Here is a 44,877-nt window from a genome sequence, read left to right as displayed (position 1 = left end):
TTCTCCGTATTTACTTATCTTCACATAGTTTGGTTTTTTCGTGCCTACTTACTTATGGTTCAGGTTGGGGTTGATATAGTGAAGGGATAAACTTAACTCTAAATTTAGTCGTTTCACAGATAGCATCGGTAAAGCGAATTAACCCTTGCCAATTCATTGCACCAAAAACTTGACAAGCGGGACAGACATTAATATTTGACTGATTAATTTGGCATTCTTGATATTTATCAGGAATCCAATTTTGTTTTTTAGTCTGTGATGCTACCTTACATAAACAGCTTTGGGTAATAGCTTCATATACAGAACGTACCACACCTTTAAAAGAACTTCCCGGAATAATTAAGCGTCTGTCTCGTCGTACCGCAGTTTTAATTAAATCGGGGCTATTTTTATTTAACCCAAGTATATCGATACCCAGTGCGATCGCACCTGATGCGACGACGGTATTAGTTTGCACTGTTAAGCGCAAAGACATTTTCCCACTTAAACGGTCTTGGCGAAAACGTTCTTGTCCGGCTGGACGTTGGCGGTTTGGTGGTTGGCTGGGGAGAGCAACTAACTTATAAGGTTTGGGGCTAATTGCTTGCTGTGAAGGATTAGAGGGGGTGCGTGTCATAGCTATTTGGGTATGGTAAGGGCGACAAAATGTACCGTTGCAGTGCTGGAATCTCTAAAATAGCGTTGGGCAATTTTAACGTCGTCAGATGTAAAGCCCTGAGGAAAGCGAGAGTCTGTAGCAGAATACTGATGTGCGTTGCGATCCAAAAATTCCCAATTTTTACCAACAGGTTCAAATCCTGGCTCAAGTTTTAGGGTGGTGAGGAGTAGGACTTTATATAATTCACCTTGTTTTTTCCAACGCAATTCTAGGTGATGATTGAATAATTGCCCTTCTGGACTGGGGAATTGTTGTGAATCGATTAAGCGATCGCAAATATCGACAACTGCGCGGAATTCAAAAGGTGTTCCCGCCGGGACGACTTGAAAATCATATAACTTTCCATCACCTGCTGTTTCCGTATCGCGTTCAATTACTACGCCATCTCTTTCTTGATACTGTCCAAACCAGCTATCAGCTAATACTGTTAAATCGCGTACTTGAGATTTACTTGCTAGCCAAGGTGAACCAGATAAAAAAGAAACTAAGTCAGTATTATCGATAATATATTGATGTAGTCGTTCTTCTTTTGCCTGATTTGCAAGATTATTTATACTGTTTTTAAAGTCAGACATTTCATCAGGAGGAATTGACCATTCTGATTCTAAAGCTGGATTTGCTGCAAATTTTGGATCGATTCCTCGTAAGAAACTTTCTAAACGCGATCGCACTTTGATATTTAACTCAATACGCTTCATAAATTTGCCTTCTTTGCTTTTAAGCCTAACCAAGCTGCATCATTTGCAGACATTTGCGGCAAATCTTTCCATGTCAGCCAACCCAAACCAGCAGATTTACTCCCACCCAAAGCATGAATATGATGTAACGCCGCTAATATCAACGGTTTAGCATATTCAGGACAGTTAGGTTTCAGCAGGTGAATCTCACCCTCAAATTCTAATTGTGCATTTGCAGGAGAAGTTTCCAGTAAGTATAATTTTCTCTCTTCCGCAGTGCGACGCTTACGGTTGATGGTAACACCAGGCCTGAGAACTTCCGGTAATTCTTCTTCTGGAACTTTGCAGATTAGATCGTCAACAATCACCCGTGATGGCAAAATCGGATCGCCAAATATTTGCGAAACCAAACAGTGATATCCTCGATAGCCTTCGACTGTATAATCTTGCCGTAAATGGCTCCAATTTTCGTTAGCTTCTAAAGGAGACAATGTTTCTGCTGCGGGAGATTCAAAGATTTGCCAACCTAAACCCCTCGCTAGCTTTTCACACTCATGGCGTAGTCTTCCCTTAAGTTGAGAAGCTGGAATTATAAGTTGTTTTTGAGCATTCCGCACAATTGGCTTATCTGCTAACGATCAAGAGGAACCTCCAGCACCCACGCATAAAGCGGTATCAATTACAGCTGTTAAGCTTATCGTTTCTGGCTGAACTTGAGAAAGCCTATCGAGGTGAATCATGCACCTACTCTCCTTTCATCCTTTTTCCCTGTTCCCTGATTTCCTGGGGTTTCGTCTTTTTCTTCAGCAATAAAGGGATACAAGTCTACCAGTTCTCGCCAAATAGTTTCATAGGTCATCTTATCCTGATTTTCACTGTCTTCACTCTGCTCTTTTAAAGACATCCAAGGAGCAAGATTACCTGTATTGTGAGGATTTTTCGGCTGACACCAAGCATCCTCAAATACTGTTTTGAGTTCATCTTGTCCCTGCTTGAGTCGAACTCGGAAGTAACGATAATTGAGAATGGCTGTATTTTTTCCTCGTTCTAAGAGACTGCGAACTTGATAAAGTTGCGATCGCGGAAATTCTGCTTTTTTCAGTGCTGTCACTGTCTCTAATAATCCGCCTAGTTCGTGCAGAGTGTAGGGGGAAGCATAAAGTTTGAGTTTGGGTTGTCCGGTTTTGGCTTTGGTTAATCCCTGTTGGCGGAATTCTTCGATATTAGAAGAAATCATCGTTACTGCTTTCATCACCAAAAAGTCAACAGTCCCACCATAGTAGTTATAATCGCGCTTCAAATCCTTGGCTCGTTTTTTAGCAGATTTGAGTAATTGACTGGTAAGTTTTTCTGCGTAATAAATAGGGGTATCTTCTGCAGTAATCAACAATCCAGTTGACATACTCAACTTACATTGGTGTGATTCGGGTAGTTGTTTTTGGTAACGATGCACCAACTTGGGATTGTAAGGCTTTTCTACAAGTGTTTCTAATTGATAGCGATCGCCTTTTTCTAAAAGCAAGTTTTCAAATTCTTCACCAATAGTTTTGGCGATAGCTAAAGCTTTATCGGCTGGCACAATCAGCAATACATCATCCCCGCCAATCGTGATAATTTCAAAAGGATGAATCCATCGGCCATTACGGTTGCGGTTATCCGGATCGGTAAGATTATTCAGTTTGTGTGGTCGTAAATCTTTAAGTGCTTTGTATACAGACAATTCTGTAGCGTCAAAAATATCTTTGCTAAATTCTCTATATTGTTGCGGCGTTTTAATTTGCTTACGGATGTAGCCACCCATATTATTACCATCTGCGTAAATATAGGCAACAAAACCCGGAGGATTGCTAGCATTACCAATTTCTCTGAGCGATCGCGCTTCTTCTGTTATCTCATGTTCAGGTACATCTCGATAGTAGTCGTTAGCGTTCCCTGATTGCTTCAGGAATTGTTCAAACTTGAAAACCCAGCTAAGAACTTTACCTGATTTCCAGAGTTTCTTGATTTCACCAGACTGTAAACCAAAGTCATAACTGTTATACCATCCTTGACCCTGCGAACCCTCACGCTTGGTTCTTTGTCCAACAATATGCTTACGTGCTAAAGCATCAGAAAACCAAGGTTCGCCAGCTAAACCGTTAGCTGAAGCTACCGCAGAACGGCGATCGCTTTCATCTCGTTGTATGTAAGGATGGGTTTCAAACATCGGCGGATAGCAACGGCTAGGACGCTTAACACCAGGAAAATTATTCCCATTGCGGCGTTGAGTGAATAGATTAGCTAGTTTCCCCACCAGTTCGCTAAAGTTTTTGCGATCGCGAAATTTTTCTTCTGGATCGGTTACATCAGGTAAGTCAAAATAAGCCTTAATAATAGGTTTGTCTTGTTTGTCTCGGTATTCCTCCAACCATAAAGTCTTTTCAATGGGATTTTGTAGCAATCCAAAGCGCAATTCTAGCAATCTAAAAGTATCACCAACAGCACAAGAATTTGCGGTTAAAGTTTCGTGGGTGTAGCGTTTTTCAATCGCATTCGCCAATTTGTCAACAAATGCAGCCGGACAGAATGCCAGAATACTGCCACCTGTAGAATAAATAATCAGTTCGGAAATTAAAGCTTTTCGTAAATCTGCAAATTGATTATCATCTAGCCAGCGTTCAACAGAAACTGATTTGTACCTTCACCACCAAAAAACGCAGGTAAATCAACCAAGTTAATGCGGTCTAATAAAGCTGATGCGCCACGAATATCAGGAAGTTTAGCTGCTTCAAAAACATACTGTTTAATTTTAGTAGCACCACCATACACCAAGCCAATTTTCGCATCCCATAAAGTCGGGTATGTTGTGGGTAAATCTTGCAGTTCAGCAAGAGTTTCTGGAAATTTCAGGGTTTGTAGTAACTGTGCTTGTTCAACAAAAGAGTTTACCTCTGCTGGTACAGGTGCATTTTCCTGATTACTCAATGCTTGTCGCATTTGCTGCAACTGGCTTAGTTCATCAGCATCAAGCTTTTCCTTGTCACCCCAGGCCAGACACCAGGCGATCGCAGTGATAATTCGCTTATGAGAATCGTTCATGATGGCATTGAATCAACGCAGATAGTAGCCAGCAGATAAGCTGAAGTGACAAATGATATCTTGAAATACTTAAGTAGCTAAACGTTCTAATCATTACTATATGGAAACTCACAAAAAAGCAAGATAGTTATTTTACGCTGCCACTTAAATTTGAGTCTCACACTACAGCAAAATCAGGATATTAACGCTTTTATTAGTTAATTTGGCACTTTTTAATTCTTCACAATCACTGGGGTTGACTAGCTCAGATAATTTAGCTAAGTTATCTTTGTTGCAAAATTTGAGCTAACTATTTAAGTGCTTTCTCTATAGTTCCAAAACCAGAACCTTGAAAATTCAGTAAATACAGTAGTTTTCTTGGGTAGGTTTCCATACTACCTAAGGATGAAAAATCGATTGTGCGACCGATTCGGCAAATGGCTGAAAAGCTTATTCTCTCGTGGAATCGGCCGTTGCATTATCCTGTAAGGCTTTTAGAGATTTTTGCTTTCTATTTTTATGACTGGAAAGAGACAAAATTCGTATCCGTCGCAAACCGCCTCTAGAATCTATGCAGGCTAAGGCTTACAAATCGAGGGGTTACACTTACACTTACCCCGCAAGGGGATGGAAACCATTGGGAACTTGACGTTAGAAGTTAAGGAATTCCATGCGTTACACTTACACTTACCCCGCAAGGGGATGAAAAAATATTTAGAGCAGAATTAAGAATTGAAGCGATTTCACTTCAGTACTGGCAGTTATCGGATTGAGTGAGGACGATATGATGAATATACATAAATTCCCAGCAAATTATCTTTAACTGAACCAGGAATTCATCATTTAACTATGACTCAACAACCGATACAAGTGATTGGAGGTGGACTAGCTGGAACAGAAGCAGCTTGGCAAATAGCGCAGGCTGGAGTGCCGGTGATTTTGCATGAAATGCGTCCAAATCGCTTTAGTCCTGCCCATCACACAGAACATCTGGCAGAATTAGTATGTAGTAATTCCTTTGGTGCAATGGCGAGCGATCGCGCTACGGGATTATTACACGAAGAACTCAGGCAACTTAATTCTATTATCATTACCAAAGCCGACGAACACGCCGTTCCGGCTGGTGGAGCCTTAGCTGTAGACAGAGGACAATTTAGCCAAGAGTTAACGGAAACTCTATCTCATCATCCTTTAATTGAATTCCGCCGAGGTGAAGTACCCGCAATTCCTGAAGGCATAGTGGTTTTGGCAACTGGCCCCTTAACCAGTCCCGACTTAGCAGAAGATATCCGCCGCTTAACAGGAATGGAATACCTGAGCTTTTTCGATGCTGCTAGTCCCATCGTTGTTGGAGAATCGATTAACCGCGATATCGCTTTTATGGCTTCTCGCTATGACAAAGGCGAAGCTGCTTATCTCAACTGTCCCATGAATAAGGAGCAATACTTGCACTTCTGGGAAGAACTCAAGAAAGCCGAACAAACAGAATTAAAAGATTTTGAACGAGAAACAGCAAAATTTTTTGAAGCTTGTCTACCCATTGAAGAACAAGCACTGCGGGGTGAAGATACGATGCGTTATGGCCCCCTGAAGCCAGTAGGATTGTCTGATAGTCGTACTGGGGAGCGTCCTTATGCGGTTGTGCAGTTGCGTCAAGAAGACAAAGCCGGTCAACTGTGGAATATGGTAGGATTTCAGACTAACTTGCGTTGGGGCGAGCAAAAGCGAGTATTTCGGTTAATTCCTGGTTTGGAAAATGCCGAATTTGTGCGGTTAGGAGTGATGCACCGCAACACTTTTATCAATGCTCCCCAACTGATGCATCCGACTCTGCAATTTAAACAGCGTCCTAACTTATTGGCTGCTGGACAATTGATTGGAACAGAAGGCTACACCGCAGCAGCAGCAGGTGGTTGCTTGGCGGGAATTAATGCTGCACGGCTAGCTTTAGGGAAAGAAGCTTTAACTTTACCACCAACAACCATGATGGGAGCCTTGTTTGAGTTTATCAGTTCCGCTTCGCCTAAACACTTCCAACCAATGCCGCCTAACTTTGGTATTTTCCCCGAACTAGGTGTGAAAATCAAAAATAAACAAGAGCGTTACGGACGTTACCGCGATCGCTCTTTGGCTGATTTGGTAAATTGGAAAGCGAATCATTTATGACTTATCCAGTTTTCTCTTGTGTTGCTCTGGGATAGTCGCTAACCCATGTATACCAAGTCCTGTAATTACTCCTCCGATTAATCCCCAAGTTCCGTCAGCAAATACATTAATGCGATGAGCTAAAGTCCGATGATAGGCATAATCTAACTGTCTATCATTTACTTTTTCATCTTTTGCTAGCTTTTCTATGTAATTCTCAGCTTTTCCCAGTGCATCGTAATCCAAAATAAACCAATAAAGCGATATACCCACTACTGCTAAACCAGGAAAAACTAAAGTAATTAAAAGAATTGCTTTGCGTATATTCATATAACTAGTAATTCGTAATTCTACTTATTAACTACAAATTATGAATTAACAATTACGAATTATCGTGACATCGCTGGGATGTGTATGTTAAAACATGGCTGACAAAGTTGATACATAGCGCATTTGAGTAGGTGAGCCGGATTTTGCAACTAATCCTCATGGTGTTTGGTTGGAACGATCGCTTTTGGCAATCTCACACCATGAGAGCGCCATTTTTTGCAAAGCAGAGATTTGGTTGGTGGAATATAGCAATTAGCTGGGTTATATGTATAATTTTTTTGCTAACTATCCCAGCATTACCAGTACAGGCAGCTACTACCCCATCAATTGATACTCTCAAGCAGCAGCAGCAACAAGTTAAGCAGCAGCGTCAGAATGTTGTTAAGGAACGCGATCGCTTAAATAATCTGCAAAATGCGGCGCAAAATCGCCTCACAGGAATCAAGCAAAATCTCAAAACCACTGATAGCCACATTCAACATAGTGAATTGCAATTAAAATTGGCTGCCGAACGCCTGCAAAAGTTAGAGGCTGATTTAGCAGTCGCGGAACGTTCCTATGAAGAACGCCAGGTAGCAACTGTTGCTAGGTTGCGCTTCCTTCAGCGATCGCCTACAAGTTTAGGATGGGGAGTTTTGCTACAAAGCGAAAATATCAGCGATTTTATTAGTCGCCGTCATCAGCTCAAGTTAGTCTATCAAGCAGACCAGCAAATTTTAGTCAAACTCAATCAGCAAGCAAACTCGATTATCCAACAAAAAACTGCAATAGAACAGCAAAAAAACGAAATTGCTTTGATTCGCGAACAATTGCTGGCGCAAAAAGCTGATTATCAAGTGCAAGCGCAGTCGCAATCAGAATTGATTCAACGCCTCAATAGTGATCGCTTGGCTTTAGAAGCTGCACAAAACCAGTTAGAGCAAGATTCCAAAAATTTAGAAGTCCTGATTCAACAAAAGGTAGCAGAGGCGCAGGCAAAAACCAACAGCAACAGTAAAAGCATTCTCATTCGCGGAACGGGAATGTTGGCGTTACCCAGCGATGCACCTACCAGCAGTCCTTTTGGTTGGCGAATACACCCGATTCTTGGCTATCGCCGCTTTCATGCCGGACTGGATTTTGCTGCTAGTTATGGTAGTACAATTCGGGCAGCGGATTCGGGAACAGTAATTTTTGCTGGCTGGTACGGCGGTTATGGTAAAGCGGTCATTATCGACCACGGCGGAGGTATTACTACACTTTACGGTCATACTAGTGAATTGTATGTTTCTGAGGGGCAAGGTGTGCAACGCGGACAAGCGATCGCGGCTGTCGGTTCCTCTGGTTTATCTACCGGGCCCCACCTCCATTTTGAAGTACGTCATGATGGTACACCTGTAGATCCCGCTAATTATCTTTAACTGGGAGTGTGGGGAGTTTGGGGAGTGTGGGGAGAAATGAGACAAATGACAAATGACCAATGACAAATGTGTTATAATGTAAAAGATTAAGGGCGCGTGGCTCAGTGGATAGAGCAACAGATTCCGGTTCTGTGGGTCGGGGGTTCAAATCCCTCCGCGCTCGTTGTTGTAAATTAACTAATTATTTGTCACTGTTGACAAATTAATGTCCGCGTTGACAAATTGTATATCATGACAACACCTACCATACCTAAAGTATGGCAGAACTCTTCTTTTATAGGGTAACTAATCAGTTTCAATATTAGAGCTAAAATCAAGCTCTTCAAACAAAGAATCTGTTGCTCTATCCTTCCAACCCACCTAAAAAGTGTTTGCTATGAACACTGAAAAAATTCCAAAACTCAATAAAGCTTTTAATGTACTAGGACATACCCATTGACAGCGAAAGTCTTAGCGACTTTCAACCCGCCTCTAGCTGGGAGAGGTGTTGAAACTTAACAATCAGCCAAATTTGGTACGCGGCTAACAAGCCCCCTTTCAACCCGCTTGTGCTTCAACCATATTGGACTGGGGGGTAAGTTCGCTTTTGCAAGTGTTACCCACGATTGAAACAGAAGATTTACGAGATTGTCAGAAAGAAGCAATTGCAGGTTTATTTAATTCTCTCAAAGAAAATCGCCCTAGAGCTTTGATTCAAATGGCAACAGGTGTAGGCAAAACCTATACTGCTGTAAGTTTTATTTACTGCCTGATTAAGTTAGCTGGGGCGAAACGGGTTTTGTTTTTGGTAGATCGGAAGAATTTGGGAGAGCAAACCCAGAAGGAATTTCAACAGTATGTTACCCCTGATGATAGGCGCAAGTTTACTGAACTCTATAATGTGCAGTTGTTGACTTCCAATACTATCGATCCGGTTAATTGGCAAGGTTAGAAAAGCAACTAGCTAAACGCGAAGCTGACAAAAAACCAAAGCGTCAATCTACAATTAAATCCAAGCAACCCCGTAAATCTAAAACTACAGCTACACAACTAGAGTTGAAATTAGATGATTAAACGACTATTCCCCGTTCCCAATCATCTGGGCGAACAACTCCCAACCCTCACCCAAGACAAAAAGCAAATCCTCCAACAGCAAACCATCACTCAAGATTCCCCAGGAACAATTCTGCGGGACTTTCAAACCATCCTAGAATTTCTCCAACCTGACGGCGTTGAAGTTAGTAGCACTTATCACCAATTCTCTCTCAAATACCTCCAGCAACTCAATTCCCGCTTGAGTTACCCCATTGAAACTAACCTCAAGCGTCCCCAACAAAAATCCTACCCCTACATTTATGGGTTATACTTCGTCCTTCGCACCTCTGGACTGTCTCAAGTTATCACCCAAGGCAAAAAAACCAAATTAGTTTTAGACGAACAACTCCTCAAAATTTGGCAAGGCTTCAACCCAACAGAACAATATTTCACACTTTTAGAATCCTGGTTAATTTGGGGAGAAAGCGAAGTCTTAGGCGAACCGAGAGACCCTTTTGGACTATTATTTCGCTGCTTGCAATTTTGGCGAGAAATTCCCGATGAAGGCTTAAATATTAACAGTTACTCAGAACAAGATAAATTAGTCTATTACCCAGGCTTGCACAGTCTTAGCCTGTTTCATTTATTTGGCTTCCTCGAACTCATCCCAGGAAAACCCGAACCTGCTAAAGGTTGGCGGATCGCTGCTGTAAAACGCCGTCCTTGGGGAGATGCAATGATAGCTTTAATATCGGAAATTTATGATGAAATTGAACCAGACAAAGAAGAGGAGGAAATTACCCTTAACTTCCGTATCGCCTTTGAAAAATTAAAACCATCACTCCAAACCTACTTTCCTGAATGGCAACAAACCTTAGTCATTACTAAAGGAGAGTTTACCGAGGCAATTTATACTTTTAAAGTCACCCTGCTGGATGCTTGGCGACGCATAACCATTCCTAGCAACCTCAATCTCGATCAAGTCGCCGCCGCATTTGTTCAAGCATTTGACTTTGACTTTGATCACCTCTATCGATTCATTTACAAAGACCATTTAGGACGTACTTTTCAATTTACTCATCCCTTTGTTGATATTCCCCCAAACACCAGCGATTTTCGCTTGGGTGAATTACCACTAAAAACAGGAAATCATCTGCAATTTATCTTTGATTTATTGGATGAGTGGGAGTTTGATTTACAGCTAGAAAATATTGAACCTGCTAATCCCAAAATGAAAAAGCCCAAAATTCTTGAGTCTCATGGTGAAGCACCAACACAGTATGGCGAAGAGGAATAGTTTTACTGATGCGATCGCACATTCAAGACCTGTCAAAATTAGTGATGCGATCGCCTTAAACCTTAACATCGCTCGCATATCTTCTGCGATCGCATACTGAAGTTAATATACTGTGGTTGATAGTCGATCTAAATAATGCCTAGGAAAATTAGGGAGTTAAAACAATGGTTACGCCAAGTAGGTTTTACTGAACTCCCAGGAAAAGGAAGCCACACTAACTGGATAAGCTAATAATCATTAAAATTGCATCTCCGCGTCTCCCTTTCTCCGCGTCGCCGCGTCTTTCTGAGGCTAAGGATTCTGCAACTTAAAGGCGGGTTAGCTTACATCCCTTATATGCTGGAAAGCTAACGATTTCAGGGAAAGACAGTTCGGATGCTAAAACCTACCAAGAAAAGGATGTGCAACAAGCTATAAAAGAGGTAGAGGAGAAACAACAGCAGGAGAAGCAGGAAGATGAGTAAATTTAAGTATCAAATGTTGATTCAATGGTCTGTTGAAGACAACTGCTTCTTAGTTGGATTTCCTGATTTTCCCGGACAGCGTTGGCGCACTCATGGCGATACTTATGAGGAAGCTGTGGCGAACGGTATTGAAGCGTTAGAATCGCTAATTATGGCTTACGAAGCTACAAATGAACCGCTTCCACAGCCAACAGTTTATCAAGTTGCCTAATGTCTCTTAACGCCCTTGTTACCAGGAACGCCCCAAAAATAGTAATCCGCTTGATAATTAACTTTAACCTCACGGTTAGCGTGAGCGCGATCGCAGCCCTGAGCAGGAGCTTTACCGCCAACTGTATGCAAACGCTGTATCCAATTTACTTGGCTGAAGATACCATTGCCTTGATGCGATCGCCCTTCTAACAGCAACCAAGGAATTGTACTGGTTTGTGGTGCATCAGCCTTAACTTTCACTTGACCGATGACCTTACTACCGTCATTCGACTCCCACGTAGGGCCAGCATAATGTTTCCCTAATGGTTGTCCTTGCTCGTTAAACAATACAGCATCTGGAGCCTTAAGCGTCCACTCGAAAGCATTGAGATTATCTGGCTTAGCTTTGCAAACATAGATTTGTGAACCTTTAGCAGCTGCTTTGAATATAAGGCTTTGCTCTGGCGGGACTTGCAGGTTTTTAGGCACATCTGGTGAAGTGGTAGTTGTGCTTTGGGCGTGGGTATTACCAGCATTCAACCCAAAGAGCACAAGCAACAGACTGATATTCAGCAAAGAAGTTTTGTTCATAAAAATTTTGCTTCAATATGACCTCATCGTTCCTGGATTCTAGGATTTAGAAACCGGAGAAACATCTGAAGAAGGTCTTGAAATCACCTTAACGAAATAGACAAATGATCTACGACTTTCGCTGACCAAATTTATTCTTACTACCAAATCGTCTAGGTTTCCCTAATTTCTAGCACGATCCTCTGGGTGGCTTGGTGCAGCAAATCTCCACACCGTGATTCCGTCCTGGGTTCCACTAAACAGGGTCTTGCCATCCGTACTAAACAGCATTGCCCCCGACCAGTTGGTCTCCTTCGCCAGAGTTGCCTCTATCTTCCCCGTTGCCAGATTCCAGATTCGATAGGGTTTGTATCCTCCACCAGCAATTAAGGACTGCCCATTGGGGCTAAAAGCGATGGTGATTTGCGAAAAATAGAAGCTCCTAAAATCCTGCAACAATTCTCCTGTTGCTAGGTTCCACACCTTCACCTGCTTGGAACTGCCGCTAGCCAGCAACTTGCCGTCGCGACTAATAGCTAAAGCGGAGACTACACCATAATTTCCAGTCAAGGTGGAGCGTTTTTGTCCAGTTGCCAAATCCCAAAGGGTGATGGTTCCGCCCCAATCGCTACTTACCAAAGTCTGACCATCCGGACTCAGCGCCAATGCTATTACGGCATCCGATGTTTCTGCCAACGTGCTTTTTAATTGTCCGGTTGCCAAATTCCACAACTTAATAGTCTTGTCGGAACTAGCACTCACGACCGTTTGCCGATCAGGTGTCATCACGATCGCATTCACAACTTCAGAATGCCCTTTCAGCGTGAATTTGAGTTTTCCTGTAGCTAAATTCCAGACTTTAATCGTTTTGTCTAAACTCCCACTTACCAACGTCTGACCATCGGTGCTGAGGGCTAGATCGTAGATATCGTTGGCGTGTCCTTGGAGAGTTAATTGCGGTTGCTGATTGGGCAGATGCCAGACAGTAATGGTTTTGCCGCCGCCACTGACCAAGGTGTGACCGTCGGCACTGAGGGCTATCGCTTCTGCTACCCCGGTCAACGTCTGCACTTGTGTCAAATCGCAATATTGGGAATGCGGTTGCGACAACTTGCAGATATTCGTGGCTTGGTAACTGCCCCAGACATATGCCCCAACCTGTGCCACAAAAACCAGAACCACCACACCACGCAGCAGCCCGATCTGTTTTTTGCTCAGCCAGTTGTCTAAAATCGGCACCGTTCTCCTAAAGTAGGTAGGTTATGTTATCACAATGAACATGAATTCGGTCGGGATCTGCCCTATTTTTGCTGCTGTTGTCTAAGTTGCTGTTGTAGTCTCAATATGTCCATTTCCTGTCTTTGTTGTTGTTGTAGTTGGTTTAGCCTAAATTGTGCTGACGGTTGTCTTAGTTGATTCTGCCGATTAAACTGTTCGAGCCGCTGTTGTTGTCTTAGTTGATTTTGTCGGCTAAATTGTTCGATCTGCTGTTGTTGCCTGAGTATTTGTTCATCTTGCTGCTGTCTAAATTGTTCCCATAGTTTTTGAGAAGATACTTGTTTTGTCAACTCATTCCTTTGTTGTTCGAGCTGCTGTTGCTTTTGAGACATCGGTGAAGCGATGTCTGCTCGTACAGGAGAATAAACCACCAAATCTGTTGCCAGCGCAATAAGTAGTAACCCTGATTTCACTATCAATGAATAATTCATACTGTTTTCTTAAAGATGTTGTAGGGGAGATGCAAAAAATAACAGCAAAAGCCGTTTCATATATATATTGTAAAATCGACGATTTGAAGAGTGCTTCCTTCCTTGGGGAGTCAATGAATCAGAAATGTAAAAGCCAACCTACTCTAAGGGAACGCTAAAGGCGATCGCACAACCTCAGCAATCTGTCGGTGAGTCAGTTGCTCGAGGTGTCATTCAGGCTGGCTATTACATCTAAACAGGAAATTACAAAGTGTGCCTTTTTCGTAATTCTTATTATTAGCTGGATTTTTCCTCAGTTATTCAACAGCTTTTCCACAGATATTTCTGCTGTTTTCCACAGGTGCGCTACAAGCCAATAGTCTTTTATGGACTTACTGAGGATTTTGCTATTTCCGTATCATAGCTCTTAATTACTGAGTTTTTATGAAGTTAAGTTGCAAAAATATAGCTCTATTCCTAGTGCTGTCGTAAATATTTATTTTTTATATAGTTGAGTTTAATACTTCGCAATATTGACAAATTAACCCTTGTTGAGCGCACAATAATTCGACAGGCTTTTGCAGTCCGTTTAATCAGTAACACAAAATGTATAAAATTACATAAGTGTTAGGGCAGATTAGCGGAGTCGCAAAAGATGGTGTAAGACAGTCCTAAACTTCTTCACCGCAAGTTACTTGTCCCTATTGATTTGCTCGATAGGAGCAAAATCTCATGAACGCAACAGTTAGCATCTTGACAGAAATTCCCGAAGTCCTTCATGACTGTTTAAAAGATTATTTACAACAGCATCCCGATTGGGATGAAAACCGAGTTTTAACGGCAGCAGTATCACTTTTTCTATTACAAAATGCAGAAGGCGATCGTCGTGTTGCTCAAGTTTATTTAGAAACCTTGTTTCATCACTGCTAAATCAAAAAACATAGTGCTCAATTATTTGAGCACTATACGACACTTTACATAGCTCCATCGAGTTGGAGGTCATTACCGCTTCATCTACAAACTGCGACAAGACCACTTCGTCCAAACGAAATTCAAAGGCAAAATTTCCGAAATAAGCTGACGCTAGTAGCATAGGCTTGTTCTAGTCTAAATATTAAAACTTAAAAAGCCCTGAATTTTTCTTAGAAGTAGGGTAGGCAAAAAGCGGTGTGGATTTTCCTCCCCACCGAACTTCAGATGCCTGCGGCAAGCCCTACGGGTGACGCTCGTTCCGACGCTCGTTCCTCGCTACCGCTGTGCTAACGCCAGTTCCTTTATGCTGGGGAACCCGTCCACCGGACTGGCTCACCGCTACGCGTCTACGGCGGAAGCCGCCGCTCTGAGTTCTCGCTTTATTGCCGTTGGTTATGCCGTAGGCTAACGCACCTTGAATCCTTGATCGTGCGTCGGTGCGTTGCGCTGCGCGACAACACACCCTACATTTACTTAAAAAGCCCTGAGAAAATTTCAGGGCTTTGCTTTTAATTCTTAGTAGCCTGAAGCCTTTGTAAAAACTGTGCCACTTCTTTGCGAGGTTCCCGGTTGAGTTTCAACTCAATGAGAGTAGTTGTAAACGGCCAGAAAAGCTTGATTTTGGACTCGCGCAATAGATATGAAATATCCATTTGTGCATCCCATTCGCCGGAATTTTTGATTCCGAGGTAGTCTATTAACTGCGATCCCGATGAGGCAATCACACGCATCACCAAATTTGGCAAAGTTGTTGGTAGCAGTAAATTCTGGGGATTCAGAATACCATTCAGGTTGACATAGAAACAGCGGAGGCTTTTGTCGCCACTATATGTATGTACGTTGACACCAAAACTCTCAATTGCTCGAAATTCCTCATTACCTTGCGTGAACACCTGAACGTGGTAGTCAGGAATAGGATCGTCGCGTTCATCCACTGCACGAACCACAAACTGCTGCCAAGGGTTAATATCCTTTGGCGTGAGTTTATCGCTAGTTTTTTTGTACCAATCCTGAATATCTTGTTCGGGGGAGAATTGCAGCGCTTCACAGACCGCATCCACAAGTTCATTACTAGGATTGCTCATAATTGTGTCGTGGTTTAACCCCTTCACGAGTACTGTGGGAGCAATACCATTGTTGCTGGAACCATCAAAATCGATCCGCTGACCTTGCTGGGGCTGCTTCGTGAGGTCAAGTACTATCTTGCGGGTATTTAAAGCACATCCTGCCCAGCGCACAGTACCATCAGTACCAGGATCACTCACAAATTTAGCTATACCGCTATATGGGTTTGTACCACAGAAGGTAAAGACATAAGGCGTGTCAGTTTTCGTGCCATAGAATGTTTCGCTACTCAATAGGTCTTTATGTGCCAAATCCCAAGTGAACCTGCTTCCCAGTTCCAAACCATCAAGTACCTGATCTCCCGCTTCTAGAAAGTCGGGGCCAAATTCTTTATTTCCCTTAAACATTGCACCTAACCAACTGCGTCCCTTATGGGCTAAGGGTGAACCGAAAGTTGCAGGCGCTAGCCCAATTAAGTGCTTAAGCCGATTCCGTCGCTTACTGGAGTATGCAGTTAACCAAGAGCGAATTACTAGCATCCCAGTTGAATGGACGATCGCATCAAATTCTTCATCGGGCGCTAAACCACCATCTATAGATAATGCGCGATCGAAGCCTTCCGCAATATCTTTGATTGTGACTTCGTTAGTTAAAGTTACATAACTACAAATATGGATAGTCGAAACGTCGTATCCACGCGCTTCTAGCCTTTGTTCCCACACTTTAAAAGATTCGCCTGAGGCAGAGTAGCCGTGGATCAGGACAATTGGATTTCTTTTGGAATCGCTAACCATATACTTTTCTTAGATAATCTTGAATATGCCAAATCCAGATTCCCGACTTCTTAAAGAAGTCGGGAATCTTGTTTTTCAGAGATTCTCACGACTTTCTGAGGATTGCTATATAACGTAAATGCACATTATCTCAGGTTTAATTTACAATCAGCCTTGAACTTTGAAAAAATTTGTCTAACGTACCATCAACTTTGAGAAACTTACTCCGGTTTTGATAGTACCCTTATGGATAATATTTGGTTGTTAATTAAGTACATATTAGTAATTTTTAATACAAATCATATAATTTTATTGTATGTATATGCTGAAACTATCTAAGTAAATCAATGGATTTGCCAAATATTCAAAATTATTTATGTCCTGATAACTTTGAAAATATCACTAACTGGGGTAATGATTGGTCTTGGTTAGCGGGCGGGACATGGTTATTTTCGGAACCACAACCACAGCTAAAAGTTCTAGTAGATATACAGCATTTAGGATGGTCAGAGATTGAAGTTCAAGGAGATTATTTAATTATTGGGGCGGCTTGTCCTTTGATTAAATTAATAGAATATCCTTGGTTAGCGGAATGGACAGCAGTCAAGAGTTTAAAAAGTGCTGTTTCTGCACTAGCAGCGTCATTAAAAGTAATTAATGTGGCGACTGTAGGAGGAAATATTTGTCTAGCGTTATCAGTAGGAACTTTAGCACCTTTAATGGTGGCTTTGGGTGCAAGTTACGAAATTTGGAATATAAACAAAGAAAGACGCCAAGTTGCAGCTAAAGACTTTCAAATTGGTTCTCGCCAAACAATTTTGCAACCAGGAGAAATCCTCAGACGAGTTTTAATTCCGTTGCCTAATTTAACATGGCAAGTCAATTATCAACGCTTGAGTATAGCAGCAAACGATCCGGCTTTGGCAATTGTCGTCACTGCTAAAACTCATCAACAAATCCGTTGTGTAATTGCGGCAAGTGTTGTTGCACCCCGCTTGTTGGAATTTGAGAGTATAGAAGTTTTAAAAAAGCAATATCTTAGCTTGCTAGAAAAAGAAAATTTTATCGAAGATGCTAGAGCAAGTGCAAGTTATCGCCAAGAAATGACAGCAGTTTTAATTAATCGCTCACTATAATAATTCAAATTTTAAGATGATAGAACCATTAAAATTTTATGTGAATAACCAACCTTATACAGAAACTTGTCAACCTGGAACTAGCCTGTTGAGTTTATTACGCCAATTGGGTTATTTTGGTGTCCATCGTGTTTGCGATTCGGGTGATTGTGGTGCTTGTACTGTTTGGATAAATGACACAGCTATTCACAGTTGTATTTACCCAGCGATGCGAATTGCTAATAAATTGGTAACGACAATTGAAGGACTTTCCCAAAATGGAGAACTTGCACCAATACAGCAAGCATTTTTGACTGCACAAGGTTTTCAATGTGGTTTCTGCACTCCTGGGATGATTATGAGTGCGGCAAAGTTACCGGAGTTATCAGAAGATGAATTACGGTTGGCTTTAAAAGGAAATCTTTGTCGTTGTACTGGTTATCAAGCGATTATTGAAAGTATTCTGGAATATTATCAACCACAGATGAACACCGATAAACACAGATGTAATGTCAGTACGGCGGTTCCAAATTCTTTAGAGTCTGTGGGAAAAAGCATTCCCAAACAAGATGGTGCAGCAATTGTCACAGGGAAAGCATCCTACACAGCAGATATTTCACTACCTGGTTTACTTCATCTTAAGGTATTGCGATCGCCTTATGCTCATGCCCGTATCCGCAACATTGATACCGCCAAAGCGAAAGCACTCCCCGGTGTAGTGGCGATTTTCACCCACGAAGATGTCCTCAGGATACCTTACACTACCGCTGGTCATGCTGAACCAGTGCCCGATCCGCTAGATCATTACCTATTAGATAATAAAGTAAGATTTGTAGGCGATCGCGTGGCGGCTGTGGTTGCAGAATCACCCAGTATTGCAGAACAAGCTTGTGAATTAATTGCCGTCGATTACGAAATATTACCCCACGTTCTCGACCCTGAGCAAGCGATGAGCAATTGTAGTGTTGTGATTCACGATGAATCAGAATCAACCCAAATACCTGATAGAAATCACAACATTTCTGGCAAAATATTTCTTGAATCTGGTGATGTAAAACAGGGATTTAAAGCAGCAGATTTAATTGTCGAAAATACCTATAATTTACCAGCAGTTCAACATGTCCACCTGGAACCACACGTAACTATTAGTTGGCTAGAAGCTGATGGTACTTTAGTTGTGCGTTCCAGTACTCAAGTACCTTTTCATTGTCAGCGGTTACTCTCGCAAATATTCAACTTACCTAAAGATAAAATTCGAGTTTATAAAGCACAGCTTGGCGGTGGCTTTGGTAATAAACAAGAGATCTTATCAGAAGATTTGTGTGTATTAGCAACTTTATGCACAGGTCAACCCGTGCAGTGGGAATTTTCTAGAAAAGAGGAATTTACCGCCACAAATAGCCGCCATGCAATGACAATTAGACTTAAAACAGGTGTGAAAGCCGATGGTACAATTGTTGCCCAAGATATGCAAGTAATTGGCAATACAGGTGCCTATGGCAATCATGGACAAACAGTGGTATTTTTATCAGGTTATATACCTTTAGGTTTGTATCGTTGCCCAAATAAAAGATTTCAAGGTTTTGCCGTTTATACAAATACAATGCCTGCGGGTGCATTTCGCGGTTATGGTGCAACTCAAGGCACTTTTGTCATGGAAAGCCAAATTGATGAAATTGCCCAAAAGCTAAAAATTGACCCCATAGAAATGCGTTGTAAAAACTTAATTCATGCGGGAGATGTAATTAATTTAGGCAACTCTGATAGCCACTTTAACTTAATTGGTAGCTACGCCGTTCAAGAATGTTGGGAAAAAGTTATCCAATCACTTAAATATGTTCCTAATACACCACCAATCATAGAAGGTTCTCGCCGTCGTGGTGTCGGGTTTGCCGTTTCTATGCAAGGAAGTGGTTTATGTAAAATCCACGTTGCTAGCGTCAAATTATCTTTGTTACCTAATGGCAAATATGAATTAAGAACAGGTAGCGTAGATGTTGGCACAGGTTCAGATACAACACTGCGACAAATAGCAGCAGAAGTTTTAAATGTCAGCGTTGCCGATATTCATATCATTTCCGGCGATACCCAAGAAACACCATTTGATGCAGGTTCTTATGCTTCTGCAACAATTTATATTTCTGGACAAGCTGTTAAACTAGCAGCCGAAAAACTACTTTCCACAAATGAAACTAGCGTTGAAGTTACCTATACAGCAGATGAATCAACTTTAACTTTTGCTGTGCAAGGTGTAGAAGTAGAAGTTGATACAGAAACAGGCAAAGTTCAAGTTTTACGATGTGTCCAAGCAATTGATTTAGGTAAAGCAATAAATCCACGTATGTGCTACGGACAAGCAACTGGTGGAATAGCGATGGGAATTGGTTACGCTTTAACTGAAGAATTATTATTTGACGAACAAGGACAAATTCTTAACCCTACATTGCGCCAATATCGCATTCCCACTGCCGCAGATATGCCACCAATGGAAGTAATTTTAGTCGAAGCAGCCGATCCTTACGGGCCATTCGGTGCCAAAGGTGTGGGAGAAATTACAACCAATTGTACAGCGCCTGCCATAGCCAATGCGATCGCCCACGCCACAGGATGCAGAATTCACCAACTCCCCATGACGCCAGAAAGAATTTGGCAACAACTTAATAACCCTAGAATCTAACCTCTGTGTTCTCTGTGGTTCTTTATTTTATTTGCCAATAAAATGCGATCGCATTTAAAAAGTTTCAGCCACGTAATTGTCTTTTATTTTCAGTTTATTGCAGTAGTGTTTTGAATGCTCTAAGCTTGCAGAATTCGTGAGATGCGATCGCCTCTTTGAAATGCCTAATGTGTGAAGATTAAATTTTAAAATACCAACTACGGCGATACATGAAATAAAGAATCAACCACCAAAAACATACGGTTGTTATAGCAAATAACAGAGAACCATTCAGCGAACCTGCCCAAGGTTTAAATAAATGTTCGTAAATCCAAGTGTATGTAGTTGGTGCGCCAGTACCAGTACCGATGTGAGTTTTAATTAATATTCTTGCTACGAAACCAGACCCTACAAAAGCGAAGATTGCATTTAATCCCATCACTTCTAAGGGAAAGCCTAGCCATTTTAAACCGCGTACTTCTATTAATTCATAACAAGTAGCCAGCAATAACAACGCAAAACCAGCGGTGAAGATAACATAAGAACTTGTCCACAATTGTTTATTGATAGGGAATAAAAAGCCCCACAAATGACCGACCAAAACGCAACTAACCCCAACAATAGCTAAATTGATGCTGGTGCGACTTTGCTGAGGTTGCGATCTTAACCATTCCCCAGTAAAGTAACCAGCGAGAACTGTAACAACAGCAGGTAAGGTACTCAGTAAACCCTCAGGATCGAAGGGTTTGCCTGCTAATAAGTGTTGCTGTCCTAAAATTAAGCGATCGCAATATCCTACTAAATTGCCTTCTGGTGTCAAGTTACCAGCACCATAACCAGGAACGGGAATGAGTACCATTGCAGCCCAATAGCCAATAAGCAAGATTGCCGCTAATATCCATAAAGCCCGGCGTTCAAGGTTAAGTACTGCGATCGCACTTATTAGATAAGCTAGACTGATCCGTTGCAATACACCCATAATCCGAATCTTGGCGAACGAGTCAGCAGGCGCACCATTCAGCCAGAAATCTAGAGTTAAGGAAAATAACGCTAAAAATAATCCCAGTCCAAATAAAATTAAAGCTCTACGTGCAATTCGCCAATAAACAGCCTGAGTAGGACGATTTTCTTTTGTATATTTGGACAGGGAAAAAGGCATCGCCACGCCGACAATGAACAGAAAGAACGGAAAGACGAAATCTGTGGGTGTGTAACCGTTCCACTCAGCATGATCTAGTGGTGGATAAATCTCATCCCAACTACCAGGATTATTGACTAGAATCATTGAGGCGATCGCAAAACCACGAAAAACATCCAGAGATCTAAGACGTTGAGGTAGGGTCAATTGCTTCTCCAATGGTTTATATACCTAGTACCACTACGCGGCAGTCCAAAATCAAAAACCAAAAAGCTGATAACCTATGCTTTTTGTGCATCTTGAATGGTAGCTTGATTTCCGCCTTGCTGTACTAGTTCGGACTGCTATTGATTTTTCTTAAAACTTTACTTTATCTGATGTCTAGCTACTTAAAAGCAATTTGCCTCAGTGGATTACTACTTCTAGTTAGCCCCTCTGTTAAGTCTACAGAAGTTCCGCAGCCACAATCTCAGTCTCTCCCTCCTTCCCCAACACGCGAGTTTCGTGGGGTTTGGATTGCTTCTGTAGCCAATATTGATTGGCCTTCCCGTCCGGGATTGACAACATCACAGCAGCAAGCGGAACTGATTGCAATGCTCGATCGCGCTGTTGCTTTAAAGCTGAATGCAGTTATCTTACAGGTACGCCCTGCTGCTGATGCGTTGTACGCCTCTCCCTATGAACCTTGGTCGGATTTTTTGACGGGAGAGATGGGTAAAGCACCCGCACCTGATTATGACCCCTTAGCTTTTGCTGTCGAAGAAGCGCACAAGCGTGGGATAGAATTGCACGCTTGGTTTAATCCTTTTCGCGCCCATCATCCCCAATCTAAATCGCCAATTTCTGCAAACCACGTCAGCAAACTTCATCCCCAATGGGTGAAGCAGTATGGCAAGTATCTCTGGCTAGATCCCGGTGAACCGGAAGTTCAGGATTATACCCTCGCAGTTATTATGGATGTCGTCAAGCGCTACGACATAGATGCAGTTCATCTTGACGATTATTTCTATCCATATCCAGAACGAGATGCCCAAAGGCGTGTTATTGATTTTCCCGACACACCAAGTTGGCAGAAATACTTAAAAGCGGGAGGGACACTCAACCGCGATGATTGGAGACGGGAAAACATTAATACATTAGTACAGCGTCTCTATCAAGCAATCAAAAAGGAAAAACCTTGGGTGAAGTTAGGTATTAGTCCCTTCGGTATCTGGCGACCAGGCTATCCTGCTCAGACAAAGAGTGTTGACGGTGGTGGAGCCTTCGATGCGTACAATCAAATATATGCTGATTCCCGCCAATGGTTAACTAACGGGTGGTTAGACTATTTTGCACCCCAGTTATATTGGAAAATTGAGAAAACTCAACAAAGTTATCCTGTTTTGCTGAATTGGTGGATCAAACAGAACCAACTAGGAAGACATATCTGGCCTGGTAATTTTACTAGTCGTATAGGCGACCGTAGTTCAGCTGCTTGGCCTGCAAATGAAATTCTCTATCAGATTAAAACAACGCGAGGTTTTGCCGGAGCAACTGGTAACATTCACTACAGTATGAAGCCTTTAATGCAGAATCGCGATCGCATTTCCGATTTGCTAGAAAAGCAAGCTTACTCTGCTCCTGCACTAGTTCCCGCTTCTCCCTGGTTAGACAAGTCGGTACCTACTCAACCTGCGCTGAAAATTGATCGAGATGCAACTACAGGTAAAATCAAACTCACCTGGCAATCTATAGGACAGGACAAGGTATGGCTGTGGGTCTTGCAAACTAGAACTGGCAATCAGTGGAGTACAAAAATCCTCCCTGGATGGCAAACTTCCTACTTATTTGATAGCCATGATTCTCATTCACAGATTGATAGTGTGGCTATTTCCGCAGTCAATCGCTACGGTACTCAGGGACAAGCTGCTATTGGCAATTAAAGAAAATTTTCCCTATTTTCCCAACTCAACAGTCAAATACTATCAGTATCAAGATTTGGACAGTATAATTAATGCATATATTATCTTGTTTTATGGCTTTTTACGTATTGATTTTAAAAGACAAGGAGGATGATACAGGCGTTACTTACTGCTTCGGTCCCAATGAAGATCATCTAGGTTCTTTATGGCTAGATAAATCTAGTGGAGAAGTTAAGGAACTTCAAGAAACACCTACTCAAAACTCACAAGCACTTTTCCAACGAGCAGCAGTAAAAGTTCGACAATACTGGAAAAAAGGATTGTTTCCAGAAAAAACCTGTTGGGCATCCTAAGAATAGTTTGGCATTGATAGCGTATTCATCAGCATTGGCAATCAATGCTCTGTTTCTTCTTACGCAAAACCTCATCTACAGAAACAGTGCCCAACACCGGACAATTACGGATATTTTTTATGTCTGTCATTAAGTAATCAACATTATCTCGCGATCGCTTTTTTCAGAAACGTAAAAACCCTTAAAATCAATTCCGTAGATTATAAGGGATTCCAAGCTAAAAATGAAACTTATCTGGAAGGGTTGCGGCTTAGTTTTACAGGTGTTAGCAACGGTAGCTGTAGCAACTCCTGTCATGGCAGAAATCGTGAATATTAACCTGCTGCAACTCAATGATATTTACGAAATTACTCCAGTGGAGGGTGGGACTCGTGGCGGTTTAGCGCGTGTTGCTACCTTACGACAACAACTTTACAAGGCAAACCCTCGTACTTACACGGTGTTAGCAGGAGATGCTTTTAGTCCTTCGGCTTTAGGAACTGCCAAAATTAATGGTATACCGCTAGCAGGTCAGCAAATGGTAGCTGTGATGAATGCTGTAGGCTTTGACTACGCAACTTTTGGCAATCATGAATTTGATCTAGCAGAAAAGCTTTTCTATCAACGCTTGCAAGAATCTCGCTTTCGCTGGATTTCCAGTAATGTATCAGATAGCAAAGGGCAACCTTTCAAAGGTGTGCCTCGCTCAATAATATTTAATGTCAAAGGCGATCGCGGTGCTGTGGTTAGGGTAGGGTTAATTGGCCTCACTCTTAACAGTAATCAGCCTAATTACGTTAGTTATACCGATCCCATTGAAACAGCCAAGCAGCAAGTGAAGGCGCTCAAGGGTAAAGTTGATATTGTAGTTGCCATCACCCATCTACCAATTGAAAGCGATCGCATACTAGCGGAAACTGTACCAGAAATTGATATTATTCTCGGTGGTCACGAGCATGAAAATATCCAGCAATGGCGGGGTCGGGATTTTACACCGATTTTTAAAGCAGATGCTAATGCCCGTACAGTCTACGTTCACCAATTGAACTACGATACTATCAAAAGAAGCCTCCAGATTAACTCCCGACTAGTAGCAATTACCGATAAAATTCCCGACGAACCCAAAACTTTAAGCGTAGTCAAGGAATGGCTAGAACGAGGTTATCAGGCGTTTCGCGCCAATGGTTTTGAACCAGAGCGAGTAATTGCACAATTACCAATTGCTTTAGATGGTTTAGAATCTAGCGTCCGCAACAAATCCACCCAGCTGACAGAGTTGATTGCGAAGGCAATGTTAAAGGAAGTAGCAAATGCAGATTTAGCTGTATTTAATGGTGGTTCAATTCGGATTGATGATGTCATTCCACCAGGCCCGATTACCCAATATGATGTAATTCGGATATTACCTTTTGGCGGCAAAGTTGTGGCAGTAGAAATGAATGGTGCGCTATTAAAAAGGGTATTGGATCGAGGTCAAGCCAATAAAGGTAGTGGTGGCTATTTGCAAACAGCCAATGTTAGCCAAGCACCAAGTTCAGGAAATTGGTTAATTCAAGGCAAACCTCTTGACCCCAAAAGGACTTACAAAGTTGCAATTAATGACTTTTTAATCAGTGGTAAAGAAAAAGGATTAGATTTCTTAAATCTTCAACAATCTGGTATTAAGCTGATTGCTGAAAAACGGGATATTCGTTTTGCTGTGATTGATCAGCTAAAGAACCAAGCAACTATAAGCCAGATTTTGAAATGATTCTATGCACCCTATTTTAAAAGGAATCGCCCTAACCAAATTGTTAACTCTATATGTCCATAGAAAGGAGATATTAGTCGATGGTACTCAAATTCTTTTCAGGGTCGCCCCTATTCTTAAAAGTTTTATGAGCCGTATATTGGGCGAGGAATTAAACATACTCGTCGTTGAGCAAGTTCAACAGCAACCTATCGTGGTTGTCTATATTCAACCCGCCAAAACTTTAGGTAACAACGGCCAAACTCAAACCCCGAATCTGGGCGTAAGCATCAGCCGCAAAGCCTAAGCAGGGTTCGTGTGTCATGTTATTCAATCTTACCTACTAAGATTTTATGTGTTCAGATCGCAATTACCTTTTACCTCAATGATAGCAGGTTCTTGATTACTGTAAGCTTGCTTTCTTTGCCCACGGAATTGAACAGATAATATATTATTTTTGAGTAGAGTAAGTTTCAACTCTAATATATGTTCAACTATGCGGCTCATTTTTAAATAATAAATTGCTGTAAGACGTGCATGAGTTAGGAAAAGCTGCGGGTCATTTTTTAGTCTTGCCCATAAATTGATAAAAACACATTGTTCTACTTTGGCGGAATTGTCATAACCCTTAATAAAGGAATTAAGTATGGAATAATCATTTCTGTTCTGGCTAGGAGAGAGTAGTTCGTTGAGTAATAGAAAACGCGCACGTAACTCAGCAATTTTGTCTGCGCTATAGCCATTAAAGTTCATCTCTATCACGCTGTTTCCTTGTGCCTGTGAATATGGTTTTAAGGTAAGGACCAAGGTAGTTTTACCCCTTATGGATCTTGGCAGAACACTCTCTACCTGCATTATTGCTGCTTCATTTTGGTAAGCGTAGGAAATTTGCTTTTTAGAATAATGTTGTTCTGGGTGCAGATTACGTAAGGCTGCTTCTTGTTTTGAATCAGCCGATGAAATCTGGAGTATCACACTCTGATCTGCTTGAGTGTCAACAGATTCAGTTAAGAATATTTTGTCATCTAGCAAAACCCATGCGCCTGAACTGCTAACACTTTTTCTGGAACGAGTTGTGGAAACAGTTCTAGCAGGTAATTGTGTTTTTACTGTGGAAGATGACTTTAATTGCGTGCTTTTCTGCGTGGAGGGTGAATTTGATTTTCTACGACTGGCTACTGTAGTAGTCGAAGATTTTGAAGTATCATTGACTGTGGGTAATAATTTACTGTTTTTGGAAGCACTAATAATGGGTTGAAGAGGTTTGCTTTCACGGTTGCTTAACCATAACAATACATGCTCACGAAATTGATCTCGGAAGTTTGCGGGAGCAGAGTATTCTCGGATCAATGCTTTTCCTTGAATTTTTTTCTTAAATACCAGTACCTTTCGTCGTTGTTCTAGTGCTTCCTCCGTATTAAGTTGTGCTGCTGATTGTCGAAAATAAAACCATATTTCAGGCTGACCTTTTTTTTGCAACGATTTAACAGCCCGCTCAAATTCTTCAACTGTCCCAGACTCAGCACGCGGTGTTGGAGTGCCGATGCGGTTCCACATAATGCCGACAAACAATGCATACTCTTGCATTTTGCCGATTTGCATATTGAGAACTGCTTGACCATCCTGTCCATAACCGGGAAAGGTGTTCTTTTCAGAACGGATAACATCCAGCATCACTCCTTTACTAGAAGCAATGGTACGGTTAATTTCATCGATTACTTCAACTAAATAATTACGCTCTTTAGGTACATCACTTGGCGAAGCTAGGAATAACTTTATCTTCTCTACTTGTGACATTGCTAATTTATCTACACGACTTTGAAGATTATTGAAAATTGACTGCCAAAATCTCAGGAGTATTTATCAAATTCCAGCTAGTATATCACTAGAATTCAAAAGTTATTTCTTTCTATTAACTAATGCACTTACAAGTTAGAAATATAATAAATTAATATTTTCAACAAGTCATTTTCTGTATGCCTACAATACTTAATAAAATATAATTTTCTATTCCATAGATTTATGTTTTCTCTTTCAAACGCAAATTGACTTTAGAAATTCCTGGAGTTTATAAAAATCTACAGAATCTAAATCTTTCGTATAAATCATTAACGTCAGTTTTCGTGTAATAAATCTTCTTTTTGATTCCAAAATGAATGAAGTTATTATCAGCTTAGATAGCTGCATTCGCGACAGACCGCTACGAGCCAAATCAGAACCTATAATTGGTATTGCTACATCTGTACCGTGGCACTTACGACGAACTTCTTGCCAGAGTTTATCTAATGAAGTTAAAATGTAATCAGAATTTGAATCGACTGTTAAATCATTTTGCATGTATCCGTAGGCAGTTAAGAAATATCTTTTTTCATAAGAACCAAGCGTGATTGTAGTGCCAATTGGGTACCGCCAAGCTTTTCCACGATTTTTATCAATATCTAAACTGCGATTACTAATGTGTTCTTGAAGAGCAGTTTCAATATCTGAATCGAGTTTATCCTGTTTACCTCTATAAACTCGTTTGAGAAATTGCCCTTGAACGCTAGCGTCTTTGATGACTTCTCCTAATTCTGTATCGAAGACATCATTACAGCCAATAATTAAATGTCCATTTTCTTGAAATATATCGCCAACCTTAATTTCAATATTTGTATCTGGTGAAGATAAATTACACGATACAGATAGCTTAGGAAAATTTTGGATAATAGCAAAAGCAAGAGATATCAAAACCAGACTTAAATAACCGCCCAAGCCAAATTTAAGTTTTTCTGGCAGAAAAAAGCTGGCTGGCTCAATAAATAACCAAAATCCACCAAAATTGCTAGAAACAGAAATTGCAAATCGTTTTAATCCAACTTTTTTGAACAAAGTTAAATAAACGCCAGCGCTTGTAAATTTATTGCACATTGATGATGTAATTATAATAGTGTTATAGCTGAATTATCTACTTAATACTAACTGTTAGGATGAAGAATCCTCATTAATTCTTCATAGCTTGATACTCTTTTACCTATTTTGGCAAGTTTAATGAGGTCACTAATGTAATCTGGAGTATTTCCAGGAAACAAACTTCTCTGAGATTGGCTGGCAATTTCGTCATATTTTTTAGCACTTTCTTGTAGTTGGACATCACCTCCAAATAAGTCTAATATGGCAGTTCCATATCTTCCCTCTCCTACAGCAGCATCCTGAATCATTTTAAACATAAATCTTTTGGTTTCCCAACGCCAACTAAATGATCCAAAGTAAGGATATTGAGATTGCTGAACAGCTTTAAAGGAAAGTAAAAACTCCAAAAAATCAAACCAATCTATATATATTGCGTTTTCCTCTTTAGCGTAAAGTTTACTTTTCAGTAAGGGATCTAAATGGTCACTAACTGGGCTAAACCGACGTTCAAAGCCAGGTTCTATCATTTGTGAAATATCCCGATAGAACACATATCTTGGATCGATGGAATTTAGCAGCAAGTAATCACGACGATATTCACGTGAGTAAACTTGGCGAGATGTCAACTCCTTTAAGAAGTTCATTTTGCCTGCACGCAAAGCTGAAATTCCCAGCGTATATACTAGAAGGAGTCCAGGGTAAGTTTTGATGTAACTTGCCCATTCATAGCTTTCAAGTTTTCTAGTACTGAGCCTTTCAATCCAGTCTCCAGCAATATCTAGCCATTCAGGTGAAGTTTCGTCTGCGTATCTTCCAATAGCAGCTAGTGCATACATGGATGGTATTGTAGCTGCTTCCAGAATTTGTATGATCGCAGGAATAGTTTCCACACTTGGTTGTCGAGAAAATAGTTCAGCAAGGTCAGGTGAGGTGAGTAAAGACTGTATTCTAGCAATTTCTTGCTCTTTGGCATCCTCCATGTCTTGAACACCGAAGCGTGACTCTAGCAATGATTTGACTGAAGTTTGTGCCTCAGAGAGAGTGTTGAATGATATTTCTGTGTTGGAAATGCTTGGTATTGTCTGAATAGGTAAACCAATCGCTTGCTCAGTGAGTTTTGCTTCTTGTTCTGCGGCTCTTCGCTCTTTGTCTTCTCTGGTAATTTCCTGAACAGCTGATGTAATATGTCGAAAGACTCTCTCTTTAAAGTCTTCAATGCTGTTGTAGCGATTTGCTAATCCTGTTGGCTGTAATTTATTCCAATACTCTTGAACTTGTCTATATTGTTCTTGGTCAATTTTAGAAGGTGAAACTTCCTTGTCAGAAAAGTAGACCATGCAACGTTTACCTTCATTTTTAGCTCGCGCAATTTCAACTTCTGTGCCAGTCCCACCTAATACAGTGGGTGTACCCAAGCGAGTCCAAAAAACGCCAATTAAAAGGTCACACTTATCAACCAACTGACGATTGATAACCTCCTGCCCTGAATCTCGCAAATCTGGTGTAGAATTCGTTTCCCAACCAATGGACATTAGGATGATTTTCATATCCTCGGCGTGCATTGCATTCCATCGGTCAACTTCTTTTCGGATTATCTCTCTTTCTTCAAGAACATCACTGGGGCTAGCAATAAGGATTTGATAGATTTTAGCTTTTACTGGCATACACGAGAAAGGACTAGATTATTATATATATAACGCACAAAATAAGGCTTTTAGCCGGAATTCTCACTTGTGATAATTCTGTTAGCATTAAGAAGCTATTTAATCTGTGTTTAATGTCTAATTTTCAACAGTTATTTCTAACAGATGAAAAACTAAAAAATGCCTATTCACGCCATAAAAATTTGACTATATATAATTGAGATAAATCGCAGAGAACAGCCAACATAGATGAACAAAGCAGCAACACCTTTTACCGAGAGTTGAGATAAGAGTAAAGCCAAACCAGGATCTAGGAAGATGCAACTTTGGGAGGTTCGAGTAAAGAGCCTGCGAGATATCTAAACCAAGTTAGTTGTGGAGGAAACCTTGTAAAGAATAGACAGTAATAGCTGAAGGGTCTGGTTGAGCGCAACTAGACCCTTCAGTTTATTTGTATGCAAACATTACATCTTTCTGACAACAGGAACGGGATGCAGACACCCTAATTTACGGGCTATTCCCGCTTAGCTGACTATATTTACCGCTCGACTAAAATCTTTGTATGCTTGGGGTGCTTCCTCCGCTAAACCGCACACAGACCAGTCCTGATGCAAAACCTAGAGCACTCGGCGTTAACTGGCCTTAGCTCTTTTTAATATCACGAGCCATTTTAAGATAGTAGTCCATTTTGGCATTAGAACGGCGGCGATTAGTAGCGGTATTTTCAGTAGTAATATCCTGTTTCGATTCTATTTTCTCTTGAGTTTCAGAGCGTTTTAGAGTTTGTGCCTGATCGGAATCTAAGAAATAACCTGATTCGGTCAAGCCAAAGAGGTTGGCAAAAAAACCAAATAAATTTTTGAAAAAATTAGCAATATTTCTCAAAACAACAGAGACAAAACCTTCAATGCGAAGGTACAAGTTCCGAATAATTTGAGGTAGACGAAACATAGCAGCACCCTACCTATTTGATAGCTGATTACTATTATGAACTATTGCCCTTGCTCAAAGTCTCTGCCAGCAGACAGTTTTTCTGGTGACGTCAGAATTCTTAATAATATTCTGTACCATTTAGGAGATGAATTTTTCTACTGTACCGCTTATGTATATTCAGTCGGGGGAGTGTGAAATGCGAAGAAACTGATGAATAAAATATCGAAAATAGACCGTCAACGTGAGCATCAAGCAAACGAACGTACTTTCTTAGCTTGGCTACGTACTTCTATTGCATTGATTGGCTTTGGTTTTGCGATCGCTAGATTTGGTCTATTTTTGCGTCAGCTTAATACTGCCATAACACAACGAGACACTCCTGTAAATTCTTTCTTCAATTCTGAAGATTTGGGAGTTGTTTTAGTAATCATTGGTATTCTGACCATCGCTTTAGCAGCGTGGCGATACAACCAGGTTTTCTGGCAAATTGAACGAGGTGACTATCAACCTAATCGGTTATCAGTTTGGATAATTACGGGAGTAGTTATGATTTTAGGATTTCTCAGTATTCCAATACTTCTATTGCGAAATCAAGTTCCTCCCCGACCATCTTCTGTTATCACTCAACCACCTTCCCGAAATGGGGTTCGTTAATTCCTGAATAAGTTTAATTGCCTACTGGTTCAGCTTTCTCCACTGAGTTATCGTCAACTCCCAAAGTCAGATGTAAAGGCGTGCGTGATGGATACGCTTTCACTACCTGTCGGTAGACATCGTAGTTAGTAGGTAATATCTTCTGTTGGGAATCCACTCTATAAATCATTTTGTAATCCACAGTTTTCAATAATTCCGGTTTACCTACCTGTTGTTGGGGTTTTTTGCGTTGTTCTACTTCATCAACTGAAGGACGTGGTGGTAGTGCAGGCCACCATAGCCCTTGGTCATCAGGTCCGGTAACTGCGCCTTCTGGTTTCAAGCCATTGCGATTGAGCAAGGAAGTGGTAGCAAAGGTTTCAAATTGGGGTGATGGTTCATTGCTTAGGTTGTTAGCATATTTAACCTGCCATGTATAAGTCGTAAGCGCTGTAGCTTCGTATTGCTCAGCGGTTATGGTGGTGCAACTGGTGAGTGTCAGCGTAGTTAGCATAACCATAGTCAAGGGTGAAAAGATTGGCTTTCTCATTACTGTTCTAGAGTTCTATAGATAAACAAGTTTGCAATGCTTGCTATAGCTTGCTTCTTTGCAGGAGGAAGCGTCTATGCATCTCATAAGCAACCCTTATTGATAGTATCTAAAATTATTTGTCAAGCTATATTGACTGTTTGTAACAATATTGTTAACTTTATTTACATAAAGTAACAAACAAAGGAAAACAACTATGTATACCACTATTAATGAAGACGGCGTTCTCAACAACTACGCGACTGAACCCCAGATGCATTACGCTGAATACCCTGCAATTTGGCAACAACGTAAATACCTTTTACAGGGTGTTTTTGCTACTTTGATAGTCACTACTTTAGTTTTGGTTGCTTTTAGCGTTAGCTAAGATCTTTTGATTTCGGTATCGGTATCTCTCATCGTCATTTGTTCTTCTCTGCATAGCCTCGGTTAGTTTCGCCGGGGTTTTTTGTTGCTGATGAGTGCGATGCTAACGACAAACATCCTTAGCAAAAACCCGGTCACAACAACCGGGTTTTTGGTGGGGCTATATTCCCTCTAAAGTTAGTTATAGAAGTTAGTTATAAATTGGCGCTCTGGTAATTACTACCACGCTTGAGTTGCCAATTTCGGAAAATGTCCCATTTCCAGAAATCTTTGCGACAAATAGACCATTGAGGATGAAATCCTAGCCAGTTAGAGAAGCAGGAATTTCAGTCGCATTCTTTTTAATTTGGTATGAGATCAAAAAGAGTGCAATTTCTATATACCAATTAAAAAACGCCTGGGAGTGTTGCCGTGTTTCCACCCCAGACGTTTTTTATCTTTAACTTGCTCCTCACACACAACTATAAAATATCAGTTGTTCCCAAAAATTACAAGTATATTAGGTGACAGTTTATCAACTGTACTAGATATGGGCACAAAATTAGTGTAAAAAATGTCGCAGACCTGTTAACACCATCACTAAACCTAGTTCATTGGCAGCTTTGATGGAATCTTGATCTCGTAAGCTTCCTCCTGGTTGAACAATGGCAGTAATTCCCGCATCTGCTGCTGTTCTAACTGAGTCATCGAAGGGGAAGAAGCCATCGCTGGCAAGAAACGCACCTTCGGTTTTTTCCCCAGCTTGTTCGAGGGCGATTTTAACTGAGCCAACGCGGTTCATTTGCCCAGCACCTACTCCTAGAGTAGCGCGATCGCGACTGATGACAATGGCATTCGATTTTACGTGTTTGCAAACTTTCCAGGCAAATAGCAATTCGGCTAATTCACTCTCGGTGGGTTGACGTTCGGTGACAACTTTCCATTGGCTAGTGTCAGAAATTGCGTCATCAGCCGCTTGTACTAAAAAACCACCTGCGATCGCTTTCACTGTTTCTTTAGGGCCACTACTCAAATCTGGTAAAATTAAAACCCGTACTTTAGATTTAGCAGCCAAAATTGCTTGTGCATCTCCTTCACAACCTGGCGCTACCACACATTCTAAAAATGTTTTGGTTAACTCACTGGCTGTAGCTTCATCAATTGGACGGTTAAGGGCAACAATTCCACCGAAGGCAGAAACAGCATCAGCATTAAAAGCCTTTTCATAAGCTTCTTTGAGGCTATCTCCCAAAGCCACACCGCAGGGATTAGTGTGTTTGAGAATTGCGGCTGCGGGAGCATCTGTAAATTCAGTAATAATTCGGCGTGCTGCTTCTAAATCAACTAAGTTATTGTAACTGAGTTCTTTTCCTTGCAGCTTAGTTGCAACCGCCCAGCCAGTTGGGGTATTTCCAGTTTCATACCAAGCAGCGCTTTGATGGGGATTTTCGCCATAACGCAGAGATTGTAGTTGTTGCCCAGAAAGACTGTATTGCTGGGGTAAAGAAGATTCACTAGACTGTGCTGCTGCGAGGTAAGATGCGATCGCTTGGTCATAGCTAGCAGTATGTAAAAATCCTTTTAAGGCAGATTTTTGACGAAACTCTAGGGAAGCTGCGCCATCATGTTGACGTAATTCATCTAAATATTCATCATATTGGGCGGGATCGCATAACACTGTTAAATGGGCAAAGTTTTTGGATGCAGCCCTTAACATAGCTGGCCCTCCAATATCAATTTGTTCAATCGCTTCTGGTAATGTCACCCCTGGTTTAGCAATAGTTTCCTCAAATGGATAAAGATTAACGACCACCAAATCAATCGGACGAATTTGATTATTTTCTAAGTCTGTCACATCTTGAGCAAGATCCCGCCGTGCTAGAATCCCGCCATGAATCCGGGGATGCAAGGTTTTAACTCGACCACCTAAAATTTCCGGCGAACCTGTATAATCAGAGACTTTTGTAACTGGTATTCCCGCATCTTTGATTGCTTTAGCTGTGCCTCCACTGCTAATTAAATCAAAGTTAAATTCTTCAACTAAGCTACGAGCTAGGTCAATTAAACCAGTTTTGTTCGATACACTCAGCAGAGCCAGACGCGCCATAATTCCCCAGTTTCCTTTGGTATAAACAATGAAGACAGAAGATTATTTTACCTGCCCTTCGGGCAAGGCAGAAGGCAGATAAGCAGAGGAGGCAGTGCGGTGGACGGGTTTCCAAGGCAGCCGCTTGCGGGGGTTCCCCCCGTTGTGCGGACTGCCGTCGGCATAAAGCAACTGCCGTGGCATAAGGGAAGAAAAAGTTTTATAGAAATCCTCTATTTTCGTTGAATAATTTGTATGAGGATTGTCCTTGGTCGATGGTCGGTTGTACTTTAATACTGATCCCTGACTAATGATCGCTAACTAATGACTCAAACTTTAGAATTTATTTCCGTTCCTCCTGAAACAGAGCAAGCGCCATCAGGCTTAATCGTCACTTTACACGGCTGGGGTGCCAGCGCCGATGATGTGGCAGCTTTATTGCCTTTTTTTAATTTGCCAGATTATCAGTTTGTATTTCCTAATGGTCCTTTTCCCTATCCTTATGCTCCTACAGGTAGGGCATGGTATGACCTAAGGTCAGAAAATATGTATCAGGGGTTAGCAGAAAGTCGGCAAATACTCACAGATTGGTTACTATCGTTAGAAAGTTTGACTGGTGTACCTTTATCGCGGACAGTTTTGAGTGGATTTTCTCAAGGAGCGGCAATGACTTTGGATGTAGGATTAAACTTGCCTCTCGCAGGTTTAGTTGCCATGAGTGGTTATTTACATCCTGAGGCTGGAAAATCTGCTACAAATATTTTTCCACCAACATTAATTACTCATGGTAGACAAGATGAAGTTGTACCATTAATAGCTGCGGTAAATGCACGAAAAACCCTAGAAAAGTTGGGAGTTGCGGTGCAGTACGAAGAATTTGATATGGGTCATGAAATCGGATTGCAAATGTTAGACCTGCTACGGAATTTTGTGGTGAATGTAATTGAGTAGTCTTAGTTGCAATTTTTTTACAAATTATCGTAGAATTCCGGAAAATTTTTACAAAATCCACGCCATCTAATGAGTAAGATATATTGGGTGGCCGTGAAAAGCACAACCCGACCCATGCTGGGTGCGAATGCTGCAAAAGGGAGGGGCAAGCATTATGAAAACTCTAGGCATTTCCAGAACAGAAATTGCTGCCATGACTATGGCAGAAGTTGAGGATTTAGCTACACGTCTAGAGATGGATAATTATAGCAATGCTTTTGAGGGTTTGAATGATTGGCATCTACTGCGAGCGATCGCATTTCAGCGTCCGGAGTTAGTTGAACCCTATATCCACCTCTTAGACTTAGAACCCTACGATGAGGCTTAAATTGTAAACTTGCGATTAAGGTTGACTGGCTAGAATCAGAGATGATCGCGGTAATCTATTACCTACTCGATCTAATTTTTCTATGCTATCAGCCATTAATCCAAAACTGAACAGGGTTTTAATCGGTGTAGGCGGCGGTATCGCCGCCTACAAAGTCTGTGAGCTAGTTTCGACGCTATTTAAAACTGGGGTAGAGGTGCGCGTAATTCTCACCAATTCAGCGCAAGCATTTATTACACCTCTAACTTTAGCCACCCTATCCCGTCATCCTGCCTATACGGATGATATGTTTTGGCAACCAATTCACTCTCGTCCATTACACATTGAATTGGGTGAATGGGCAGATTTGTTGGTAATTGCACCTTTAACCGCCAATACATTAGCCAAGTTAACTTATGGGATGGCTGATAATTTACTGACAAATACTGTACTAGCTTCTACTTGTCCTGTGCTGTTAGCACCAGCGATGAATACAGATATGTGGGAACAGCTTTCAGTACAGCGCAATTGGCGACAATTATTGACAGATGATCGATATCATGGAATAGGTACGGCATCGGGATTATTAGCTTGCGATCGCGTTGGTGCTGGTAGGATGGCAGAACCTCCAGAGATTTTGACTTATATTCAATCTCTATTGCATACGAGTGGAAAACGAGATTTAGTCGGTAAACGAGTATTAATTAGTGCTGGGGGAACGCGAGAGTATCTTGACCCAGTGAGGTTTATCGGCAATCCTTCCACAGGTAAAATGGGCTTGGCTTTAGCACAAGCAGCACTCCACAGAGGTGCAAGCGTTACCTTAGTACACGGCCCTGCTAGTTGGGATGTCCCTTTGGGAGTGCAAGCAATTCCCGTGATTAACGCGGAAGAAATGCAGCAAGTCATGCGGGAGTATTTAGCCAGTGCAGATGTCATAGTCATGTCCGCCGCAGTCGCGGATGTCAAGCCCAGAGATTATAGTACAGAGAAATTACCCAAGCGATCGCTTCCCCAATCTTTACCTCTAGAACCTGTACCAGATATTGTTAGTGAGTTAGCAAAACTTAAGCAGCCTCATCAACTTTTAATTGGATTTGCTGCTCAAACTGGCGATATTGTCGCGCCTGCTTTAGAAAAATTACAGAGTAAAAAATTAGATATCATTGTTGCCAATCCCATCGATAAAACTAATAGTGGTTTTGGTAGCGATAATAATCAGGCGATATTTTTAGATAGACAAGGAAAACAGGTAGAAATTGTTCCTTGCTCTAAATTAGAAATGGCACATTATTTATATGATTTTGCAATTTCTAAACAAAGTTAACTAACTACATAGACGAGTTCGCTTAACGTCTTTAAAAAGAGAAATGGATGACTTTGCGCATATTTCTATCTAATGGCAGAATCTGCGCTCGCATATCAACGAGATAAAAGCAAGATTTAGGTTTTTAAAACATAATCTGTCATGTATTCAAAAGTTTTTGGTATTTTTGGAGAAAAATCAATAATTTGTGATATCTATCTTGAAAATTCCTGCATCAGACATCGTTTTACACTTTTATTTATATATCTAATACTTTCTTCAATGTCGTCAGCACTACAGTAAAAAGTAATAATTTCGTTAATCATTTTCTTTAACAAACCAGTCTCAGCAATTAAGTTAACCCTAGCTCATATTTCTTTGGCTTTTTACTAGCAACTTAAGCTAAAAAACTACTACTTTCGACAAAAACTTGCTTAATTATGTGTTTCTTTAGAGTAATTAAGTTTTTGAGTGCAATTGTTAGGTTAATAGCTGGAACTAATTAACATTCATCTGATGTTTGTTAATCCTTCTTAAACTAAGGAGACCAATGATATGGTTGAAAGCAGCCAGGCTTGGAACAATCAAAGTGGAAATATTGACCGCACAACAACTGGTCAATCTTATCCAGGTTCAAGTAATGCAAACCAAGATACTGGAGTATCTGGAACTGGATATAGCGGCACAGCAACAGGCCAATCTTATCCCGGTTCAACTAATATAAACAGAGTTGATGGAGTATCTGAAACTGGATATAGTGGCACGACCACGGGTCAAGCTTATCCCGGTTCAACTAACATTAACAGAGGGAATGAATTACCTAGAGATGTAAATACTCCTAGAACTACACCTCAGCCTGATACTCGTTCAGAAAATCGAGGCGTAAATCCAACCTTAACTAGAGCACTCATAGGAGGACTCATTGGTGCTACCGTAGGAGCTTTGGCTGGTAGAAGAATCGGTCTGGGCTTGAACATTGCTGCTAAAGGTATAGCAGAAGCATCAAAGACTATTGGTGAGGGTCTTGGACAAACAGCCAAAGGTTTAGGAGAAGCAGCAAAGAGTGTTGCTGAAGGTGCTAGCCAAGCTATTGTTGGTGGTACTTTGGATACCGCAGAGGGTGTCGCTCAGGGAGTTCAGCAAACCGCAGCAGGTGCATTGGACGCAGTACAGAATACTGCTCAAGGTGTTAGCCAAGTTGTACAAGCTGGAGCGAACATAGCAAAAGATGCAGCCCAGAACGTCACTGACGTAGCTAGGCAAACTACAGTAGGTACACTGGACGCAGTACAAAGTACAGCTCAGAATGTTAACCAAGCTGTGCAAGGTACAGCAGAATCAGCCAAGGATAGAGTTAACGATTTCCAACCATCTGGGAATCAGGGCTATCAATCTCAAGGCCAGATGACAGGTAGCCAACAGAATAGGAATGATCAAATGGGCGTAGGTCAACCAGACCGTGAGTCAATGTTCTACATTTCATCTCCAGAACAGACAGAGGGAATGATTATTACTTCAGTTATCACAGAAGATGTGGATAACCTAACTTCTTTAGAAGAGAATTCGCTGGAAGAAGAAATTGCTCGGCTTGACTGAATGTTAGAAGCAGATAGCTGATATTCCAAACCAAGACTTCATTAGTGCGAACTTCAGCAAATCTTGCTGAGCAATAAGTCCTGAGAGCACAAGTATTCCTGAGTTCTCAGGACTTAGAAATACTGAAGATAGATCAGCCTTAAGTGATTTTGTGACAAAGGAGAAAATTACTATGAATGGAAACCAGCAGCTTTTAGATCAGTCCCAAGGCAACATTGATCTGGTAACAGAAGAATCCGAGACTTATACATCTGATAGAGGTACGAATGATCTAGCTAAAGTAGCAATGGGAGCGATCGTTGGTGCTACATTGGGCGCAGTAGCCGTTGCTTTAAGTATTAAAGGCACAGCCCAAAGAATTAACCAAACTATCCAAGGTTTAGGAAATGGGGTAAAAGGTGCAGCTAACGGTGTGAACCAAACTGTAAGAGGTGTAGGAGAGGCAATCAAGACTGTAGCTGAGGGTGTTAACGACACTGCAAAAGATGTAGGGGATGCTGTTAAAACTTCAGCTCAGGGTGTTAACGATACTGTCCAAGATACAGTAAGCGCCGTCAAGGTGGCATCAGTCAAAGTTAATAACACTGTCCAAGATACAGTATCTACTGTTAAGGGTACAGCTGTTAGTGTTAATGATACTATCCAAAATACAGTAGACCTAGCTAGTACTGTAGTTGAGCATGAGCAGCCTAGTAGTCAAAAGGCCAACGTACCTGATGATCAGACAGCTTACATCTTGGTTCCTGTAGACAAACAAAGCTGAATCGTTGAGTAGCAAGTGTTCTAAGCTAATGCACATTTCACTTGCATATTGTTGAGTTTGTCGAAAAAGCATTAAATCTGTCTCCTCTGCTCCCCTGCTATCGTTTTATGATTGTGGCAATGACCGTGAAGTCTTTGAAGGTTGTTGTCACTATTCATTATTAATATGCTGACGTTTACCCAACGTAAACCGCCCGATCCTAATGCTTTAATTAGCTTTACCCTTCCTCTAACAGCTGAAGAACGCAGCCGTAGTCGTCATCGTTTTCAAACAGAAGATGGCAAAGTTGTGTTTTTGCGTTTACCGAGAGGAACGGTGCTGCAAGATGGTGATATTCTGCAAGATGAAGACCACAGCAATTTAATGAGAATTAGTGCCAAAGCAGAACCAGTTTTGACTGTCTTTGCCGCAACACCACAGTTATTACTACGGGCAGCTTACCATTTAGGCAATCGTCATGTACCTGTAGAAATTACAATTAACTATTTACGCTTATCTACAGACTCAGTTTTACGCACAATGTTGGAACAACTGGGACTAGAAATCAAAGAAGAAATTTTACCATTTCAGCCAGAACAGGGAGCTTATGGACATCACGCTCACTGATAGCTCTTTTTTATCGATTTTGCAGCTGACTAGCCCAGCATTACCTGTGGGAGCATATAGTTATTCTGAAGGTTTGGAGACTTTGGTTGAACAAGGTAGAATCGCTAATCAGCAAAACCTCAAAGATTGGTTAAATTCTCAACTGCGTTATGGTGCAATTCGAGTCGAAGTGGCGGTGATGTTACGCGCTTACAAATTTGCGAAAATGGATGATTTAAAGGCTTTAGCTTGTTGGAATCTTTGGTTATCGGCTGCTAGGGAAACAGAAGAGTTACGCACCTCTAGCTGGCAAATGGGGCGATCGCTTATTCAGTTACTTGGTAAACTACAACCAGAAATCATGCCAACGCTGAATGCTGTTGGTAATCCTTGCAATTATGCGATCGCTTTTGGGATTGCTGCGGCTCATTGGCAAATTGATATGAAAGCTGCTTTATTAGGATATCTGCATAGTTGGGCAAGTAATTTAATTACTGCTGGGGTGAAACTTATTCCTTTAGGACAAACAGCCGGACAGCAGTTATTGCTAGATTTACAAGAATTATTGAGTGTAGCGATGGTAGAAATTTTGGCTTTGGAGGATGATGAACTCAGCTGTTGTAGTTGGGGTTTGTCTTTAGCTAGTATGCAGCATGAAACGCAGTATACAAGGTTGTTTAGGAGTTAACGAACCGCAGAGACGCAGAGGACGCAGAGGAGGAGAGCGGATAAGAGAGACAAATGACAAATGACAAATGACAACTAACAAATGACAAACAATACATTTCGAGTAGGGGTTGCTGGCCCGGTAGGTTCGGGGAAGACTGCATTGGTAGATGCTTTGTGTAAGGCGTTACGCGAGCAGTATCAGATTGCGGTGGTGACAAATGATATTTATACTCAGGAGGATGCACAATTTTTGGTGCGTTCTCAGGCTTTGACAAGCGATCGCATTTTGGGTGTAGAGACTGGTGGTTGTCCCCATACTGCCATCCGCGAAGATGCTTCGATGAATTTGGCTGCAATTGAACAGCTTGAGCAGCGATTTTCTAACTTAGATTTGGTGTTTTTGGAAAGTGGCGGCGATAATTTAGCAGCTACATTCAGTCCTGAATTAGTAGATTTAACAATTTATGTCATCGATGTAGCGGCTGGTGATAAAATCCCCCGCAAAGGCGGGCCGGGAATTACTAAATCAGATTTATTAGTAATTAACAAAATCGACCTTGCCCCCTATGTGGGTGCAGATTTAAATGTCATGGAACGCGATGCAAAAAAAATGCGCGGTGATAAACCATTTATATTTACTAACTTAAAAACCCAACAGGGACTCACAGAAGTAATTCAATTTGTCCGCAAACATATTGGATGAAAGAATATGGAACCACAGATGAACACAGATGAACACAGATAATTATCGGTGTTTATCGGTGTTTATCTGTGGTTTGATAATCAAAATATCGACTTATGCAAGAGATCTATTGAATTCGTATTGAAAGTAAAAACCGGGGTAGCCCCCGGTAGTTATTAGTTGATTAAGGTTGAATTCTAATTGTCAAAATCACTGTAGTTGTAAGCGTTTGTGGAGGTAGCCAAGTTAAAAGCGATCGCCTGATTGTCTCAATGATTGTCTGTTCGTTAAAAGAAGACAACTGCTCATCAAGCACCACCTGTCTTACCCGTCCTTTGTTGACTTGTAAATCAAAGACTAAATCACCATTGAAATTTGTAATAAACCGAATTGATTGCAAGTGTTGAGTCAGAAGAGAAATCATCTGTTGATCTAATCCTGATACACTCACAATTTGGAGATAAGAGGCAGGCGCAATTCCTTCTGAAAGTTTGGCTTTTAAATATTCTAATTCTGCATCTCTGGGAGCAGATGGAATTGCTGATCCTACATCATACTGATTAGTATTTGGTGCTCCACCTGGGAATGGACTGTTAGCCTCCTTTTTAGCCCGTTTTCTTTCTACAGTTAATGAATCTATCTCTTCAAACGATGGTATTGCTGTAGGTGGCGTTGCTGTCGTTGGAGCAGGGATAGACATAGGGGCTGGGGGTACTGGAGCAGATAGCTTTGCTGAAGGGTATATCATTCCCGTGGCTGGAGCAGCCATTACAGTTGGAGCTGCACTACCAAATATGCCTTGATAGCTAATACCTTCAGGCATTTCCACAGGTACTTGCACAGAAACAGAACCCTCCGTTGGATTGACTCGGACATCATCACTGACAGCAACAAAGGCGGTATACTGCGATAACAGTTGATAGGTGAGAGCCGTATCCGTCACTGCTTCTACGCCTACTTTGGTTTCACCACTCACCATCTGATTCATCAAATCCTTGATGCGGGAACGCCCCCAAAGTTGAGCTATTGCAGGATTACCCGTTTTGTCAAAATTCAGATTGAAGGTTTGTTGATAGCGCGTACCACCCGCAGCAATTCCCGTGATGTGCAGTTTACCAACATGGCTGTCTGGTTTGCGTCCAAATAGTACTAATGGCTGTTCGGCAAATAAATCTGGTGGTGTGGAAGGATACATTTCTGGCGATGCGCCATCACCTTCCCATTGCAAGTTAATATTTGCCAAGACAGGATTATTAATTTGGCGGAAGAATTTATCCACGACCTCATTAACTAGTTCATCGTGACGAATGATGCGAGCAATACCCCGCCCTAATTCAGCAATGCGATTGAGTAAGAAACGATTCACCGAACTACCTGCACCAAAGCTGTAGAGGCGAGTTCCTGGGTTGAGATGACGTTGTACTTCTGTGAGAATTTGGTTTTCGTTGCCGATATAACCATCGGTGAGCAGTACAATACTCCGCAAGCGTCCGGGATCTGTCACTGGGAAGTTCAAGACAGCGCGAATACCGCGTAACATTTCCGTTCCACCACCTGCATTTAATTGATTTACATACTGAATTGCTAGGGCGCGATTTTGCGGAGTATTAGGGAGAGGAACAGGCGAGAGTTGTTGAGTGGTATCTGAGAAATCAATAATGCTAAAAGTGTCGTTGGGATTGAGTCCGTTGATAAAGCGCCGCATCAATTCCTGACATTGCATTAGTGGTGCACCACTTTGAGAGCCAGAGGTGTCGATGAGAAATACCACATCTTTAGAAACAACCTGTTCTGGACGATACTGGAGAGCCGGAATTAGGTACAGTGCAAAGTGTCCACCTCTTTCATCAGCTTGGGTGAGTACAGTTGCTTGAGTGCGATCGCCTGCGGCTTGATAGCGTAAAATCAGGTCTTTGTTGGGAATTGTATCTCCACCCCCAAGTTTTACCAGCACCCGTTGTCCTTCGTAGGAAATCTGGATTTGGTGAGAAGGCGACTTAACATCCTGAATTTCAACTCCCCCATCAATTTCTACCGTCACATTAATATCATGGCGAGAGCGAGTACCCGATGGCAAGATAGGTGCATTCAAGCGAGAAGCATCTGCTACTAAGTCAGTATCTTGATTTTGCATCATCGGTGCAGACGCCGAACCACCGCCGACAGCATTATCCTCAATAGTTATCCCTGGAATGTAACGCGGCCCAACCACCATCGGGAAGACAAACTCGTAATTTCCACCCTCAAATTTCAGGCTATCAGAGTAGCGAATAATCACATCAATTTGCTCACCAGGTTTGATGTTAGCCAGGGATTGAGTAAAAATATTGTCCCGTTCCTGTTCCAGCAGCCCAGCTGTACGTCCTTGTTGCTTTGCTTGCTCGTATATTTGCTGTGCTTCCTGGCGCTTTTTGATACTGCCTTTGATAGTCTTGTCGCCAATCCGAATCAGCATATCATCAACAGCCGCTTCATCTGGTAACGGGAAGATGTAGACAGCTTCTAGGGTAGTGGTGAAGGGATTTTCAAAGCTTTGGGTAACTTCTACTCGCGAGATATTACCTGCAACCTTAGCTTGTACTTCTGTGTGCTTCAGGGGAAAAGCAATTTGCTGTTGGTTAGAAGTTTGAACGTATAAGCCACCAGGTTGGCGTTCTAGAGTTTGAGTCATATTAGTAACCTTACGCTATTGTTTTCTATCTTTAGCGTAGGTGTGTTTATCTGGTAGAGATGCTCAGTTTTGTGCTCATTCAGTGCTCAGTGGGTGGCTCAACACTCAATTATGCAACGCCTATTTACCTAAATCCTAAATGGAAGTTATAAGCTCTGATTGCTAGCAATTAATCAAACTCTTGCATAGGCGTAGCCCGCCGCAGTCATGGCTTATCACTTTGTTACCGATTTTGATGAGAATTTTCAACTCAAACAGACAAAATTTGAGAAAAAGCACTATGAATTAAAACCTACGAGTCTTCAGATGAAATGTTGCTTTTAATTAAACGGTGAAGCAGGCGGCAAGGCCAAATACAGGCTCCACAAAGAGTTACAGAGGCAATAGCAGCAAAAACACGCCATTTCTCCTGAAGTGGATTAGCAGACTCTGATGGTTGCTCTTGCTGATCTTTGGTTAGTTCCGGCAATGAATGAGATAGCTGGCTGGCTGTACTTACCCCTTCAATCGCTGCTCCAATTAGATAAGCTACAAGGGCAATACCTAGCCAGTGATTCATCATATTATATTGGTAAACTTTTGTATTAATGATTCTCTTGCCCTAAAGATAATCGCCCTTCAGCGGTATCTCGAATTAGAGGCAGTTTAGATTTTATATAAGTATTAAGACTACTATCTGCCTGTGCGTCGAGTCCCTGCTTAGCTTTTAATTGCTGGAGCAGCAATTGTACTAGAGCTACATCATCAAACTGGAGTAAGGTACTGACATTAGTAGACTCGATTACAGCCCAAAGCTGTTGCATCATTTTGGCAGTGATCATGAGCCTCTAACCTCTTAAGCTTTTCTTTATATTTGCACAATTTTCTTTTATGTGCCTAATTTTTGTTGAAGAATTAATCAATCAACACAATAGACTTCTTGCAGAAGTCGGTAAAAGGGAAAGGGGAAAAGGGGAAAGAAACTCAAAACCCTTTCCCTTTAACCTTTTCCCTTTTCCCCTCTCTTGCAAAAATATATTTTTGCAAGAGACTCCATGAGCTGCGCTCACAAGGAAC

41 protein-coding genes, 1 tRNA gene and 1 pseudogene are annotated in these 44,877 nt (G+C 41.5%); 23 read left to right on the top strand and 20 right to left on the bottom strand.

The window, feature by feature from the left end; genetic code table 11:
• Positions 1–52 precede the first annotated feature (52 nt).
• From BV375_RS15435 to BV375_RS39010, 5 genes and pseudogenes are all read right to left on the bottom strand, one after another.
• The gene (locus BV375_RS15435) at positions 53–616 is read right to left on the bottom strand and encodes an RAMP superfamily CRISPR-associated protein (RefSeq protein ID WP_086761940.1); all 564 of its coding nucleotides are present in this window, start codon (positions 614–616) and stop codon (positions 53–55) included.
• Between the two features lie 2 nt (positions 617–618).
• Positions 619–1,356: a CRISPR-associated RAMP protein Csx7 gene (gene csx7 / locus BV375_RS37640; RefSeq protein ID WP_208099129.1), complete on the bottom strand. Its 738-nt coding sequence runs from the start codon at positions 1,354–1,356 to the stop codon at positions 619–621.
• Positions 1,353–2,075 (bottom strand): annotated as a pseudogene (locus BV375_RS15425) (RAMP superfamily CRISPR-associated protein). The gene csx7 and the pseudogene BV375_RS15425 overlap by 4 nt, the downstream one beginning before the upstream one ends.
• On the bottom strand, positions 2,072–3,946 hold the full coding sequence (cas10, locus tag BV375_RS15420; protein ID WP_339376875.1) for a type III-B CRISPR-associated protein Cas10/Cmr2: 1,875 nt from the start codon (positions 3,944–3,946) through the stop codon (positions 2,072–2,074). Before cas10 ends, BV375_RS15425 begins: the two are co-directional and overlap by 4 nt.
• A 35-nt stretch (positions 3,947–3,981) precedes the next feature.
• Positions 3,982–4,413 carry a hypothetical protein gene (locus BV375_RS39010; RefSeq protein ID WP_339376874.1) on the bottom strand — a complete coding sequence of 144 codons (432 nt, stop codon included), beginning with the start codon at positions 4,411–4,413 and terminating at the stop codon, positions 3,982–3,984.
• A gap of 828 nt (positions 4,414–5,241) precedes the next feature.
• Here BV375_RS39010 and trmFO point away from each other — a divergent pair.
• Complete coding sequence (gene trmFO, locus BV375_RS15415; RefSeq protein WP_086761938.1) at positions 5,242–6,558, top strand: FADH(2)-oxidizing methylenetetrahydrofolate--tRNA-(uracil(54)-C(5))-methyltransferase TrmFO; 1,317 nt, start codon at positions 5,242–5,244, stop codon at positions 6,556–6,558.
• Here trmFO and BV375_RS15410 read toward each other — a convergent pair.
• Positions 6,553–6,867, bottom strand: a complete 315-nt coding sequence (locus BV375_RS15410; protein WP_086761936.1) for a hypothetical protein — start codon at positions 6,865–6,867, stop codon at positions 6,553–6,555. The genes trmFO and BV375_RS15410 overlap by 6 nt on opposite strands.
• A gap of 200 nt (positions 6,868–7,067) precedes the next feature.
• On the opposite strand from BV375_RS15410, the gene BV375_RS15405 reads away from it, so the two are divergent.
• The 5 genes from BV375_RS15405 (at position 7,068) to BV375_RS15380 (ending at position 11,253) form a co-directional block, all read left to right on the top strand.
• The gene (locus BV375_RS15405; RefSeq protein WP_086761946.1) at positions 7,068–8,267 is read left to right on the top strand and encodes a peptidoglycan DD-metalloendopeptidase family protein; all 1,200 of its coding nucleotides are present in this window, start codon (positions 7,068–7,070) and stop codon (positions 8,265–8,267) included.
• Between the two features lie 90 nt (positions 8,268–8,357).
• A tRNA-Arg gene (locus BV375_RS15400) sits at positions 8,358–8,430 on the top strand.
• A gap of 429 nt (positions 8,431–8,859) precedes the next feature.
• Positions 8,860–9,198: a DEAD/DEAH box helicase family protein gene (locus BV375_RS15395; RefSeq protein WP_243713951.1), complete on the top strand. Its 339-nt coding sequence runs from the start codon at positions 8,860–8,862 to the stop codon at positions 9,196–9,198.
• Between the two features lie 114 nt (positions 9,199–9,312).
• On the top strand, positions 9,313–10,578 hold the full coding sequence (locus BV375_RS15390; RefSeq protein WP_086761934.1) for a hypothetical protein: 1,266 nt from the start codon (positions 9,313–9,315) through the stop codon (positions 10,576–10,578).
• Between the two features lie 456 nt (positions 10,579–11,034).
• Positions 11,035–11,253, top strand: a complete 219-nt coding sequence (locus BV375_RS15380) for a type II toxin-antitoxin system HicB family antitoxin (RefSeq protein WP_017653080.1) — start codon at positions 11,035–11,037, stop codon at positions 11,251–11,253.
• Here the strand turns inward: BV375_RS15380 and BV375_RS15375 are convergent.
• The 3 genes from BV375_RS15375 to BV375_RS15365 all read right to left on the bottom strand — a co-directional run bounded on the left by BV375_RS15375 (position 11,250) and on the right by BV375_RS15365 (position 13,513).
• On the bottom strand, positions 11,250–11,825 hold the full coding sequence (locus BV375_RS15375; RefSeq protein ID WP_086761932.1) for a DUF3455 domain-containing protein: 576 nt from the start codon (positions 11,823–11,825) through the stop codon (positions 11,250–11,252). The two genes, BV375_RS15380 and BV375_RS15375, sit on opposite strands and share 4 nt — an antisense overlap.
• Before the next feature lie 162 nt (positions 11,826–11,987).
• The gene (locus BV375_RS15370; RefSeq protein WP_086761930.1) at positions 11,988–13,043 is read right to left on the bottom strand and encodes a WD40 repeat domain-containing protein; all 1,056 of its coding nucleotides are present in this window, start codon (positions 13,041–13,043) and stop codon (positions 11,988–11,990) included.
• 62 nt (positions 13,044–13,105) lie between these two features.
• Positions 13,106–13,513 carry a hypothetical protein gene (locus BV375_RS15365; RefSeq protein WP_086761928.1) on the bottom strand — a complete coding sequence of 136 codons (408 nt, stop codon included), beginning with the start codon at positions 13,511–13,513 and terminating at the stop codon, positions 13,106–13,108.
• Between the two features lie 711 nt (positions 13,514–14,224).
• Here BV375_RS15365 and BV375_RS15360 point away from each other — a divergent pair.
• Positions 14,225–14,422, top strand: coding sequence for a DUF2811 domain-containing protein (locus tag BV375_RS15360; protein ID WP_086761926.1), 198 nt, complete (start codon positions 14,225–14,227; stop codon positions 14,420–14,422).
• 551 nt (positions 14,423–14,973) lie between these two features.
• Here the strand turns inward: BV375_RS15360 and BV375_RS15355 are convergent.
• Positions 14,974–16,323 (bottom strand): hypothetical protein, encoded by a 1,350-nt coding sequence (locus BV375_RS15355; RefSeq protein ID WP_086761924.1) that lies wholly within the window; start codon positions 16,321–16,323, stop codon positions 14,974–14,976.
• Between the two features lie 326 nt (positions 16,324–16,649).
• On the opposite strand from BV375_RS15355, the gene BV375_RS15350 reads away from it, so the two are divergent.
• Positions 16,650–17,438, top strand: a complete 789-nt coding sequence (locus BV375_RS15350) for an FAD binding domain-containing protein (protein ID WP_086761922.1) — start codon at positions 16,650–16,652, stop codon at positions 17,436–17,438.
• 16 nt (positions 17,439–17,454) lie between these two features.
• Positions 17,455–20,094, top strand: a complete 2,640-nt coding sequence (locus BV375_RS15345) for a molybdopterin cofactor-binding domain-containing protein (RefSeq protein WP_086761920.1) — start codon at positions 17,455–17,457, stop codon at positions 20,092–20,094.
• A 178-nt stretch (positions 20,095–20,272) separates the two neighbouring features.
• Here BV375_RS15345 and BV375_RS15340 read toward each other — a convergent pair whose 3' ends face one another.
• The gene (locus BV375_RS15340; RefSeq protein ID WP_086761918.1) at positions 20,273–21,430 is read right to left on the bottom strand and encodes a DUF5009 domain-containing protein; all 1,158 of its coding nucleotides are present in this window, start codon (positions 21,428–21,430) and stop codon (positions 20,273–20,275) included.
• Positions 21,431–21,588: 158 nt separating this feature from the next.
• Between BV375_RS15340 and BV375_RS15335 the strand changes: the two genes are divergently transcribed.
• The 4 genes from BV375_RS15335 (at position 21,589) to BV375_RS36890 (ending at position 25,480) form a co-directional block, all read left to right on the top strand.
• Positions 21,589–23,133 carry a family 10 glycosylhydrolase gene (locus BV375_RS15335; protein WP_086761916.1) on the top strand — a complete coding sequence of 515 codons (1,545 nt, stop codon included), beginning with the start codon at positions 21,589–21,591 and terminating at the stop codon, positions 23,131–23,133.
• 92 nt (positions 23,134–23,225) lie between these two features.
• Complete coding sequence (locus tag BV375_RS15330; protein WP_086761914.1) at positions 23,226–23,465, top strand: hypothetical protein; 240 nt, start codon at positions 23,226–23,228, stop codon at positions 23,463–23,465.
• Positions 23,466–23,688: 223 nt separating this feature from the next.
• Positions 23,689–25,194: a bifunctional metallophosphatase/5'-nucleotidase gene (locus BV375_RS15325; protein WP_086761912.1), complete on the top strand. Its 1,506-nt coding sequence runs from the start codon at positions 23,689–23,691 to the stop codon at positions 25,192–25,194.
• 127 nt (positions 25,195–25,321) lie between these two features.
• Positions 25,322–25,480, top strand: coding sequence for a hypothetical protein (locus BV375_RS36890; RefSeq protein ID WP_166507455.1), 159 nt, complete (start codon positions 25,322–25,324; stop codon positions 25,478–25,480).
• 44 nt (positions 25,481–25,524) lie between these two features.
• Here the strand turns inward: BV375_RS36890 and BV375_RS15320 are convergent, their stop codons facing one another.
• The 4 genes from BV375_RS15320 to BV375_RS15305 form a co-directional block, all read right to left on the bottom strand.
• A complete protein-coding gene (locus BV375_RS15320) occupies positions 25,525–26,970 on the bottom strand; it encodes a hypothetical protein (RefSeq protein WP_086761910.1) in 1,446 nt (481 codons plus the stop codon).
• A gap of 237 nt (positions 26,971–27,207) precedes the next feature.
• On the bottom strand, positions 27,208–28,080 hold the full coding sequence (locus tag BV375_RS15315; RefSeq protein WP_086761908.1) for a macro domain-containing protein: 873 nt from the start codon (positions 28,078–28,080) through the stop codon (positions 27,208–27,210).
• A 47-nt stretch (positions 28,081–28,127) separates the two neighbouring features.
• Positions 28,128–29,726 (bottom strand): hypothetical protein, encoded by a 1,599-nt coding sequence (locus BV375_RS15310; RefSeq protein WP_086761906.1) that lies wholly within the window; start codon positions 29,724–29,726, stop codon positions 28,128–28,130.
• Between the two features lie 621 nt (positions 29,727–30,347).
• Positions 30,348–30,656 carry a threonine dehydratase gene (locus BV375_RS15305; protein WP_086761904.1) on the bottom strand — a complete coding sequence of 103 codons (309 nt, stop codon included), beginning with the start codon at positions 30,654–30,656 and terminating at the stop codon, positions 30,348–30,350.
• Between the two features lie 192 nt (positions 30,657–30,848).
• Here BV375_RS15305 and BV375_RS15300 point away from each other — a divergent pair, with 192 nt between their 5' ends.
• Complete coding sequence (locus BV375_RS15300; RefSeq protein WP_086761902.1) at positions 30,849–31,292, top strand: DUF202 domain-containing protein; 444 nt, start codon at positions 30,849–30,851, stop codon at positions 31,290–31,292.
• Between the two features lie 13 nt (positions 31,293–31,305).
• Here the strand turns inward: BV375_RS15300 and BV375_RS15295 are convergent, their stop codons facing one another.
• Complete coding sequence (locus tag BV375_RS15295; RefSeq protein ID WP_086761900.1) at positions 31,306–31,821, bottom strand: hypothetical protein; 516 nt, start codon at positions 31,819–31,821, stop codon at positions 31,306–31,308.
• Between the two features lie 196 nt (positions 31,822–32,017).
• On the opposite strand from BV375_RS15295, the gene BV375_RS36010 reads away from it, so the two are divergent.
• Complete coding sequence (locus BV375_RS36010) at positions 32,018–32,188, top strand: ssl1498 family light-harvesting-like protein (protein ID WP_134076001.1); 171 nt, start codon at positions 32,018–32,020, stop codon at positions 32,186–32,188.
• Between the two features lie 540 nt (positions 32,189–32,728).
• On the opposite strand, the gene purH is transcribed toward BV375_RS36010, so the two are convergent.
• The gene (gene purH, locus BV375_RS15290; protein ID WP_086761898.1) at positions 32,729–34,273 is read right to left on the bottom strand and encodes a bifunctional phosphoribosylaminoimidazolecarboxamide formyltransferase/IMP cyclohydrolase; all 1,545 of its coding nucleotides are present in this window, start codon (positions 34,271–34,273) and stop codon (positions 32,729–32,731) included.
• Positions 34,274–34,576: 303 nt separating this feature from the next.
• Here purH and BV375_RS15285 point away from each other — a divergent pair, with 303 nt between their 5' ends.
• The 8 genes from BV375_RS15285 to ureG all read left to right on the top strand — a co-directional run bounded on the left by BV375_RS15285 (position 34,577) and on the right by ureG (position 41,171).
• Complete coding sequence (locus BV375_RS15285; protein ID WP_086761896.1) at positions 34,577–35,203, top strand: alpha/beta hydrolase; 627 nt, start codon at positions 34,577–34,579, stop codon at positions 35,201–35,203.
• A 154-nt stretch (positions 35,204–35,357) separates the two neighbouring features.
• Entirely contained in the window at positions 35,358–35,570 is a 213-nt protein-coding gene (locus BV375_RS15280; protein WP_086761944.1) for a DUF2555 domain-containing protein, read from the top strand.
• Positions 35,571–35,652: 82 nt separating this feature from the next.
• Positions 35,653–36,876 carry a bifunctional phosphopantothenoylcysteine decarboxylase/phosphopantothenate--cysteine ligase CoaBC gene (coaBC, locus tag BV375_RS15275; protein ID WP_086761894.1) on the top strand — a complete coding sequence of 408 codons (1,224 nt, stop codon included), beginning with the start codon at positions 35,653–35,655 and terminating at the stop codon, positions 36,874–36,876.
• 534 nt (positions 36,877–37,410) lie between these two features.
• Positions 37,411–38,451, top strand: a complete 1,041-nt coding sequence (locus tag BV375_RS15270) for a hypothetical protein (RefSeq protein ID WP_086761892.1) — start codon at positions 37,411–37,413, stop codon at positions 38,449–38,451.
• 172 nt (positions 38,452–38,623) lie between these two features.
• Entirely contained in the window at positions 38,624–39,214 is a 591-nt protein-coding gene (locus tag BV375_RS15265) for a hypothetical protein (RefSeq protein ID WP_086761890.1), read from the top strand.
• A 165-nt stretch (positions 39,215–39,379) separates the two neighbouring features.
• Positions 39,380–39,820, top strand: a complete 441-nt coding sequence (gene ureE / locus BV375_RS15260) for an urease accessory protein UreE (RefSeq protein ID WP_086761888.1) — start codon at positions 39,380–39,382, stop codon at positions 39,818–39,820.
• The gene (locus BV375_RS15255) at positions 39,801–40,487 is read left to right on the top strand and encodes an urease accessory protein UreF (RefSeq protein ID WP_086761886.1); all 687 of its coding nucleotides are present in this window, start codon (positions 39,801–39,803) and stop codon (positions 40,485–40,487) included. The genes ureE and BV375_RS15255 overlap by 20 nt, the downstream gene beginning before the upstream one ends.
• Positions 40,488–40,568: 81 nt before the next feature.
• Complete coding sequence (gene ureG / locus BV375_RS15250; RefSeq protein WP_086761884.1) at positions 40,569–41,171, top strand: urease accessory protein UreG; 603 nt, start codon at positions 40,569–40,571, stop codon at positions 41,169–41,171.
• 163 nt (positions 41,172–41,334) lie between these two features.
• Here the strand turns inward: ureG and BV375_RS15245 are convergent, their stop codons facing one another.
• The 3 genes from BV375_RS15245 to BV375_RS15235 all read right to left on the bottom strand — a co-directional run bounded on the left by BV375_RS15245 (position 41,335) and on the right by BV375_RS15235 (position 44,642).
• Complete coding sequence (locus tag BV375_RS15245) at positions 41,335–43,821, bottom strand: VIT domain-containing protein (protein WP_086761882.1); 2,487 nt, start codon at positions 43,819–43,821, stop codon at positions 41,335–41,337.
• 292 nt (positions 43,822–44,113) lie between these two features.
• Complete coding sequence (locus BV375_RS15240) at positions 44,114–44,380, bottom strand: hypothetical protein (protein WP_086761942.1); 267 nt, start codon at positions 44,378–44,380, stop codon at positions 44,114–44,116.
• Positions 44,381–44,405: 25 nt separating this feature from the next.
• Positions 44,406–44,642 carry a hypothetical protein gene (locus tag BV375_RS15235; RefSeq protein ID WP_086761880.1) on the bottom strand — a complete coding sequence of 79 codons (237 nt, stop codon included), beginning with the start codon at positions 44,640–44,642 and terminating at the stop codon, positions 44,406–44,408.
• Between the last annotated feature and the right edge of the window lie 235 nt (positions 44,643–44,877).

This window comes from Nostoc sp. 106C (assembly GCF_002154725.1).
In the GTDB taxonomy this organism is placed as follows: Bacteria; Cyanobacteriota; Cyanobacteriia; order Cyanobacteriales; family Nostocaceae; genus Aulosira.
Note: the sequence above shows the minus strand (reverse complement) of the source record. Positions and strands in the feature narration are given on the sequence as shown.

What these genes read in the sequence shown, in the direction of transcription:
- BV375_RS15435 (WP_086761940.1), bottom strand. Translation starts at nt 616, where the DNA reads ATGACACGCACCCCCTCTAATCCTTCACAGCAAGCAATTAGCCCCAAA.
- csx7 (WP_208099129.1), bottom strand. Translation starts at nt 1,356, where the DNA reads ATGAAGCGTATTGAGTTAAATATCAAAGTGCGATCGCGTTTAGAAAGT.
- BV375_RS39010 (WP_339376874.1), bottom strand. Translation starts at nt 4,413, where the DNA reads ATGAACGATTCTCATAAGCGAATTATCACTGCGATCGCCTGGTGTCTG.
- trmFO (WP_086761938.1), top strand. Translation starts at nt 5,242, where the DNA reads ATGACTCAACAACCGATACAAGTGATTGGAGGTGGACTAGCTGGAACA.
- BV375_RS15410 (WP_086761936.1), bottom strand. Translation starts at nt 6,867, where the DNA reads ATGAATATACGCAAAGCAATTCTTTTAATTACTTTAGTTTTTCCTGGT.
- BV375_RS15405 (WP_086761946.1), top strand. Translation starts at nt 7,068, where the DNA reads ATGAGAGCGCCATTTTTTGCAAAGCAGAGATTTGGTTGGTGGAATATA.
- BV375_RS15390 (WP_086761934.1), top strand. Translation starts at nt 9,313, where the DNA reads ATGATTAAACGACTATTCCCCGTTCCCAATCATCTGGGCGAACAACTC.
- BV375_RS15380 (WP_017653080.1), top strand. Translation starts at nt 11,035, where the DNA reads ATGAGTAAATTTAAGTATCAAATGTTGATTCAATGGTCTGTTGAAGAC.
- BV375_RS15375 (WP_086761932.1), bottom strand. Translation starts at nt 11,825, where the DNA reads ATGAACAAAACTTCTTTGCTGAATATCAGTCTGTTGCTTGTGCTCTTT.
- BV375_RS15365 (WP_086761928.1), bottom strand. Translation starts at nt 13,513, where the DNA reads ATGAATTATTCATTGATAGTGAAATCAGGGTTACTACTTATTGCGCTG.
- BV375_RS15360 (WP_086761926.1), top strand. Translation starts at nt 14,225, where the DNA reads ATGAACGCAACAGTTAGCATCTTGACAGAAATTCCCGAAGTCCTTCAT.
- BV375_RS15355 (WP_086761924.1), bottom strand. Translation starts at nt 16,323, where the DNA reads ATGGTTAGCGATTCCAAAAGAAATCCAATTGTCCTGATCCACGGCTAC.
- BV375_RS15350 (WP_086761922.1), top strand. Translation starts at nt 16,650, where the DNA reads ATGGATTTGCCAAATATTCAAAATTATTTATGTCCTGATAACTTTGAA.
- BV375_RS15345 (WP_086761920.1), top strand. Translation starts at nt 17,455, where the DNA reads ATGATAGAACCATTAAAATTTTATGTGAATAACCAACCTTATACAGAA.
- BV375_RS15335 (WP_086761916.1), top strand. Translation starts at nt 21,589, where the DNA reads ATGTCTAGCTACTTAAAAGCAATTTGCCTCAGTGGATTACTACTTCTA.
- BV375_RS15330 (WP_086761914.1), top strand. Translation starts at nt 23,226, where the DNA reads ATGGCTTTTTACGTATTGATTTTAAAAGACAAGGAGGATGATACAGGC.
- BV375_RS15325 (WP_086761912.1), top strand. Translation starts at nt 23,689, where the DNA reads ATGAAACTTATCTGGAAGGGTTGCGGCTTAGTTTTACAGGTGTTAGCA.
- BV375_RS36890 (WP_166507455.1), top strand. Translation starts at nt 25,322, where the DNA reads ATGAGCCGTATATTGGGCGAGGAATTAAACATACTCGTCGTTGAGCAA.
- BV375_RS15320 (WP_086761910.1), bottom strand. Translation starts at nt 26,970, where the DNA reads ATGTCACAAGTAGAGAAGATAAAGTTATTCCTAGCTTCGCCAAGTGAT.
- BV375_RS15315 (WP_086761908.1), bottom strand. Translation starts at nt 28,080, where the DNA reads ATGTGCAATAAATTTACAAGCGCTGGCGTTTATTTAACTTTGTTCAAA.
- BV375_RS15310 (WP_086761906.1), bottom strand. Translation starts at nt 29,726, where the DNA reads ATGCCAGTAAAAGCTAAAATCTATCAAATCCTTATTGCTAGCCCCAGT.
- BV375_RS15305 (WP_086761904.1), bottom strand. Translation starts at nt 30,656, where the DNA reads ATGTTTCGTCTACCTCAAATTATTCGGAACTTGTACCTTCGCATTGAA.
- BV375_RS15300 (WP_086761902.1), top strand. Translation starts at nt 30,849, where the DNA reads ATGAATAAAATATCGAAAATAGACCGTCAACGTGAGCATCAAGCAAAC.
- BV375_RS15295 (WP_086761900.1), bottom strand. Translation starts at nt 31,821, where the DNA reads ATGAGAAAGCCAATCTTTTCACCCTTGACTATGGTTATGCTAACTACG.
- BV375_RS36010 (WP_134076001.1), top strand. Translation starts at nt 32,018, where the DNA reads ATGTATACCACTATTAATGAAGACGGCGTTCTCAACAACTACGCGACT.
- purH (WP_086761898.1), bottom strand. Translation starts at nt 34,273, where the DNA reads ATGGCGCGTCTGGCTCTGCTGAGTGTATCGAACAAAACTGGTTTAATT.
- BV375_RS15285 (WP_086761896.1), top strand. Translation starts at nt 34,577, where the DNA reads ATGACTCAAACTTTAGAATTTATTTCCGTTCCTCCTGAAACAGAGCAA.
- BV375_RS15280 (WP_086761944.1), top strand. Translation starts at nt 35,358, where the DNA reads ATGAAAACTCTAGGCATTTCCAGAACAGAAATTGCTGCCATGACTATG.
- coaBC (WP_086761894.1), top strand. Translation starts at nt 35,653, where the DNA reads ATGCTATCAGCCATTAATCCAAAACTGAACAGGGTTTTAATCGGTGTA.
- BV375_RS15270 (WP_086761892.1), top strand. Translation starts at nt 37,411, where the DNA reads ATGGTTGAAAGCAGCCAGGCTTGGAACAATCAAAGTGGAAATATTGAC.
- BV375_RS15265 (WP_086761890.1), top strand. Translation starts at nt 38,624, where the DNA reads ATGAATGGAAACCAGCAGCTTTTAGATCAGTCCCAAGGCAACATTGAT.
- ureE (WP_086761888.1), top strand. Translation starts at nt 39,380, where the DNA reads ATGCTGACGTTTACCCAACGTAAACCGCCCGATCCTAATGCTTTAATT.
- BV375_RS15255 (WP_086761886.1), top strand. Translation starts at nt 39,801, where the DNA reads ATGGACATCACGCTCACTGATAGCTCTTTTTTATCGATTTTGCAGCTG.
- ureG (WP_086761884.1), top strand. Translation starts at nt 40,569, where the DNA reads ATGACAAACAATACATTTCGAGTAGGGGTTGCTGGCCCGGTAGGTTCG.
- BV375_RS15245 (WP_086761882.1), bottom strand. Translation starts at nt 43,821, where the DNA reads ATGACTCAAACTCTAGAACGCCAACCTGGTGGCTTATACGTTCAAACT.
- BV375_RS15240 (WP_086761942.1), bottom strand. Translation starts at nt 44,380, where the DNA reads ATGAATCACTGGCTAGGTATTGCCCTTGTAGCTTATCTAATTGGAGCA.
- BV375_RS15235 (WP_086761880.1), bottom strand. Translation starts at nt 44,642, where the DNA reads ATGATCACTGCCAAAATGATGCAACAGCTTTGGGCTGTAATCGAGTCT.